Consider the following 57,078-nt stretch of genomic DNA (forward strand, 5'->3'; position numbering starts at 1 on the left):
CGCGCGCGTGCCGGCGCTGGAAACTGTCGGCGTCAAGCAGATGATCAACGGGCCGGAGAGTTTTACGCCAGACGGCAATTTCATTCTCGGCACAGCGCCCGAATGCGCCAACATGTTTGTCGGCGCCGGCTTCAACGCCTTCGGCATCGCCTCGGGCGGCGGCGCCGGCTGGGTGCTGGCGCAGTGGGTGGTCGATGGCGAAGCACCGCTCGACCTGTGGGTGGTCGACATCAGGCGCTTTGCTAATTTGCACCGTGACCGTCAGTGGGTCTGCGACCGCACGCTGGAGGCCTATGGCAAACACTATACGATCGGCTTTCCGCATGAGGAGTATGCCAGCGGGAGGCCGCGCATCGTCTCGCCGCTCTACGACAGGCTGAAACAGCAAAATGCTGTGTTCGGCTCGAAGCTCGGCTGGGAGCGGCCTAACTGGTTCGCGCCCGAAGGCGTCGAGCCGCAGGACATCTATTCGATGGGCCGGCAGAACTGGTTTGTGGCGGTCGGCGACGAACACCGGCATGTGCGCGAAAAAGTCGGCATATTCGATCAATCCTCCTTCGCCAAATACGAGCTGAGCGGGCCCGATGCGCTGAAGGCGCTGGACTGGGTCTGCGCCAACGACGTCAGCAAGCGGGTCGGCCGGCTGACCTACACGCAGCTTCTCAACACACGCGGCGGCATCGAGGCCGATCTGACGGTGGCGCGGCTGGCCGAAGAGAAGTTCTACATCGTCACCGGCACAGGCTTCCGTACGCATGATTCCTCATGGATCGGCGATCATATCGGCGAAGGGCTCGATGCCAGGCTCGTCGATGTCACCGAGGATTTCGGCACGCTGTCGCTGATGGGTCCTCGGGCGCGCGACGTGCTTTCGGCCGTGACCGAAGCCGACGTGTCAAATGTGAGCTTCCCATTCGGCCATGTGCGTGAGATTGCCATCGCCGGCCACACGGTTCGGGCGCTGCGCGTCACCTATGTCGGCGAGTTGGGCTGGGAACTGCACGTGCCGATCGCGGCCACCGGCGAAGTCTTCGACGCGCTGATGGCGGCAGGCAAAAAGCACGACATCCGCCCGATCGGCTATCGGGCACTGGAATCGCTGCGGCTGGAAAAGGGCTATCGTGCCTGGGGCTCCGACATCACGCCCAACGACACGCCGCAGGAAGCCGGGCTCGGCTGGGCGGTCAAGCTGCGCAAGAACACGGATTTCATCGGACGGCGCGCGCTGGAGAAGACCGGCGGCACGGCAATGAAGAAACGCTTTGCCGGCTTCACGGTCGACGACCCCGAGATCGTGCTGCTCGGCCGCGAAACCATCCTGCGCAATGGCGAGCCTGTCGGTTATCTCACCAGCGGCGGTTATGGCTATACGCTGGGCAAGACCATCGGCTACGGCTACGTGCGCAACGCCGACGGGGTCAGCGACGATTTTCTCGCCTCGGGCGACTACGAACTGGTGGTTGCGATGGAGAGGACGCCGGCCAAGATCCACCTCGAGCCGATGTACGACCCGGCAGGCGCGAGGGTCAAAGCGTAGGTCAGGTCACGCGCAGTGCGAGGCCGCGGCTGGGCACGGTGTCGGCTTCGCCGGGCATCGAGACATAAGGGCGCGTTTCCTCGACGCGGGTGACGAGGCCCTGCGCCTCGAGCTCAGCGACGCGCGTGGCGAAGCCCTGATCCCACAGCGAGTTCTTGACCGTCAGCACGATGATGCCGCCCGGCCGGCATATGCGGATCAGTTCGTCCAGCCCCTCGACGCCGACATGACCTGATGTGAAGACGCCGGCCGAGATCACTCCGGCATAGGCATCATCGGCAAAGGGCAGATGACCGCCCAGCGCCAGGCAATGGAGCGCGGAATAGACACCCTTGCGGGCCGCCTGATCCAGCATGCCTTGTGAAATATCGAGTGCCTCGACTTGCGGGTAACCGGCAATATCAAGCCATTCGCCGATGAGACCGGTGCCGGCCCCGGCATCGAGCAGCGGTGCTGAACCGCGCGGCAGATGGCGGGTCAGCAGCGCAAGGCAGATCGTCGGATGGCGATAGCCGGCGGCCGACATGTCGGCGTCGTAGGTCTGCGACCAACGATCATAAAGTGCGGCGACCTCTTCGGGCCGCTTTGCCGCGTAGGCCGCGCCAAGCGCACCCTGATGTTTGTTGTCCGCCACTTTGATCCAGTCCGCCAATTTTTGATCTCGCAGTGATGATAGCCAAAGCGCGAAAATTGTGGAACCGTTGCCGCGACAAATAACAGTGTGTGGGGGCGCAGGCATGATTACAGACGAGGCGCGTGCGGCACTGGACGCCATTCCCATGCTGGCCGGCTACAGCGGGCCGCTGGAACGGCTGGGCGGCCTCACCAACCTCGTCTTCAAGGCCGGCGACTTCTGCCTGCGCATTCCTGGCAAGGGCACCGAGGAATACATCAACCGGGCCAACGAAGCGGTGGCCGCACGCGAAGCGGCAAAAGCAGGGGTCAGTCCCGAGGTGCTGCATGTCGATGCCGGCACCGGGTTGATGGTGACACGCTACATCGCCGGCGCCGAAACCATGTCGGAGGAGAAATTCAAGGTTCGGCCGGGCAGTCCAGCCCGCGCCGGCGAGGCCTTTCGCAAGCTGCACAATTCAGGCGCGGTGTTTCCCTTCCGCTTCGAGCTGTTTGCGATGATCGACGACTATCTCAAGGTGCTGTCCACCAAGGAGATCGCCCTGCCCGCCGGCTATCATGACGTGGTGCGCGACGCCGGGACAGTGCGGTCGGCGCTGGCCGCCCATCCGCTGCCTCTCGTCGCCTGTCATTGCGATCCGCTGTGCGAAAACTTCCTCGACACCGGCGAGCGGATGTGGATCGTCGACTGGGAATATTCGGGCATGAACGACCCGCTCTGGGACCTTGGCGACCTCTCCGTGGAAGGTAAATTCGATCTGGCGCAAGACGAAGAGATGATGCACGCCTATTTCGGCGGCGAGGCGAGGCCGGCGCAGCGCGGCCGCATCGTCATCTACAAGGCGATGTGCGACCTGTTATGGACGCTGTGGGGGCTGATCCAGCTCGCCAACAACAACCCGGTCGATGATTTTCGCGCCTATGCCGACGGGCGGTTCGCGCGCTGCAAGGCGCTGATGGAGACGTCCGAGTTTTCACGGCATCTGGCGGCGATCCGCCGGGGGTGAGCCTGGACTAATTCACGCCCTTCGGCACGTTTTCGGGCGGCACCGTGGTCTCGACCACTTTCTGGCGGTGGAAGATGAACAGGCCGGCGAGAACGACAATGCCCGAGCCGATCAGGATGCGCGGACCGGGAACGTCGCCGAAGAACACCAGTCCGAACACCACCGCCCACAGCAGCAGCGTGTAATGCAGCGGCGCCAGCGTTGAGGCCGGCGCCAGCTTGAGCGCCCTGGTGATCATCAGATGGGCGCCGCAGGAGACGATGCCGAGCAGCAGCATGGCGCCGAGATCGAGCGCCGACGGCGTCTGCCAGGCGCCGATGCTCAGCACGCCGCCGACCAGCAGCGTGCCGATGGTCTGCCATGTCACTAGATTGGTGTCGCTGGTGCCACGCAGGCGGCGGTTGAGGATGATGGCGAAGGCGAAGGCGATACTGCCCACCAGCGCAAAACCCGATGACAGCGAGAAGGCCGCCGAGGACGGTTTCAGCATGATCAGCACACCGCAGAAGCCGAGCAGGATCGCCATCCAGCGGCGCCAGCCGACCTTTTCGCCAAGCAAGAGGTGCGAGAGTGCCGCGACGTAGATCGGCCCCGCCATGTAGAAACTCATCACATCGGCCAGCGGCAGATAGACCACGGCGGCATAGAAGAGCGCGGTGTCGAGCGTGGTCATCACCACCCGCAGCAGCTGCAGCTCCAGGCGTTCCATGCGAAACAGCTTGGCCGGGCCCTGGTTGGCGATCATCGGGCCGAGCACGAAGAAGGCGCCGATGGAGCGGATCAGCACCACCTGGCCGACGGAGAAGCTGGCGACCAGCCATTTGCCCATGGCGTCGTTCAGCGCAAACAGGAAATCGCCGGCCAGCATCAACAGAATGCCGGCCAAAAGCACATTCCTGATCGTCGAATTCTGCGCCACGGGCTGCGTCATGCCGATCCCGATTCCTCCCCCTTGTAAGCCCGCGTCGTAGACGGAAGCAGCGGCTTTGACGAGGAGAATTCGGGCGATGGGTAAGACCAGCGCCGGGAATCGGCTGTATCTAGAGCATGATGCCGAAAAGTGTGAAGCGGTTTTCGGACGACATCATGCTCTATCTCTTTGATTGGAGCCGGATATGTGCCGCCGGTTCACCATTCCCGGCCTTCCGCCGATGGACAGCCTGGTTTCCTGCTTCGTCCGCTCCGCCACCACCTTGCCCCTGGCAATGACGCACAGGCGCTCGGCGCGCAGCCGCAGGGCTTCGACCGGATTGCCGGCATCGAGGACGACCAGGCTGGCGCGCTTGCCGACCGCCAGGCCGAGATGATCGAGGCCCATGATCGCGGCATTGACGTTGGTGACCATGTCGAAGCAGCGCGCCATCTCGGCCGGGCTCGACATCTGAGCGACGTGCAGACCCATGAAGGCGACATCGAGCATGTCGGCGGTGCCCAGCGAATACCAGGGATCGAGCACGCAATCCTGGCCCCAACCGACGCGAATGCCGAGCGCCAGCATCTCCTTGACCCGGGTAAGGCCGCGGCGCTTCGGGAAGGTGTCGTGGCGGCCCTGCAGCATGATGTTGATCAGCGGATTGGGAATGACCGAGACGCCGGCCTCGGCGATCAGCGGCAGCAGCTTCGAGACGTAGTAATTGTCCATCGAATGCATCGAGGTGAGGTGCGAACCGGCGACCTTGCCCTGCAGACCAAGACGCTGCGTTTCATAGGCCAACTGCTCGATATGGCGCGACAGCGGATCATCGGTCTCGTCGCAATGCAGGTCGACCATCAGGCCGCGGCTGGCCGCGATCTCGCACAGCTCCGTTACCGAGCGCGTGCCGTCGGCCATGGTGCGCTCGAAATGCGGGATGCCGCCGACGATGTCGACGCCCATGTCGAGCGCGCGGATGGTGTTTTCACGCGCCGATGGAGAGCGATAAAACCCGTCCTGCGGGAAGGCGACCAATTGCAGATCGATGTAGGGAGCGACCGTCTTCTTGACCTCGAGCAGCGCCTCGACCGCCAGCAGGCGGTCATCGCAGACATCGACATGGGTGCGGATGGCGAGCAGGCCCATCGACACCGCCCAGTCGCAATAGGCCAGCGCGCGATCACGCACCGCCTCATGCGTCAAAAGCGGCTTCAACTCGCCCCACAGCGAAATGCCTTCGAGCAGCGTACCCGACGCGTTGATGCGCGGAATGCCGTAGGAGAGCGTCGCGTCCATGTGGAAATGCGGATCGACGAAGGGCGGCGAGACCAGATTGCCATGGGCGTCGACCTTCGTCCGCGCGGAACCCTGGAGAACGGGCTCGATCGCCGCGATCGTCTCACCGTTGATGCCGATGTCGGCAACCCTGCCATCAGGCAGTGTGCCGCCGCGAACGATAAGGTCGAAATCCATCCGTCGTCATCCCGTCAAAAGAATCATCTGATATAGCCGAGGCTGAAAATCGCATCCCGTCGATGCCGCTTGCAACAGCGATTTGTCCGCGGCGGCCGCGGATGGTTTCATCCGGCCGCAACTCCCTCTATAAGCCGCCTTCGTTGTCCCGGTTTCAAGGATCCGCCGTTTGTTTCGTTTCTTCCGCTCGACGGAAAACCAGCGCCTCGTCGCGAGGTTGATCCGGGAATCCTTTTATCAGCACAGGTTTGGCTACGGCGCCGCGATCTTGTCGATGCTTGTGGTGGCCGCCACGACCGGCGCCAGCGCCTGGATTCTCAAAGAGATCACCGACGAATTCGTAGTTTTCAAGCGGATTGACCGGGTCAACCTGATTGCGGGCGGGGTCGCCACGATCTTCATCCTCAAGGGCCTCGCCAACTTCATTCAGGCCTATTTCATGAGCCGTGTCGGCAACGCCATCATCGCCGACCGCCAGCGCAAGATCTACGACCGCATCCTGGCGCAAGGCATCGAATTCTACCATTCGACCTCGTCGTCCGACCTGATCACACGCATGACCAACAATGCGCAGGCGGCACGCAACGTGCTCGACCTCGTTGTCACGTCCTATGTGCGCGATCTGTTGTCGCTGGTCGTCCTGGTAGGAGTCATGGTCTGGCAGCAGCCAGCCTTGTCTATAATCTGCTTCGTCGTCGGCCCCTTGGCTATCTACGGGGTCAACCGCATCCTGAAACGTGTTCGCAAGTTCGCCGCGATGGAGTTTCGCTCGGTCGGCCAGATCGTGCAGGTGATGCAGGAAACGGCAATCGGCGTGCGCGTCGTCAAATCCTTCAACCTCGAAGGCGCAATGCGCAACCGCATGTACAAAGCGGTGTCGGACGTCGAGAACCGGGCCAACAACATCGCGACGCTGGAGGCTGCGACAAGCCCGGTGATGGAGACGCTGGCCGGGCTGGCAATTGCCGGGGCCATCTTCGTCAGTGGCTTCCTGGTCTTGCAGGGCGGCCAAATGCCGGGAAACATCATGGCCTTCATCGGGGCACTCCTGTTTGCCTATGAGCCGGCAAAGCGCCTTGCGCGCGTGCGCATATCGCTGGAAAGCGGCATTGTCGGCGTGCGTATGATGTTCGAGCTCGCCGACCAGCCGCTCACTCTGGTCGAGAAGCCGGACGCGAAGCCGCTTCTGGCCGGACCGGGCGAGATCCGGTTCGACGCCGTCGACTTCGCTTATCAGAAAGGGCCGCCGGTGCTGGACAGGTTCGATCTGACGCTTGCGCCCGGCAAGATGACGGCGCTGGTCGGGCCTTCCGGCGGCGGCAAGTCGACGATTCTAAACCTGATCATGCGCATGTATGATCCGCAGAGCGGCAGGGTGCTGTTCGACGGTCAGGATATTTCCCATGCGACGCTCGCATCGCTGCGGGAAAAGATCGCCTATGTCAGCCAGGATACGTTCCTGTTTGCCGGCACCATCATGCACAACATCCGGCTTGGGCGCGAGGGTGCGACCGACGATGAGGTGATCGCCGCCGCCAAGGCGGCCAACGCGCATGACTTCATCAGCGCGCAGGCGAAAGGCTACGAGACGGATGTCGGCGAGAATGGCGGCCTACTGTCGGGCGGCCAGCGCCAACGGATCTCGATCGCACGCGCCATGCTGCGCAATGCGGAGATCCTGCTGCTGGACGAAGCGACCAGCGCGCTCGACGCCGAATCGGAAGCGCTGTTCCGCGACGCGCTGCAGCAATTGACGGAAGGCCGCACGACGATCGTCATCGCGCACCGTCTGTCGACCGTGCACCAGGCCGACACAATCGTGGTGCTCGAAGCCGGCAAGGTGGTGGAAAGCGGCCCGCACAAGGCCTTGCTCAAGCAGGGCGGGCTTTACCAGAAGCTCTATGAGTATCAGTTGATGCCGTAGCACTTCTCTTCCCTTCCCCCACTTGTGGGGGAAGGTGGATCGGCGCGCGTCGCCGAGACGGATGAGGGGTGTTCCAGCGGAGTGAGACATCGGTGTTCTCTGGAACACCCCTCATCCGTCGCCTGCGGCGACACCTTCTCCCACAGGGGGAGAAGGAAGAAACCTCACTCCGGCACAAACCTCACCGCGCCCTTGGCCGCGCTGGTGGCCATGGCGGCATAGGCGCGCAAGGCGGTCGTCACCTTGCGCTTGCGCTTTTCCTCCGGCTTCCAGGCCATGGCGCCCTTGGCTTCCATCGCCGCCCGTCGCGCAGCGAGTTCCGCCTCATCGACAGCCAGGCGGATGCTGCGGTTCGGGATGTCGATCTCTATCGTATCGCCCTCCTGCACCAGCCCGATCAGCCCGCCTTCGGCGGCTTCCGGCGACGCATGGCCGATCGACAGGCCCGAGGTGCCGCCGGAGAAGCGGCCGTCAGTGACCAGAGCGCAGGCCTTGCCGAGGCCCTTCGACTTCAGATAGCTGGTCGGGTAGAGCATCTCCTGCATGCCGGGGCCGCCGCGCGGTCCTTCATAGCGGATGACGACGACATCGCCGGCCTTGATCTCATTGGACAGGATCGCCTTGACGCTCGAATCCTGGCTTTCGAACACGCGGGCCGGGCCGGTGAATTTCAGGATCGATTCATCGACGCCCGCCGTCTTCACGATGCAGCCGTCGAGCGCCAGATTGCCCTTCAGCACGGCAAGGCCGCCATCCTTGGAAAAGGGATGTTCGGTCGAGCGGATAACGCCTTTCTCGCGGTCGAGATCGAGCTCGTCCCAGCGGCGCTCCTGGCTGAAGGCGACCTGTGTCGGCACGCCGCCAGGGGCGGCGAGGAAGAAATCGCGCACGCTCTGGCTGGTCGTGCGGGAAATGTCCCAATGGTCGAGCGCCTCGCCCAGGGTTGACGTATGCACCGTCGGCAGGTCGCGGTTGAGCAGGCCGGCATTGTCGAGCTGGCCGAGGATCGCCATGATGCCGCCGGCGCGGTGGACGTCTTCCATGTGGACGTCGGACTTGGCGGGCGCAACCTTGCACAGCACCGGCACCTTGCGCGACAGCGCGTCGATGTCGTCCTGATCGAAATCGATCTCGCCCTCATGCGCGGCAGCCAGGATGTGCAGCACGGTGTTGGTCGAACCGCCCATGGCGATGTCGAGCGTCATGGCGTTCTCGAAAGCGCCCTTCGAGGCGATGTTGCGCGGCAGTGCGGTTTCGTCGTCCTGTTCGTAATAGCGCTGCGCGAGATCGACGATCAGGTGGCCGGCCTCGACGAACAGACGCTTGCGGTCGGCATGCGTCGCCAATGTCGAGCCGTTGCCGGGCAGCGACAGGCCAAGCGCCTCGGTCAAACAATTCATCGAATTGGCGGTGAACATGCCCGAGCAGGAGCCGCAGGTCGGGCAGGCCGAGCGCTCGATGACCTTGACGTCCTCATCGGAGATCTTGTCGTCGGCGGCCGCGACCATGGCATCGACCAGGTCGAGCGCCTGCGTCTTGCCGGCGAGCACCACCTTGCCGGCTTCCATCGGACCGCCGGAGACGAAGACGGTCGGGATGTTGAGGCGCAACGAGGCCATCAGCATGCCGGGCGTGATCTTGTCGCAATTGGAGATGCAGACCATGGCGTCGGCGCAATGCGCGTTGACCATGTATTCGACGGAATCGGCGATCAGCTCGCGCGACGGGAGCGAATAGAGCATGCCGTCATGGCCCATGGCGATGCCGTCATCGACGGCGATGGTGTTGAATTCCTTGGCAACGCCGCCGGCCTTTTCGATCTCGCGCGCGACCAATTGGCCGAGATCCTTCAGATGGACATGGCCCGGCACGAACTGGGTGAAGGAGTTGACCACCGCAATGATCGGCTTGCCGAAATCCGAGTCCTTCATGCCGGTGGCGCGCCAGAGGCCGCGAGCGCCGGCCATGTTGCGGCCATGGGTGGTGGTGCGGGAACGATAGGCAGGCATGTTTTTTCCTTGGTGGCTGGCCGCAGCCCAGGGGTTGGCGCGGCGGAGCTGAATTCGGACCGCAGGCGTTATAGACGCGCAAGTATGGTCTGGCCACAATTTTGCAATGCGCCAGATTCTCTCAAAAAAATGCGTGGCACTGTCGGATGGCGCGCTGCATGTCCGTCCTTGGGCAGACGGCAAGGAGATGGCACCATGTTCGGAGTCAGCCGTTTCACAGGAACAGCGACCGAAACAGCACGAGGAGCACGACATGCAAAAGATCACCACCTGCCTGTGGTTCGACGGCCGAGCCGAAGAGGCCATGAACTTCTACGTCTCCATCTTCAAGAATTCCAAGGTGCTGAGCGTGATGCGTTGGCCCGAAGGCCACGCCGATGCAGGCAAGGTGCTGGTGACCACGTTCGAACTCGACGGCGTGCAGTTCCAGGCGCTCAATGGTGGACCGCAGTTCAAGCACAGCGAAGCGATGTCGCAGTCGATCGACTGCAAGACGCAGGAAGAGGTGGATTACTTCTGGGACAAGCTCATCGAAGGTGGCGGCCAACCATCGCAATGCAGCTGGCTGAAGGATAAATTCGGCGTCTCCTGGCAGGTTGTGCCGGAGCAGCTGCCGCGCCTGCTTCTGGATCCGGACCGGGCCAAGGCCGGCCGCGTAATGTCGGCGATGATGCAGATGAGCAAGATCGACATCGCCAAGATCGAAGAAGCCGCTAGAGGATAGTCGAGGGTCGCGCCGCCCCTCAACCGCCCTTCGGGCACCTTCTCCCCGTGAACGGGGAGTAGGAAAAAGCGCGACTTACGCCGCTCTGTCGCGGACCTGATAGTCCTTGATCGTGGCAAACTCGATCGCCTTCCAGCGCTCCGCTTCGTAGTTCAGCGAGAAGGCGTGCTGGGCGAGGAACACCGGGTCGTTGTCGAGGTCGCGGGCGATGTCGCCGCGATGCGCCTCGATGAAACGCTGGACCTCGGCCTTGTCGTCGGCCGAGATCCAGCGGCACACGGAAAAGCGCGACATCTCGAATTCGACCGGCAGGGTGTATTCGAAGTTCAGCCGTTCCTTCAGGACGTCGAGTTGCAGCGCGCCGACGACACCGACGATGGCCGGTGAGCCGTCCTCGGGCGAAAACAGCTGCACGACGCCCTCCTCTGCCATCTGGTGCAGCGCTTCCTTCAGCTTTTTGGCCTTCATCGCGTCGCCGAGGCGGACACGGCGCAGGATTTCCGGGGCGAAATTCGGAACGCCGCGGAACAGGATTTCCTCGCCCTCGGTCAGCGTATCGCCAATACGCAGCGTGCCGTGGTTGGGAATGCCGACGACGTCGCCGGCAAAGGCCTCGTCGGCGGTGACGCGTGTGCGGGCAAAGAAGAACTGCGGCGCCGACAGCGACATCGGTTTTCCCGTGCGTACCAGCTTGGCCTTCATGCCGCGCTCGAGCTTGCCCGAACAGACGCGGACGAAGGCTATGCGGTCGCGGTGGTTGGGATCCATGTTGGCCTGGATCTTGAAGACGAAGGACGTCATCTTCTCTTCGGTCGCCTCGACCTTGCGGGTGTCGGCCTCTTGAGCACGCGGCGGCGGTCCAAAAGCGCCGAGCGCCTCGATCAGGTCGCGCACGCCATAATTGCGCAGCGCCGAGCCGAAATAGACCGGCGTCAGGTGACCCTCGCGGAAGGCTTCTATATCAAGGGGTCTGCACGCTTCCCGCGCCAGCTCCAGCTCCTCGATGAAGGCCTCGCGCTCGTTCTCCGGCAAAAGGCCGGCGACGTGGTTGGAATCGGGACCGTTGACCGGCGTGCGCTCCTTCTCGTCGTCGCCCCTGCGCACGGCGTTCAGCGCCAGATGGTAGGTGCCGGAAAAATTCTTGCCCCGGCCGATCGGCCAGGTGATCGGCGCCGTATCCAGCGCCAGCTTCTGCTCGATCTCATCGAGGATCTCGAACGGATCGCGGCTTTCGCGATCCATCTTGTTGACGAAGGTGATGATCGGGATGTCGCGTAGCCGGCAGACTTCGAAAAGCTTCAGCGTGCGCGGCTCGATGCCCTTGGCGGCATCGATGACCATGACGGCCGAGTCGACCGCCGATAGCGTGCGATAGGTGTCGTCTGCGAAATCCTCGTGGCCGGGCGTGTCGAGCAGGTTGAAGACATTGTCCTCATACTCGAAGGTCATCACCGAAGTGACGACTGAAATGCCGCGCTCACGCTCGATCTTCATCCAGTCCGACCGCGTCTGGATCTTGTCCTTCTTGGCCTTGACCTCGCCGGCAAGCTGGATGGCGCCGCCGAACAGCAGCAGCTTTTCGGTGAGCGTGGTCTTGCCGGCGTCCGGGTGCGCGATGATCGCGAAGGTGCGGCGGCGCGCCACTTCTTCTTCTATTGCTTCGGGCATTCTCTGGGATTTCCGTGTGACAGGCCGGGCTTCTAGCAGCGCACTGCCGGCCTGTCGACCGGTCCGGCGGCAGGGAAGCCGCCGGAAGCCATGGCTTGCTTCAGGCCAATTCGGCCGTGCGGCTCGCCTGAACGACCTCGGGGAGCCAGCCGGCAATGGTGCCGCCTATCGCGTCGGCATGGTCTTCCTGCAGATAGTGCGCACCGGGTCCGAGATTGATGAACCGGCAGTTCTTCAGCCCGGCGGCGAATTCGCGTGCGGCCTGCGGCGCAATCAGCGCGCCGGGATCGCCCGCAAACAGCAGTTTCGGATAGGTGGAGAGCCGAAGTGCGCGATGATCATGTTCGCTGATGGCGGCAACGTCGGCGGGCTGGCCCTCGATCGGCAATTCCCGAGGCAGGCGCAACACCGGCTTTCGCGATTGCGGTGTCGGGAACGGCGCCCGGTAGACGGCCATCTCCTCATCGCTCAGTGTACGCAGCACCGAGGCCGGCAACACTTTTTCGACGAAGACATTGTCTTCCAGGACCAGCTTCTCGCCGACACCCGGCGTGCGCAGCGCCTTGAACATTTCGCGGGCTTGCGGGCGCTGATGAAAATCCTCCCAGCGCTCGAAGGGTCGGACGAATTCCATGAAGGCAAGGCCGAGCACGCGTTGCGGTCGCCGCGCCGCGAGATGGAAAGCCAGGGCCGTGCCCCAGTCCTGCGCGACCAACACCACTTCCTGGATGTCGAGCACGTCCAGGAAGGCGTCGAGATAGCGGACGTGATCGAAGAAGCGATAATCGATATCGGGCTTGCCGGATTGGCCGTAGCCGATCAGGTCGGGCGCGATGCAGCGACCGAGCGGCGCGACATACGGGATGATGTTGCGCCAGATGTGGGATGAGGTCGGATTGCCATGCAGGAACAGAACGGTGGGGCCGGACGCTCCCGTCTCGACATAGGACATGGTCGAATCGAGCACGGCGATCTGCGAGCGTCTCGGTGCAGCGACGCCAGCTTGAGAAATGTTGGCTTTCGAACTCATGGGGTCGGCTCCTTTGCAAAAACTGTGCTGAAGATGATTTTCTTGAACCGCTCGAGCGGCGCGGGGCTACGTTCAACCTTCATGCGCAGCATGGCGCCCTGCCAAGACGACAGCAGGAAGTCGGCAAGGTCCTCGGCCTCGAAGGCCTTGGAGATGTCGCCGGCTGCCTGGCCTTCGGCGATGCAGGCGGCGAAGGGCTGGCGCCAGCGTTCGAAGATGTCGACGAGTTGCAGGCGCAGCGGCTCGCTGTGGACCGCGGTCTCGAGGCTGAGATTGCCTATCATGCAGCCGCGTGCCCAATCATGCGCCTCAAGCTTCGAGGTGATGACATCGACGTAGCGCCTCAGCCGGCCGATGGGCGGCGTGCCGTCCTGCGCCAAGGCTTTCTCGACCAACGTGCCGACATAGGCGAAATAGCGGTCCAGCACCTCCCCGGCAAACTCCTCCTTGGAGGCAAAATGGTTGGTGAACGAGCCGGGCCGGGCGTCGGCGGCGGCAACGATGTCGCGCACACCGGCGGCGGCATAGCCGGAATTCCAGATGGTCCGGAACCCGGCGTCAAGGAGGTTTTCGCGGAGTGATTGTCTGGCCATACCGATATAATACGTACGTACGTATTGATGTCAAGCCGAATAATTTGCGTTGCCGATGTTGGCAAGCGGGGGTGGCACTGGAAGAGTGTCCCTCAGGGGGTGGCGAGTTTGAGGAGCGAACATGGCTGCGGTGAAACAAGTGATCGTCATCGGCGCCGGCATCATCGGTGCTTCCATGGCCTGGCACCTGACCAGGGCAGGCGCACAGGTGACGGTCATCGCCGCCGACAGCGCCGCCGGTGGGGTCGCCACGCCGAACTCCTTTGCCTGGATCAATGCCACCTGGGGCAATCCGGAGCCCTATTTCCGGCTGCGCACCCGCGCCATGGCCGAATGGTCGCGGCTGGCGCGGGACGTGCCCGGCCTGCCGCTCAACTGGTGCGGCGGCCTGTGCTGGGATCTATCGGCGGCCGACATGGAAACCTATACCGCGCAGCATTCGGCCTGGGGCTACGGCATCGAGCGCGTCGACCGCGCCGGCGCGGCCCGTATAGAGCCTAATCTCACCGAACTCCCGGACGTCGCTTTGCATGTCGCCGAAGAGGGCGTTGCCGAGCCGGTCGCGGCAACGAAGGCGCTGCTGGCCGATGCCGAACGACGCGGCGCGCGGATCATCTCCAGCACGGTGACGGCGCTTGTCCAGACAGGCGGCAGGATTTCGGGCGTCGACACATCGCATGGGCTGCTTGCCACCGACGAGGTGTTGATCGCGGCCGGCGTCGGCTCGGCGGGCATTGCCGCCACCGCCGGCATAAATCTGCCGCTCGAGACGCCACCTGGCCTGATCGTCCACTCGCGGCCCTACGAGAAACTGCTGAACGGACTGGTGCTGGCCGAGCGGCTGCATATGCGCCAGACCGCCGAGGGCCGTATCATCGCCGGTTCCGATTTCGGCGGCGCCGACCCCGGCATGGATGCGCAAGCCACCGCCAGCGAACTGTTCGCGGTCCTGAAAGCCAGCCTGCGCGGCGGAGACGGGCTGGCGCTCGATTTCCACACGGTCGGTTACCGGCCGACGCCGATCGACGGTTTTCCGATCATCGGCCGCGCCGAGGGCATGGACGGCGTCTATGTCAGCGTCATGCATTCCGGCATCACGCTGGCGCCGGCCGTCGGCCTGTTTGCCGCTCGCGAAATCCTTGATGGCGAGCGCGATCCGCTGCTCGCGCCTTACGGGTTGGGACGGTTTGCTCAATAACCCGGACGGACGGCAGCGTCGGCCGATGTCTGTATAGGTTAACGCCCTACGGCGCCCCCCTCTGTCCTGCCGGACATCTCCCCCTCGAGTGGGGAGATTGGCAGTTTCGGCGCCTCGCTCAGTCCCGCAAGGTCGGCGATTGGCGAAAGCCGTCGCGACATCCAATCTCCCCCCTTGAGGGGGAGATGTCCGGCAGGACAGAGGGGGGCGCTGGCCCGCGGCGTTGCCGCAATTTGCAACTACCCGGCCAACGCCAGCTTCGCCACGGCCGGAGCAAAAGGCCGAATGTTGATCCCGTCCCTGGTCATGGTGACGAAGCTCGATGGCGGGATCGCCTAGGCGCGATCCATAAGAGCCGCAGGCTCCTTGGTCGCGTGCGTGCCTCTGTTGTGCGTCCGCTCGTAAAGCTCGCGAACGATTCGGCTGGCGGTAGTTTCAAACAGAAATGGCAAGAAAGCATGAACGAGCGCGGCGCCGGCCGCCATCAACAGGCGCGACGAAAACCAGGCGGCAAAGCCCATGTGGCTGAAATAGGTTTCGCCGACCTTGGCCGGATGAGAGGTGAAAATCCTTGCAACCGACATGCTGGTTCCCCTTCAGCGCTTGAAGTTCCTGATATGAGTATCCTGACATGCTTCGCCGGTTCATCGGTCTCAAAATGTCCTTGTATTTCGGTGATGCATGGGACAAATATCCCACATGGCGCTGGAAATTGACGAAATCGACCGGAAATTGCTCGCCGAGTTGCAACGCGACGGCACGCTGTCGGTCGACCAGTTGTCGGAACGGGTGGCGCTGTCGCGCAATGCCTGCTGGCGCCGGGTGAAGCGGCTGGAGGAGGCCGGTGTCATCACCGGCAGGGTGGCGCTGGTCGATGCCGAAAAGCTCGGGCTTGGCCTTTCCGTCTTCATCCTGATCCGCACGTCCAACCACGATCCGGAGTGGCTGCAGAGATTCCGGGCGGCGGTGACCGGCTTTCCCGAGATCATCGGCGTCTACCGCATGTCCGGCGACCTCGACTACGTTCTGCGCGCCCGCGTCGCCGACGTGAAGGCCTATGACCGGCTCTACCAGCGGCTGATCGCCAAGGTGGCGCTGTCTGATGTTTCCGCCTCTTTCGTGATGGAAGAGATCAAGGAGACGACGGTGGTTCCGATGGAAGTGCGCTAAGATATGTCGATATTCAGGTGATGCCGGCCTGCAAACGACGGGTTTCGACTCGGCCTGACCTGAATCTCAACACACCTCAGGCCATACTGATGCCTGAAAGAAAGCCGTTGATAGGCTTGCGGGCGAGTTGACCGAATCGCCGTTCGCGCCGATAGGATCGATTTTATGCGCGCAGCCCTTCAAACTCCCTCCGTCATCGGTCCGACCGTCGGCTTCGTCAGGTTGCCGCATGCTGAAGGACTTCCCCTTCCTGCTTATGAAAGCACCGGTGCTGCCGGCATGGATCTGCGCGCCGCGGTGCCGGACGACCGGCCGCTGCTGATCCTGCCCGGAAAACGCGCTCTGGTGCCGACCGGGCTGATCCTGGAAATTCCCGAAGGCATGGAAGGCCAGGTGCGGCCGCGCTCGGGCCTTGCCTTCAAGCATGGGCTTACCGTCCTCAACACGCCCGGCACCATCGACAGCGACTATCGCGGCGAGGTGAAGGTGCTGCTGATCAATCTCGGCGATGAGGACTTTGCCGTGACGCGCGGCATGCGCATCGCCCAGATCGTTTTTGCCGCGGTGACGCAAGCCGCCGTGGAAGAGCGCAACCTGGCCGGCGGCACGGCGCGCGGCGCGGGCGGGTTCGGATCGACCGGCACCGCCTGATGCCTGAACTGCCTAAACTTGTCATCTTCGACTGCGACGGGATCCTGGTCGATACGGAGAACCTGGCCAATCGGCGCCTTGCCGAATGGCTGACCGCTGCCGGCTATCCGACAAGCTTCGAATATTGCCGCAAGAATTTCTCCGGTCGCAGCATGGCGTCGGTGCAGAAAGAGATCGAAGAAGAGACCAGCGTCAGGCTTGGCGCCGATTTTGTCGATCTCTGGAACGCCGGCCTGCCGGATTTGTTCGCCCACGGCGTCGAAGCAATCCCTTATGTCCGCGAATTCGTCGAGGCCGTGCGGTCAGCCGGGATCGCCTATTGCGTCGCCACCTCGGCCCGGGTATCGAAGATGCACATCACACTTGGCCAGACCGGGCTGTTGCCGCTGTTCGAACACGCGATGTTTTCCTCGACGATGGTCGCGCGCGGCAAGCCGTTTCCGGACCTGTTCCTGCATGCTGCGAAAACGGTGGGCTTTGCACCTGCCGACTGCATCGTCATCGAGGACAGCGTCGCTGGCACGCAGGCCGGCATCGCGGCCGGCATGCGGGTGTTTTCCTATCACGCCGATCCCTATTCCGACCGCGACGGCCTTATCCAGGCCGGCGGCATCCTGTTCGACGACATGCGCGAACTGGCCGGGCTGGTGCCGATCCACTGAGCTGGCTGACGGACTGGACGGGTTGGGAGGCTGTGCTACGTTCCGCGCGGCCGACAGCCTGAGGCGACCATGCCGACGAACCTGCTTCGCTTCATCCTCGCCGTGATGCTGCTGCCATTGCTGTGGACCGCAGCCGGCGCGCAAGACGCCAGCCTTCCGGAGCTCGGCAGCCCACTGCCCGGCCAAAAAGACATCACCTATCTCGACCTCGCCAGGATGATCATTCCAGACCTCGCCGCCGACAAGAATGGCTTTTACAGGGGCGGGCTGCCGATCGCGATGCGCCATATCGAGGGACCCGACAGCGGCGGCTCGCCGCCCGAAACCTCAGGCTTTTCCAATGCCTCCGTGCTTGCCATCAAGGCGGGAGGCAAGGACCGCCTGACCATGCTGTTCGATCTCGGCGATTCCTCAGACAGCGCAGAAGGCTATGCGGTGCTAGCGCTCTACGACATTACGGGCAAACCAAGGCTGCTCGACGCCGCCAATGTCGCCCTCGACCGCAGCACCTATTTCCGCGAACCCGGCAAGCTCGGCATCGGCGCCAATGATGATATCCTCATGATCGAGAGTTCGCATTCCAATTCAAACCAGAACTATATGATCGTCCCGCTGATTATGGTCGCCAGGGACAAGTTGAAGCTGATCGACATCATCTATTTGTTCGACGAGCACGTGTGTGCCTATAGCCGGACGCAGGACGTTGCCTTTAAAGCCATCGCAGAGGGCCGACGCCATGCGGCGATCAAGGTAACGGTGACCGATGCCACCGTCGTGAACGACGAAAGCTGCGATGACCAGCCGCCCAAACCTGAATCTCACGACATCTCCGTCACCTATCATTGGGACAAGACAACGTCGCACTACGCCAAGGATTCCGACGCGCTGAACAATTTGGCAGGAGAGAACGCCAAACGCTTCTGAACCAACCGCATTCGTTTGCCCGGCCAGATGGAGCAGGATAAAATCCGCTTCGCCACACCGCATATGATGGGGGAACTACCATGGACAAGGGCAAGATCTTTCGCGACCTGCATGCCTCGACCTTCGTCGTGCCCAATCCCTGGGATATCGGCACGACCAAGCTGCTCGGCTCGTTCGGCTTCACGGCGCTGGCGACGACCAGCGCCGGCTTTGCCTTTTCGCGCGGCCTGCCGGACGGCGCGGTGACCTTCGACCAGATGATCCACCATTGCCGCGAAGTGACCGCGGCGACCAGCCTGCCGGTCTCGGCCGACCTCGAGAAAGGCAAGGGCGACAGCGCCGAGCAGGCCGCCGAAACCATCTTCGCGGCGGAAGCTGCCGGCCTTGCCGGCTGCTCGATCGAAGACCACACCGGCGATCCGGACAAGCCGATCTATGATTTTGCGCACGCCGTCGAACGCGTTGCGGCGGCCGTGGAAGCGGCGCGGGCCCTGAAACGCGATTTCGTCTTCACTGCGCGGGCCGAGAATTTCCTCTGGGGCAAGTCCGACCTCGACGACACGATCAAGCGGCTGCAGGCGTTCGAGAAGGCCGGCGCCGACGTACTCTATGCGCCAGGCATCGGCAACGTCGAGATGATCCGCACGCTCTGCTCTGCCGTCAGCAAGCCGGTCAATGTCATGGCGGTACCGGGTTTTACCATCGCCGATCTCGCCATGGCCGGCGTCAAGCGTATCTCGCTCGGGCCGTGGCTGACCAATTTCGCCTACGGCATGCTGGAAACGGCGGCACGCGAAATCCAGCAAGACGGCACCTTCGGCTTCACCCGCGCCGCCATGCCGTTCAGCAAATTGCAGGCCCTCTTCGGCAAATCTTCGGATTAATGGGGCCCGTCGCATGACGCTGACCGTGATCGACATGCATACTGGCGGCGAGCCGCTAAGGATCGTCACCGGCGGCTATCCCGGTATCCCCAAGGGCACGATCCTGGAAAAGCGCGCCTATGTGCGCGACCATCTCGATCATCTCAGGAAAATCCTGATGTTCGAGCCACGCGGCCATTACGACATGTATGGCGCCTTGCTGGTCGAGCCGGACCTGCCCGGCGCCGACCTCGCCGTGCTGTTCATGCACAATGAGGGCTATTCGACGATGTGCGGCCACGCCATCGTCGCGCTCGGCCGCTACGCCATCGATGAAGGGCTGGTGGCGAAACAGGAACCAGTCACGACAGTCAATATCGAGGCGCCGTGCGGGCTGGTCGTCGCCTCGGTCGAGGTCAGGGACGGCAAGGCCGGTGCGGTTTCGTTCGAAAGCGTGCCGGCCTTCCTGTTCGCCGGTGGACAGGCGATCGAATTGGCGAGCCACGGCACGATTGGCTTCGACGTCGCCTATGGCGGCGCCTTCTACGCGCTGGCCGATTGTCACCAATTCGGGCTCGAATTCGGCAGAAGCCGGATGCGCGATTTCGTCGATGCGGCAACGGGGCTGACGGACAGGCTCAAGGCTGAATTTCCGCTGTCGCATCCCGACCACGGCGACCTTGCCTTCCTATACGGTACCATCCTGACCGATGGCCGCGACACATTTTCCGGCGAGGTGACCAAAAACATCTGCGTCTTCGCCGAAGCCGAGGTCGACCGCTCGCCAACCGGTTCCGGCGTCACCGCAAGGCTGGCGGCCATGCATGCCAAGGGCGAGATCGCGATCGGACAGACGCGCACATTCGAGAGCATCGCCGGCTCGCGTTTTTCCGGAGCCGTGGCGCGGACGGCGAAGGCTGGACGGCATGAGGCGATCATCGCCCGCGTCGGCGGCCGCGCCTATTATTCCGGGCGGGCCGAATTCATCGTCGAAGCGGACGACGAGCTCGGACGCGGATTCCTGTTGCGCTGAAGAAAATGCTCAGCGGCGCGAGGAGCGAGCCACTTCCCGCACCGAGATCGCCTTGTGCAGATGCACCATCATGGCGGCGGCGAACAGCGGCGTCAGCAGGTTAAGCAACGGCACGGCGAGGAAAGCCGCGATGAGCAGCCCGGCGAGAAACACCGTGCCGGCATAGTGCCTGCGCAAGGCCCTGGCCTCGTCTTCCCCGCGAAAGCGCATGGCTGCGAATTCGAAGAACTCGCGCCCGAGCAGATAGCCGTTGACGATGAAGAAGGCGGCTATGTTGACGCCCGGCACCAAGAGAAGCAGCAGCGCGACGATGTTGCCAAGAATGACGACACCGAGGAATCGCGCCGACAGCACCAGCGAGCGCAGCGCCGGCATGGCGCGGCCGGTCGGATCGCCGGGGTAGTCGGTGCGCTCGACCACTTCGGCGATATCGTCGAGGAACAGGCCGGCGACAACAGCCGTCACCGGCGCGATGAGCAACGCCATGCCGAAGGCAAGCGCTATTGCCGCGATGATGCCGCCGAGCCACCCGGCCCAGGACGGCATGCCGGGCAACAGCGTCTGCAGCCACGGCAGCGCCAGCCACTCGACGAGGCTGGTCAGGCCGAACCACAGAGCCACCAGTGCCAGCACGGTCAAGCCCAGCGTCTTGACGAACACGGCCCGAAAGGGAGGCGAAATCAGCTCGAGGGCCGCAGCGCGGGCAGCGTCGAAAATCACCTTGTCACACCCCCGGTTAGCTGACGCCGCCTAAAAGGCGGATGCTTCCGAGATAGGCAGCGCAGGCCATGAGCACAAGCGGGCTGGCGTTTACCGCGCAAACGCCGGCTTTCGAACCGGGATGGTCATGGCAGCGACCCCGGCCACGACAAAACCCATGCCCAGCCATGCCGTCGAACCAAGACTTTCGCCGAGGAAGAGAGCGCCGATGCCGACGCCGATCGGCACGCGCAGATAGGCCTGCGAGGTGGTGCCGACCGAACCCAGCGTGTGGATGAGGCGGAAATAGATAACGAAGGCCAGCGCGGTGGAAAAGACCGACAGGCCGAGCAGGGCCAGGATCGACGCGGTCGATGGCGCCAGCGTCCACGGCTGGTCGAACACCAGACTGAGCGGCACGAGGATGACGGCGCCGCACAGCATGGAACCGGCGGCCGGTAGCATTGGGTCGAGGCCCTTGAAACCACGGCCGAAAATGGCGGCCCCGGCATAGCAGACCGTCGCGGCGACGATTGCCAATTGCGCCCACAATTCATGACCGAGGCCACTCAGCGCCTGCGTGCCGATAATGAGGCAGATGCCGGCAATGCCGGCGCCCACACCGATCAGTTTGCGCAAGGTGACCGGCTCGTGGCGGGTGATGAGCGCGGTCAAGAGGAAGGTGAAGATCGGCGAGGTCGCGTTGAGGATGGTGGCGAGGCCGGCATCGACCGAGCGTTCGGCCGCGGCGATCAGGGTGAACGGAATAACGCTGTTGAGGCAGGCCTGGAAGGCGAAGCGGCGCCAGCTTGCAGCATCGCCCGGCAAGGCGAGCCCGCGCCAGCGGATGATGGCCAACAGGATGCCGCCAGCGATCAGGGTGCGGGCGGCAATGAAGGTGACCGGCGGGATGGTTTCGACGCCGATCTTGATGAAGGTGTAGGAGGCGCCCCAGAGCACTGCCAGCACGACGAGCAGTACCAGGTCGGTGGTCAGATCGTTTTTTGCAGGCTCGTTCTTCGTCGACATGCTTTTTGTAGACATTGGGGGCTGGCTCGCCTTCGAAGCGGGATCGTCTGATCCAGGCTTATAGGCGGTGCGGCGATGAAATGCTTCGGCCACGGTCGAATTGTCATAGCGCCTCGCGGCTGATGCGCCTTTGCCTGTTCCGCCAAAGTTGCGTGTCACGCCCTAGGCAAACCGGTTTCAAATCGCTAGACCCGCGCCGGGCCGGCGTGGCAAGAAGCCGGCCCGGGTTTTTGGCGGAGATTTTGATGCCGGATTATGACGTGCTTTGCATCGGCAATGCCATTGTCGACATCATCGCCCAGTGCGACGAGGAATTCCTCGAGACCAACGGCATCATCAAGGGCGCGATGAACCTCATCGACACACAACGCGCCGAACTGCTCTACAGCCGCATGGGCCCGGCGATCGAGGCGTCCGGCGGCAGCGCCGGCAACACGGCGGCCGGCGTCGCCAGCTTCGGCGGCCGCGCCGCCTTCTTCGGCAAGGTCTCCAACGATGCGCTGGGCGAAATCTACGCGCACGACATCCATGCACAGGGCGTCGCCTTCGACACCACGCCGCTCAAGGGCGAGCCGCCGACGGCGCGGTCGATGATCTTCGTCACCCCTGACGGCGAGCGTTCGATGAACACCTATCTCGGCGCCTGCGTCGAGCTTGGGCCGGAGGATGTCGAGGCCGACAAGGCTTCTGGCGCCAAGGTCACCTATTTCGAAGGCTATCTGTGGGACCCGCCGCGCGCCAAGGAAGCGATCCGCCAGACGGCGAAGCTGGCGCACGCAGCAGGCCGCGAAGTGTCGATGACGCTGTCGGATTCGTTCTGCGTCGACCGCTACCGCGACGAATTCCTCGAACTGATGCGTTCGGGCACGGTCGACATCGTCTTTGCCAACAGCCACGAGATCAAATCGCTCTACCAGACATCCTCGTTCGACGAGGCGCTGGCGCAGATCCGCAAGGATTGCCGGATCGCCGCCGTGACCCGCTCGGAAAAAGGCTCCGTGATCGTGCGCGGCGACGAGACGGTGGTGATCAAGGCGACCGCCATCAAGGAACTGGTCGACACGACGGGCGCCGGCGATCTCTATGCCGCCGGCTTCCTGCATGGCTACACACAAGGCCGCGACCTGCAAACCTGCGGCGACCTTGGCTCACTGGCGGCCGGATTGGTGATCCAGCAGATCGGCCCCAGGCCCCGGCAGAATCTGCGCCGCGAGGCTGAGCAGGCGGGGTTGCTTTAACAACCGTCAAGCTGCCGCCCCTCACCGTCGCGCAGTTGTCATACATCGCACCTACACGCAATCTGGGCGTCCCGCGACTGACATTTCGGTGCGCCCTCAGTCAGTTGGGGTGTCAAGAAATGCTGGACAGCATGCTGTCGGGCGGCCGGACCGGTTGCCGCCGCGATTTCCGTTTTCCGCACTAGAAGTTCAACAATCGGCCGCAACTGAGGGGGAGCGCGCGGCCAGAAGACAGATGCATGAACAGATTTCAAATCCAGGGCCTCAAGCAGGACGACTTCGCGGAGATGGTCGCGGAAGACGTCGAACGTGCACTTGCCCACTATGACGAGGCCATCAACAAGCCCACCATGGTCTCGGTCGGCAAGATCGCCGGCAGCATAGCGTCCGCCGTCACCTTGCTGTCACCGAAGCACCAGCGCGCCATCGACGCCATCCATGCCGACCTGCCCGGCCTGGCGTCGAAATTCGTGCGCGCGCTGGCGGCGGAAGCCGCGCGCCGCAGCGAAGCCGGTATTGCCGGCGTGACAAATCCGCCGACGACCCCGTTGGCCGATGTCGAGCCTCCTTCGCTGCCAAAGTCCGACGATCTCGAATCGATGCTGATCGAGGACTGGGCCGGCCGCGTCGCCGGTTCGACCTATCTGGAAGAGCATCTGCGCATCGCCCGCTCGACCCTGCACCGCTGGCAGCGGCGGGGTGAGGTCATCGCCTTGCGCAAGGGCGGCCGCAAACATGTCTTCCCGCTGGCGCAGTTCGTCGACGGCCGGCCGGTTGCAGGCATTCGCGACGTGCTATCCCTGATCACCAATCCGAGGCTCGCATGGCTGTGGCTGACGCGGCCCTCGGCGCAGCTCGACGGCCGCGTCCCGATCGACTTGCTGCGGCAGGATCAGGTGGACGAGGTCGTCGAGGCCGCGCGCGTATTCGCGCCGGGCTGAAGGCAGCGCGCCCTTGATAAGGCGCGCGCCTAGGCAGTCTTGCTTATCGAGTGGCGAGGACCGGACGATGGTTGTTGCGGCGCCATTTCCCTGGCGGTGACCAGCCGGTTGCGGCCGCTCTTTTTTCCGATGTACATCAGCCGGTCGGCGAGCGCGATCAGCGCCTCGGAATCGGTGGCTTCCGCCGGATACATGGCCACGCCAACGGTGCAGCCGACCTGGATCTCGCCATTCGGCGTCGGAACCTTGATCCGCAACCTTTCCAGGATGCGTTCGGCGACGCGCACGGCCTTCTGCTGTGCCAGATCGGCGTCGCCCGAGAACAGGAAGGCGAACTCGTCACCGCCAAGCCGAGCCACGAAATCGGCGCTGCGCAGGATCGAGCGAAGCTGGCTCGAGACGCGCTGAAGCAGCGCATCGCCGGCCTCGTGGCCGAGCGTGTCGTTGACTTCCTTGAACCGGTCGAGGTCGATGAATAGAAGACCCGCCGCCTCGCCGGTGGCGCCGCAGCGGGCGACCACCGATTTCAGTTCGTCGTGGAAGGCGCGCCGGTTGGGCAAGTCGGTCAATGCATCGTGGTTGGCCGAATGATCGCTCTGCTGCTTCGCCACCTCGATCTCGCGCTTTTGCGCCGACAGTTCCTCATTGGCGGTCTTCAGGTCCAGGAGCAGCTGGGCGTTGAGGTCCTCGACCACCTTGCGGTCGCTGATGTCGACGACGAAGCCTTCCAGAAACTCGAGTTCGCCGGCATCGTCCCAGACACCGCCGCCGATCTCGCGGACCCAGAGCGGTTCGCCGGCCCTTGGCACGATGCGGTAGTCGACGTTCCAGTTGCAGCGCGCCTCGAGCGCGGCATCGACAGCGGCATAGACCGAGGGCAAGTCATCCGGGTGGATGGCCGAGACGTAGTCGCGCACCGCGTTGTGAATAAAATCGCTTGGCCGGTAACCGCTGACGGTGAGAATGCCGTCGCTGATGTAGAGCATGGTGTAGGAGGCGTCGTTGCGGCAGCGGTAGAGGTAGCCGTCCATCCGCCCGGTGATGCTGAGCAAAGCATCCAATCGCTCGTCATGGTAGGCTCGCTCGCCGACCACGGATAAAGAAACTCCGTCATGCTTCATGGCCGCACCCCCATTTGGCGGTCTGAGCGCGCCGTGGATGCCGTCACGGCATGCGGCAAGAGCTTCCCTATATCAGCTGAATCTTATCAATGTCTTATGGCAAACGTGGGCGCTGAATCGGCCGCTGTTGGTCAGTGCGCAATCGATCGACAAAATGAGCACTGGTGTCTGTTCCGCATGACCCATTTTTCATTTTACTTTTTTTGACGTAGAACTAACCTTTGGGATATGTAGATTCGATGGGGGAGGAATGATGTCGAAGTTTAAGATCAAGATGAAACTCCAGGGTTTTGAATTGGAAGTCGAAGGCTCAAAAGACGACATTCCTTTGATCGCACAAAATGTGGGACAGCAGATTGCAGGCTTAATTCAACCTTCGGCTGCGATAGTTGAGGGTGATCCATTGAGTACGGGCAATGGACGGCAGCACCCATTAACTATCGACAACTCCGACCGTGACGTGACCAAAAGTAGAAAGCCGCGACGTACGAAGAGATCAGGGGGTGAGCCCCAAAACTCCGTTGAGACGCCTACAATCGAGTGGAGACATGATCCAGCAAAATACGGCAATCCAAAACAAGACTGGAATGCGGCATCAAAAGCTCTGTGGCTAATTTATGTAGTCTCCCAGGAACTGGAATATGCGCAGCTGTCTATAACACAACTTTCAAATACTTTTAACCGAAAATTCAAGCAGTCAGGAACAATTAGGCCGAGCAATATTTCACGTGACCTGGGAACTTTTAAGACAAAAAACCCGGCCCTAGTTGGCGATGATACCACAAAGTCTTCTACTGAGTGGTTCCTGACCGACGCCGGCATTAGGAAGGTTCAAGAGCTTATAGTGGAAACTCTTTCTCCGGCGCCTTAATACGATGGGACTTATTGAAAAGAGCAAACTCGTCAGAGAGCTTAGCCCCCCATTCGATCATTTACTTTGTACACAGATCGTTGACGAGTTTATTTCAGCAGAGCGACGCTTCATTCAACGTGATTGGGAGCCAGCAGAGCTCGATGGAGGTCAATTCTGTGAAATTGCGGCGCGGATCTACTATCATATAGATAGTGGGAATCTAAGCCATACCAAGCCGTTTGATGATTGCGTCAAATATCTAGAAAATGACCAAGTTCCTCATGCCATAAGCCCTCGGCATGACGCTTTGCATGTCGGGCGCGTCCTAAGAACAGTTTACAAATTTCGGAGCCAACGAGGGGCGGTACATATATCTCCTAACTACGGCCCAAATCACATGGATGCCCGTCTTATAGTAGAGTGCATTAGATGGGTAATGAACGAGACCCTACGAATCTTCTGGAGAGGTGATCGAGAGCAGGTCGCGCGGGCAATTAGAGAGCTTCTGCAGTTTGATGTCCCCTGTATCGGCCTGTTTGAAGACGTTATTTTGGTCCAGCGAACCGACCTAACCGCTGAGGAGGAGATTCTCGTCCTTTTACATTACGCAGGTGAAATTGGATTTTCACGCACTGAAATCGGCAAGGCGGCTAAGCGCGCTCCGTCAACCGTTACCACAACACTTCAAAATCTCTCATCGCCAACAGTCAGGCAAATTGTGAAGATAGGCAGCGGCAACTACCGCCTTACAGGATTGGGATCGAAACGAATCAGAACGAGTTTGGCTGACAAACTCATTCTTGAGTAATCAAGGAGCAGTCTCAGCACCGGAGTGATGCCCCTCAAGTCCCCGCCGTGTACGCCGCGATCGCCGCCATGTTGACGATATCGCTGTCCTTGGCATTCAGCGACACGATCTGAACCGGCTTGTTCAGGCCGACCAGCAGCGGCCCGATCACCGTCGAGCCGCCGAGTTCCTGCAACATCTTGGTCGAAATCGAGGCCGAGTGGAACGCCGGCATGATCAGCACATTGGCCGGGCCGGTCAGGCGGATGAACGGATATTGCGCCATGGCGCGGGCGTTGAGGGCGACGTCGGCGGCCATTTCGCCGTCATATTCGAAATCGACGCGGCGCTTGTCGAGGATGCGCACGGCTTCCTGGACGCGCTCGGAGCGTTCGCCCTGCGGATGGCCGAAGGTGGAATAGGCGAGCATGGCGAGCCTCGGCTCATAACCCATGCGGCGGGCAAAGCCTGCCGCCTCCTCGGCGATGTCGGCGATCTGCTCGGCGTTCGGCATATCGTGCACGGCGGTGTCGGCGACCAGCACGGTCTTGCCCCGCGCCAGCACGATCGAGACGCCGATGACGCGGTGGCCGGGCTTGGCATCGATGACGCGGCGGATGTCGTCGAGCGCGGTCGAATAGTTGCGGGTGACGCCGGTGACGATGCCGTCGGCGTCACCCAGCGCCACCATGCAGGCGGCAAAGTGGTTGCGATCGTTGTTGATCAGCCGCTGGCAGTCGCGAAACAGGAAGCCTTTGCGCTGCATGCGCTCGTAGAGGTAGTCGGTGTAGATGCCGTTGCGGCGCGACAGCCTTGCATTGATGATCTCGATGCCTTGCTTGTTGAGATCGATGCCGGCGTGCTTGGCGTTTTCCTTGATGACGTCGTCGCGGCCGAGCAGGATGGCGGTGCCGAGCTTCTGGTTCACATAGGAGACGGCGGCGCGCATGACCTGTTCCTCCTCGCCCTCGGCGAAGACGATGCGCTTGGGCTGGCGGCGCACGCGGTCGTAGATGCGCTGCAGGGTCGAGGCGATTGGGTCGCGGCGGGCCGACAGTTCCTGCGCGTAACGGTCGAGGTCAAGGATCGGCTTGCGGGCGACGCCTGAATCCATCGCCGCCTTGGCGACCGCAATCGGAATGGCCGAGATCAGGCGCGGGTCGAACGGCACCGGGATGATGTAGTTGGGGCCGAATTTCGGCCGATTGCCCTGATAGGCGGCGGCGACGTCGTCGGGCACGTCCTGGCGCGCCAGTGCCGCCAGCGCCTGGGCGGCGGCGATCTTCATGTCGTCATTGATGGTGGTTGCCCTGACATCCAGCGCGCCGCGGAAGATATAGGGGAAGCCGAGCACGTTGTTGACCTGATTGGGATAATCGGAACGCCCTGTGGCCATGATGGCGTCTGTGCGGATTTCGGCGACCTCCTCCGGCGTGATTTCCGGGTCGGGATTGGCCATGGCGAAGATGATCGGGTTCTTGGCCATCGACTGCACCATGGCGGTGGTCAGCGCGCCCTTGGCGGAGAGGCCGAGGAAGACGTCGGCGCCGTCGAGCGCCTCGGCGAGGCTGCGCGCCTCGGTCTTGACCGCATGCGCCGATTTCCACTGGTTCATGCCTTCGGTGCGGCCCTGGAAAACCACGCCCTTGGTGTCGCACAGGATGATGTTTTCGGGCGAAAAGCCCATCGCCTTCATCAGCTCGATGCAGGCGATGCCGGCGGCGCCGGCGCCGTTGCAGACCATTTTCGTGGTCTTCATGTCGCGACCGGTGATCTCCAGCGCGTTGATCAGGCCGGCGGCGGAGATGATCGCAGTGCCGTGCTGGTCGTCATGGAAGACCGGAATGTCCATCAATTCGCGCAGCCGCTGCTCGATGATGAAGCATTCCGGCGCCTTGATGTCCTCGAGATTGATGCCGCCGAAAGAGGGCCCGAGGAAACGCACGCAGTTGATGAACTCGTCGGCGTCCTCGGTGTCGACCTCGAGGTCGATGGAATCGACATCGGCGAAGCGCTTGAACAGCACCGCCTTGCCCTCCATCACCGGCTTGGAGGCCAGCGCGCCGAGATTGCCAAGGCCGAGGATGGCTGTGCCGTTGGAGATGACTGCGACCATATTGCCGCGCGTCGTGTAGTCGAAGGCGCGCGAGGGGTCTTCGGCGATGGCCAGGACCGGAACCGCGACACCAGGCGAATAGGCGAGGCTAAGGTCGCGCTGCGTTGCCATGGGCTTGGTGGCGACGACCTCCAGCTTGCCCGGCCGACCCATGGCGTGGAATTCGAGCGCTTCCTGCGCACTGACGGACGGACCGCTGTTCTCGGTTTTCCTGGCCATGATGTACTTGATTTCCTCACCGGTGCAGCACCTCGTTGAAGCGGGTGCTTTGTGTCGGACCGAATTAAGACCACGCGCCGCCGCGTGTAAACCGCCAGCGTGCGGAATCGCGGTTGGTACGCGCGATTGCGGGCATCCTGCCGTCCCGGTCGTCCCCTGTTTTTCGAAGCCCCGGCATTAAACCGCGCGATCACATCTGCTAGCGTGCGGCGCATGAACATGCACAGCCCGAACGAGCCAGACGCCCCCGAGGCGATGACGCCGGTGCCGACCGCCCACGCCGGCGCCACGCCGATGATCGAGCAATTCATCGAGATCAAGGCGGCAAACCCGGATTCGCTGCTGTTCTACCGCATGGGCGATTTCTACGAGCTGTTCTTCGACGATGCCGAGAAGGCGAGCCGGGCGCTGGGCATCGTCTTGACCAAGCGCGGCAAGTATCAAGGGCTCGACATTCCGATGTGCGGCGTGCCGGTGCATGCTGCTGACGACTATCTGCAGAAGCTGATCGGCCAGGGTTTCCGCGTTGCCGTCTGCGAACAGATCGAGGATCCGGCCGAGGCGAAGAAACGCGGCGGCAAATCGGTGGTGCGCCGCGATGTGGTGCGGCTGGTGACACCAGGCACCATCACCGAGGACAAATTGCTGGCGCCGTCGGAATCGAGCTTCCTGATGGCGCTGGGGCGGGTGAAAGGCGGAGCGGACCACTCCTTTGCGCTGGCCTGGATCGACATCTCGACCGGCGCCTTCCGCGTCACCGACACCACCGCCGACCGGCTTTTGGCTGACATCTTCCGTGTCGATCCGCGTGAGTTGATCGTTGCCGAGCCAGTGTTCCACGATCCGGAGCTGAAGCCGGTGTTCGACGTGCTCGGCCGCGTCGCCAGCCCGCAACCTCCGTCACTGTTCGATTCGGCGTCGGCGACAGGGCGCATCGCCCGCTTCTTCGATGTGGCGACGCCGGACAGTTTTGGCGCCTTTTCGCGCGCCGAACTGTCGGCGATCTCGGGCGCCATTGCCTATGTCGAGAAGACGCAGAAAGCGGAGCGCCCGCCGCTGTCGCGGCCCGAACGCGAGGAGCAGGGTTCGACCCTGTTCATCGATCCGGCGACACGCGGCAATCTGGAACTGCTGCGCACGTTGTCGGGCAGCCGCGAAGGCTCGCTGTTCAAGGCGATCGACCGCACGGTGACCGGCGGCGGCGCAAGGCTGCTCGCCGACCGGCTGATGGCGCCGCTGACCGACCCGGCGGCGATCGGCGCCAGGCTGGACTCAGTGTCGTTCTTCCGTTCCGAAACGCGACTTTGCCAGGCGGTGCGGTCGAGCCTGAAGAGCGTTGCCGACATGCCCCGCGCGCTGTCCAGGCTGGCGCTCAACCGGGGTGGGCCGCGCGACCTCGGCGCGCTGCGCGCCGGCTTCGAGGCTGCAGGCGCGATCGCCGAAATCTTTGCCGCCACCGCCCTGCCCCCGGAACTTGCGGCGGCATTGGCCGCCATCCATGCACTGCCCCAAGCGCTTTCGCAGCATCTAATGCAGGCACTTGGCGACGAACTGCCGCTGCTCAAGCGCGACGGCGGCTTCGTTCGTGGCGGCTACCATGCCGATCTCGACGAAATGCGGGCGCTGCGCGACGAATCGCGAAAGGTGATCGCCGGGCTGGAACGCTCGCTGATCGACGAGACCGGCATCCGCTCGCTGAAAATCCGGCACAACAATGTGCTTGGCTACTATATCGAGGTGACCGCCAACCATCATGCGGTGATGACCAGCAGCGATGGCGCCAAGGCGCGCTTCATCCACCGCCAGACCATGGCCAACGCCATGCGCTTTACCACGACCGAGCTTGCCGAGCTCGAGACCAAGATCGCCAATGCCGCCGACCGGGCGCTCAACATCGAACTGGCCGCCTTCGAGGCGCTGACGACGGAAGCGGTCGGCGAAGCGGAGAAGATCCGTGCCGGCGCCGATGCGCTGGCCGTGCTCGATGTCTCCGCGGCGCTCGCGCTTCTGTCGGAAAGCGAAGCCTGGTGCCGGCCGGTGGTGGATTCGAGCCTTGCCTTCGAGATTACGGGCGGGCGGCATCCGGTGGTCGAACAGGCCTTGCGCCGCTCCGGCGAAGGCCCGTTCGTCGCCAATGATTGCGACCTGTCGCCGGAGGGAGCTGCCCGGAACGGCGCGATCTGGCTTTTGACCGGCCCGAACATGGGCGGTAAATCGACATTCCTGCGGCAAAACGCGCTGATCGCCATCCTGGCCCAGACCGGCTCGTTCGTGCCGGCGACATCGGCCCATATCGGCGTCGTCGACCGGCTGTTCTCGCGTGTCGGCGCCTCGGACGATCTGGCGCGCGGCCGCTCGACCTTCATGGTCGAGATGGTCGAGACGGCAGCGATCCTCAACCAGGCCGGCGAGCGCGCACTGGTGATCCTCGACGAGATCGGCCGCGGCACCGCCACTTTCGATGGCCTGTCGATCGCCTGGGCCGCGGTTGAATATCTGCATGAGAAGAACCGCTGCCGGGCAATCTTCGCCACCCATTTCCACGAAATGACCTCGCTGGCCGGCAAGCTGGCGCGTCTCTCCAACGTCACCATGCGGGTCAAGGAATGGGAAAACGACGTCGTCTTCCTGCACGAGGTCGGCAAGGGTGCCGCCGACCGCTCCTACGGCGTGCAGGTGGCGCGGCTGGCCGGCCTGCCGGAAGCGGTGGTCGACCGGGCCAAGGAAGTGCTGCACCAACTGGAAGAGGGCGAAGTTTCGGGCAAGACCAACCGGCTGGTCGACGATCTTCCATTGTTTTCGGTGGCGGTGAAGCGAGAAGCGCCGAAGCCGATCAAGAGCGACGCGCTGGGCGCGGCACTCGGCGACATCAACCCGGACGAAATGACGCCACGCGAGGCGCTGGAAGCGCTCTACCGGCTGAAGGGGTTGGCGGGGACATAGTCAGATCATCTCCAACCCGCGCTTGCGCGCTGGTGGCGGGAAGGCGCGGTCGAGATCGGCGATGTCCTGCGGCGCAAGCTTGATGTCGAGCGCAGCGACATTCTGGCGGACATGCTCCTCGCTGCTGGCCTTCGGGATGGCGATGACGCCCTCCTGATGCATCACCCAGGCCAGGGCGATTTGCGCTGGGGTCGCATTGTGGCGGACGGCGATGGCTTCGAGCCTGGCATTGCGCGCCAACGCACCCTGCTCGACCGGAGAATAGGCCATCAAGGGGATGCCGCGCTGCCGGCTCCAGGGCGCCAGATCGAATTCGAGGCCACGCCGGACCAAATTGTAGAGCACCTGGTTGGTCTGGACATTGCCGCCATCGGGCAGGCCGATCAGCTCTTCCATCTCGTCGGTGTCGTAATTGCTGACGCCCCAGTGGCGGATCTTGCCGGCCTTTTTCAGGGCCTCGAAGGCCGCGACGGTTTCCGTCAATGGCACGCTGCCGGGCCAATGCAAGAGATAGAGATCGATGCGGTCGGTGCGCAGGCGTTTCAGGCTGTTTTCGCAGGCGCGCTGCACGCCCGCGCGCGAGGCGTTCGACGGTAGCACTTTCGAGACCAGGAAGGTCTCGTCGCGGCGCCCGGCAATGGCTTCGGCCACCACCTCCTCGGCACCGCCGCTGGCATACATTTCGGCGGTGTCGATCAACGTGATGCCGAGGTCGAGGCCGAGCTTGAGGGCATTGACCTCATCGGCGCGGCGACGGGAATCTTCGCCCATCTTCCATGTGCCCTGGCCAAGCACCTGAACGGCTTCGCCGGAGGACAGTTTGGTGGTTCTGATGGTCGGCATGGCGGGCTCCAGTTGGGGCCGGATCGCATCACAGGCTGGGCGATAAATCCAGAGGCGTTCTCGCCGCGCTGGCGATGGCTGAAGACTTACTTCACCGGATGGGCGGCGAGCCAGGCCTGCATCTGCTTGATCTCTGCTTTCTGCGCGGCGATGACGCCTTCGGCCAGCTTGCGGATTTCCGGGTCCTTGCCATTGGCAAGTTCAACCTTGGCCATGTCGATCGCACCCTGATGGTGCGGGATCATGCCTCTGACGAAATCGACGTCGGCATTGCCGGTGTAGTCGGACGCCATCATGTCGGCATGCATCTTGTCCATCGCCGCCTTGTAGCCTTCCGTCGAAGGACTGGTCGCGTCCGTCGCCATGGCGCCCATGTCGTGTTTCATCTCTTCGCTCTGCGCCGGAACGCTTTCGAGGAAGACGGCAACCAGCATTCCGGCCGCCATCAGCAGCAGCACGAGTTTTTTGGCGAAGGTCATACATGGTCTCCTGTGGATGGGTTTCGTATTTGGGGGCTTGGATCAGAGTTTCAATGTTCTCAGCCGCAATGCGTTTGCGATCACCGACACCGAGGACAGGCTCATCGCCGCCGCTGCCAGCATCGGCGACAGAAGCGTGCCGGTGAGCGGATAGAGCACGCCGGCGGCGACCGGCACGCCAAGCACGTTGTAGAGGAAGGCAAAGAACAGGTTCTGGCGGATGTTGCGGATCGTCGCCTGAGCCAGCGTGCGCGCCCGCACGATGCCGTTGAGGTCGCCTTTGACCAAGGTGATGCCGGCGCTTTCGACGGCGACATCGGCGCCGGTGCCCATGGCGATGCCGACATCGGCGGCGGCAAGGGCCGGTGCATCGTTGACGCCGTCGCCGGCCATGGCAACGCCGGTGCCTTTTGCGCGCAGTTCCTCGACAAGGGCTGCCTTCTGTTCCGGCAGCAGGCCGGCGCGGACCTCGTCGATGCCGAGGCTTCTTGCGATCGCGTTGGCCGTGCGTTCATTGTCGCCGGTCGCCATGACGATCCGCAAGCCGCTTTCATGCAGCGCCTTGATCGCCTCGGCCGTCGTTGTCTTGATAGGGTCGGCGACGGCGACGATGCCGGCCGGTTTTTTGTCGACAGCAACGAACATCGCCGTCTTGCCTTCGAGTTGCAGCGCCTCGGCCTTGGCCGAGATGGATGCGATGTCGACGCCAAGGTCGGCCATCATCGCGGCGTTCCCGAGCGCGACCGTCTTTCCCGAGACCGAACCGGACACACCCTTCCCGGTGACCGCCTCGAAGCCGCTGGCCTCTGCAACGGTCACGCCGCGCGTAGCGGCGCCGTCGACGATGGCTTCAGCCAGCGGATGCTCCGAGCCTTTCTCCAGGCCCGCGGCAAGCGCCAGTAATTCGTCTTCGGAGAAGCCGTTTGCCGTGACGACATCGGTCAGCTTCGGCCGGCCTTCGGTCAGCGTCCCCGTTTTGTCGACGATCAGCGTGTCGACGGAAGCGAAGCGTTCGAGTGCTGCGGCTTCCTTGATCAGCACGCCGGCATGCGCCCCGCGCCCGGTGGCGGTCATGATCGACATCGGCGTCGCCAGGCCGAGCGCACAGGGACAAGCGATGATCAGCACCGACACCGCCGAGACGATGGCAAAGATCAGGCTGGGCTCGGGTCCAAACACGGCCCAAGCGATGAAGGCGACAATCGCGACAAGGACGACGGCCGGGACAAAGTAGAAAGAAACGCGATCAGCCAACCCTTGGATCGGGGCGCGCGAGCGCTGCGCCTTGGCGACGAGCTCGACGATGCGCGCCAGCGTCGTCTCGGCGCCGACCTTCTCAGCGCGCATGATCAGCGCACCATTCTTGTTGAGCGTGCCGCCGGTCAGCGCATCGCCCTCGACCTTCTCGACCGGCAACGGCTCGCCCGTGATCATCGATTCGTCGAGCGAGGACCGTCCTTCCAGCACCGTGCCATCGACCGGCACGGCGTCACCGGGGCGTATGCGCAGGCGATCGCCGGCCTTGACGGCGTCCAGAGGCACGTCGTTTTCGGAACCATCGGCGGCGATCAGCCGCGCTGTCTTCGGTGCGAGATCGAGCAAGGCGCGGATCGCCGAACCGGTCTTTTCACGGGCGCGCAGCTCCAGCACCTGGCCAAGGAAGACCAGCGCGACGATGACGGCGGCAGCCTCGAAATAAACCGGCACCGCACCGCCATGGCCGCGGAACTGATGCGGAAAGATATCCGGAAACAGCGTGGCGACGACGCTGTAGAGATAGGCAGCGCCGACGCCGAGCGAGATCAGCGTCCACATGTTGGGGCTGCGGTTGACGAGCGAATCCCAGCCGCGGTGGAAGAAAGGCAGTGCCGCCCACAACACGACGGGGCTGGCCAATGCCAGCTCAAGCCAGACCTTCGTCCGCTCGTCGACAAAAGCCTGGAAAGTCAGGCCAAGCATCGGCGCCATGGCGACGACCAGCAAAGGGACGGATAGAGCGGCACTGACCCAGAATCGCCTGGTGAAATCGACCAGTTCCGGATTGGGACCCTCGTCACCCGTTGGTATGCCCATCGGCTCCAGCGCCATGCCGCATTTCGGGCAGGATCCGGGCTTGTCGCGGACGATCTCCGGGTGCATCGGGCAGGTGTATTGCGTGCCCTTGGGCATCGGCTGCGGTGCTGGCCTGCCGCCGAGATATTTTTGCGGCTCCGCCTCGAATTTCGCCTGGCAAGCGGCCGAGCAGAAATAGAAGCCCCGGCCTTCGTGGCGGGCAAAGTACCTGGCTGTCGCGCGGTCGACGCTCATGCCGCAGACCGGATCGGTGGCGGTCAGGAATTCTTCCGGTTCGGCGACGAATTTCGTGCGGCAGCCCTGGCTGCAGAAATGATAGAGATGGCCATCATGTTCGACCGTCGGCTTGCCAGCCGCCGGATCGACAGTCATGCCGCAGACCGGGTCGCGGACGACGCTCTTCGTGGTGGGCACGGCGCCTTTTGTCGAGCAGCAGCTACCGTGCGCGTGATGATCGTGATCGGAATGCGTCATTCGAAAATGCCTTGATGGATCGGTGTGTGACGTGGAGATAGGGCTTCCAGTAACTGGAAGGTCAAGGGCTGTTTCGACTTTTCTTCTCCGGTCCACGGCGCGTCCATCCACCCCAGAAAAAGTCTCACGCGGCAACACCAGGCCTGCTAGAAAGCGCGAGCGTCGCGGGGGTGGGGATTTTCTTCGGCAATGAAGCGTCTGGTCATCAATCTCGATCGGTCTCCCGATCGCCTTGCCCGTGTGACGGCGGAGTTTGCCCGCATCGGCGTTGCATTCGAACGCGTTCAGGCCATAGACGCACGCGACCGGCCGGAGCTGGACCAGCTGCCGCAAAATGTCGGATATCGGAACAGGCTGCCATTGACTGACGGCGAGATCGCCTGCCTGCTCAGTCACCGGGCCTGCTGGGCTGTCATCGCGCAAGGCGACGCCCGCTACGGGGCGATTTTCGAGGACGACATCGTCTTTGCCGCAAAAGCCGGCGCATTGCTTCGCGACAGCGACTGGATCCCAGCCGATGCCGAAGTCGTCAAGCTCGAAAGCTACTTCTGTAAGACCGTGATCCGACGCAAGCGCATTGCCATCGGTCACGGCTTTTCCACATCCAAACTCGACGCCGGACATATAGGAACCGCCGGCTACATCATCTCCAGGCAAACCGCGCTCGACCTGATCAAGGCCACCGAGGAGATCGGCATCGCTGTCGACGACCTTGTCTTCAACCCCGAGTTTTCGGTTTTGCGAGGCGAGACGATCTATCAGCTTGTTCCTGCGCTCTGCGCGCAAGATCAGTTCCTTGGCGACAGGGCGCTCCATTTGCCAAGCCTGCTCAGAGAAAAGCGGGATATCCAGTGCGCCGCACCTGCCGGGACCGGGAAACGCAGAAAGACAGCCATAGCGAGGGTCAAAGCCGAGGCTCGGCGAATAGGCAAGCGCATTGTCGATTTCGGTCGACTGAAGCGAAGAATGGTCATTCCATTTACTTATCCGAGCCAAAACTCAGCCGGGTCTTGAACCGGCTTCAACGCCCCATACCCAGCGCCGCCAAAACGCGCTATAGACGCCGCCGAAACGGCAAGGCCGACTGGATATATGGCAAGAATCTCCCTGAAGCTCGACGAATTGATCGACGGCGAAGCCTTGCGCCGCGAGATGACCGCGCTGACCGCGGGCACGGCGGGCGACGGCTCAGGGCAGGCTGCGCGCAATGGTGTGCTCCAGCTGCTCAAGGGACGACTGGCGGACGGGCGCGCCATTGCCGAACGCATGCTGAGGGACGATGGCGGCGGCAGCGCCTGCGCGGCGCGGCTGTCGCATCTCATGGACGAGATCATCCGGGCGCTTTACGATTTCGCCGTCACCCATGTCTACCGGGTCAAGAACCCGTCCTCCGCGGAGCGCATGGCCGTCGTCGCTGTCGGCGGCTACGGCCGTGGAACGCTGGCGCCGGGGTCCGACATCGACCTGTTGTTCCTGCTGCCTTACAAGCAGACGCCGTGGGGCGAACAGACAGTCGAATACATGCTCTACATGCTGTGGGACCTGGGGCTGAAGGTCGGCCACGCCACACGCAATATCGACGAATGCCTGCGCCTGTCGCGCACCGATGTCACCATCCGCACCTCGATCCTCGAAGCACGTTTTCTGTGGGGCGAGGAAAAGCTCTATGATGAACTGATGCTGCGCTTCGACCATGAGGTGGTGCGCACGACCGGCCCCGAATATGTCCAGGCCAAGCTTGCCGAACGCGATGACCGCCATGCCAAGGCCGGCGAAAGCCGCTATCTGGTCGAGCCCAACGTCAAGGACGGCAAGGGTGGCCTGCGCGATCTGCAGACGCTGTTCTGGATCGGCAAATATTTCTACCGGGTGCGCACCGGCGAGGAATTGGTCGATAAAGGCGTCTTCACCGAGGGCGAGTACCGCGAGTTCCAGAAAGCCGAGGATTTCCTGTGGGCGGTACGCTGTCACATGCATTTCCTCACCGGCAAGGCCGAGGAGCGGCTGCATTTCGACATCCAGCGCGAGATCGCCGAACGGCTCGGCTACACCACGCACCCCGGCCTGTCGGCGGTCGAGCGCTTCATGAAGCACTACTTCCTCGTTGCCAAGGACGTCGGCGACCTGACCCGCATCTTCTGTGCCGCGCTCGAGGAGGAGCAGGCCAAGCACGTGCCGGGCTTCAACCGCATCTTCCTGACTTTCTCGCGGCGCAAGCGCAAGCTGGCCGGCACGTCGGACTTCATTGTCGACAACCACCGCATCAACATCGCCGACGACCAGGTGTTCGAGCGCGATCCGGTCAATCTGCTCAGGCTGTTCTGGTTCGCCGACAAGCACGGTCTGGAATTCCACCCCGATGCGCTGAAGCTGCTGACCCGTTCGCTCGGCCTGGTCAACAAGTCGCTGCGGCGCGACGAGGAGGCCAACCGGCTGTTCCTCGACATATTGACCTCGGATCGCAATGCCGAACTCAATCTGCGCCGCATGAACGAGGCCGGGCTGCTCGGCAGGCTGATCCCGGATTTCGGCAAGATCGTCGCCATGATGCAGTTCTCGATGTACCACCACTACACGGTGGACGAGCATCTGATCCGCTGCATCGGCGTGCTGGCCGAGATCGAACGCGGCGACGGCGAAAAGGTCCATCCCCTGTCGCACACGCTGATGCCGGGGCTGAAGAAGAGCCGCGAGGCGCTCTATGTCGCCGTACTGCTGCACGACATCGCCAAGGGGAGGCCGGAGGATCATTCCGAGGCGGGGGCCAGGATCGCACGCCGTATCTGTCCGCATATGGGGCTGTCGCCTGCCGATACCGAGACCGTTGCCTGGCTGGTCGAGAACCATCTCGTGATGTCGATGACAGCCCAGACCCGCGACCTCAACGACCGCAAGACCATCGAGGATTTCGCCGCGATCGTGCAGTCGGTCGAGCGGCTGAAGCTGCTTTTGATCCTCACCGTCTGCGACATCAGGGGCGTCGGACCGGGTGTCTGGAACGGCTGGAAGGGCCAGTTGCTGCGCACGCTCTACTACGAGACCGAATTGCTGTTGACCGGCGGGTTTTCGGAAGTGTCGCGCGCGCAACGCACGGCGGCGGCGCGCGAGCGTCTGGCCGAGGCGCTTGCCGACTGGCCGGACAAGACCCGCAAGCGCTATGTCGGCCAGCACTACGAGAATTACCTTTTGACCGTCGATCTCGCAGACCAGCTGCGCCATGCCGAATTCATTCGTGAGGCTGACGCGTCAGGCAACAAGCTTGCCACCATGGTCAAGACCCACCAGTTCGAGGCGGTGACCGAAATCACCGTGCTGGCGCAGGACCACCCCCGCCTGCTCTCGGTCATCGCCGGGGCGTGCGCCGGGGCCGGCGGCAACATTGTCGACGCGCAGATCTTCACGACGTCGGACGGCCGTGCGCTCGACACGATCCTGATCAGCAGAGAATTCGACCGCGACGAGGACGAGCGCCGGCGTGCCGAGCGTGTCGGCCGGCTGATCGAGGACGTGCTGTCGGGCAAGAGCTGGCTGCCGGAAATGATCGAGAAGCGCACCAAGCCGCGGCGCGGCTCCAAGGTGTTCAAGATCCCGCCGCGTGCCGAAATCCGCAACACGCTGTCGAATCGTTTTTCGGTCATCGAGGTCGAGGGCCTCGACCGGCCTGGGCTGCTGTCGGAGATCACCGGAACGCTTTCCGACCTGTCGCTTGACATCGCATCGGCCCATATCACCACCTTTGGCGAAAAGGTCATCGACACTTTCTATGTCACCGATCTCACTGGCCAGAAGATAGATAGCCCGGCCCGCATCGCCACCATCCGCAATCGGCTGATGGCAACGCTCGAGGGCATCGTGCCCGAACGCGGCGGCAAGTCCAGGGCGGCGGCCGAGTGACAACGACCATCACTTTGTCCCAATTCCGCAGGCAGTTCCCAAAAGCATGAGCCTCGTCAAGAAATTCGCAACGGTCGCTTCCGGCACGCTGATGAGCCGCGCGCTCGGTTTCGGCCGCGAGATGCTGATGGCCGCCGCACTCGGCACCGGACCGGTCGCCGATGCCTTCAACGCCGCCTTCCAGTTTCCCAACACCTTTCGCCGGCTGTTTGCCGAGGGCGCCTTCAACGCCGCCTTCGTGCCGCTGTTCGCCAAGGAGATCGAGACCCACGGCACCGAAGGCGCCAAGCGCTTTTCCGAGGAAGTGTTCGGCGTGCTGTTCACGGCGCTGCTGGCGCTGACCATCATCATGGAACTGTCGATGCCGCTGATCGTGCGCTATCTGGTGGCGCCGGGGTTTGCCGGCACGCCGGGGAAGTTCGACACCACGGTGACGCTGGCGACGATCATGTTCCCCTATCTAATCTGCATGTCGCTGGGCGCGATGATGGCGGGGATGCTGAATTCGCTGCGCCGCTATTTCGCCGCCGCCGTGGCGCCGGTGTTCCTCAACATCATCCTGATCGGCGTGCTCGCCTATGCCTGGTACAAGGGCTCGGATGCCCTCACAGTCGGCTACGGGCTGTCCTGGGGCGTGCTTGCCGCCGGACTAGTGCAGCTGGCGATCGTCTGGGTGGCAGTGCGCCATGCCGGCATCTCGATCGGCTTTCGCCGTCCCAAAATGACGCCCGCGGTCAAGCGGCTGCTGATCCTGGCGCTGCCGGCGGCCATCACCGGCGGCATCACACAGATCAACCAGCTGATCGGCACGGCGATCGCCTCGGCGCAGAACAGCGCGGTGTCCTCGCTCGCCTATGCCGACCGCATCTACCAGTTGCCGCTCGGCGTGGTCGGTGTCGCGGTCGCCATCGTGCTGTTGCCCGAACTGTCGCGCGCGCTGAAGTCGGGCAATCTGATCGAGGCGGCCAATCTGCAAAACCGCTCGGTCGAGTTCACACTGTTCCTGACGCTGCCGGCAGCCGCCGCACTCTGGGTGATGTCGGAGCCGATCGTACGGCTGGTCTATGAGCGCGGCGCGTTCGCCGCCAACGGCTCGACGCCGACGGTGGCGGCGATCCTGGCGATCTTCGGCCTCGGCCTCCCGGCCTTCGTGCTGATCAAGGCATTCACGCCGGGCTATTTCGCCCGAGAGGACACGCGTACACCGATGATCTTTGCCGCCATCTCGGTGGCGGTGAACGTCACCACGGCGCTGACGCTGTTTCCACGGATGGGCGCGCCCGGCATCGCGGTGGCCTCGGCCGTCGCCGGCTGGGTCAACGCGGTGATGCTGCTCGGCGTCCTGATCCGTCGCGGCCACTGGGGCCGCGACGTGCCGCTGATGAAGCGCATTCCACGTCTGGTGCTGTCGGCTATCGTGATGGGGGCAGCACTCTATTTTGCCGAGCATTGGTTCGCCGTCAGGCTCGGGCCCGGCTCGCCGCTGGTGGTCAAGGCGACGACGCTGCTGTCGCTGGTCGCGGGTGGGGCGCTGCTGTACTTCATCACGGCATTTGCCACCGGCGGCGCCGATTTCGGCATGATCCGTCGCAACGTCAAGCGGGGATCTGGCAAGTCGGCGCCACCGATCGCAAAGACCGAACTGGACGAGTAGGCCGGGCAAGCTCGCAGCGCCGTCTTGATCGCAGCGCCGTCTTCGTCCATAAGCGCGCCGTCGCAAGACTTTCGCCGCGCGCGGTTTCCAGCCGCGTGATTGGCTCCGAAAAGTCTGCAACTTTTCGGAATCACGCTTATACGGCCCTCCACAAGCCATGAGGACAATCATGACCGCCTTCAAGCCACTCGTCTTTTCCGGTGTCCAGCCGACCGGCAATCTGCATCTCGGCAATTATCTCGGCGCCATCAAGAAATTCGTTGCCCTGCAGGACACCTCCGATTGCATCTATTGCGTCGTCGACCTGCATTCGCTGACAGCCCAACTCGTTTATGAAGACCTGGCCGACCAGACGCGGTCGATCACCGCTGCGTTCCTGGCCTCCGGCATCGATCCGAAGAAGCACATCGTCTTCAACCAGTCACGGGTCATGCAGCACGCCGAGCTTGCCTGGATCTTCAATTGCGTGGCGCGCATCGGCTGGATGAACCGCATGACGCAGTTCAAGGACAAGGCCGGCAAGGACCGCGAGAATGCCTCGCTCGGCCTGCTCGCCTATCCCTCGCTGATGGCTGCCGACATCCTGCTCTACCGTGCCACCCACGTCCCTGTCGGTGAGGACCAGAAACAACATCTGGAGCTCACCCGCGACATTGCGCAGAAATTCAACAACGACTTCTCCGACCGTATCGCAGCGCTCGGCGTCGGCGTCGAGATGCAGATCGGCGAAGAGACCGTGAACGGCTATTTCCCGCTGACCGAGCCGGTCATCGGCGGGCCGGCGGCGCGCATCATGTCGCTGCGCGACGGCTCCAAGAAGATGTCCAAATCGGACCCGTCTGATCTGTCGCGCATCAACCTGACCGACGACGCCGATGACATCTCGAAGAAGATCCGCAAGGCCAAGACCGATCCGGAAGCGTTGCCGAGCGAGCTGGATGGCCTGGCCGGCCGGCCCGAGGCAGAAAACCTGGTCGGCATCTATGCGGGTCTCGCCGAGATGTCGAAGGCGGATGTGCTCAAGCAATTCGCCGGCCAGCAGTTTTCCGTGTTCAAGCCGGCCTTGGCCGATCTTGCTGTGGAAAAACTGGCGCCGATCGCCAGCGAGATGCGCCGCATTTCGGATGACCGCGCCTATGTCGACGCGGTGCTCAAGGACGGCGGCGAGCGCGCCGGCGTGCTGGCCGAAGCGACGATGAAGACGGTGCGCGACATTATCGGCCTGCTGCAGGGCTGATCGCGACATCGGGTGCACTGGCACAAGGCCGGCGGCTTGCCGCCGGTCCGCCGCAGTGGCAGATTGCGCCGCAAGACACCGAGTAGATAGACATGGTCTCCAAACGCCTCAGCCGCGAAGCCGGCCATCGCAGGAAATTCCTGACGATCATCGACGACACGCCGGAATGCGAGCGTGCCGTCGCCTATGCCTCGAAACGGGCGCAGAGCACCAGCGGCACGCTGGTGCTGCTCTATGTCATCGTGCCGGACGATTTCCAGCATTGGCTGGGTGTCGAGAAGATCATGCGCGAGGAAGCCAACGCCACGGCGCGCGCCGCACTCGACAGCTATGCCAACAAGGTGCGCCAGAAGCTCGGCATCGAGCCCGAGATGGTGGTCCGCGAAGGCAAGCCGACGGAAGAGATTCACAAATTGATCGAGGAAGACCAGGACATCGCCATCCTGGTGCTGGCCGCCGGTGCGGGCAAGGAAGGCCCGGGACCGCTGGTCGGCGCCGTGGCCGGCAAGGGTGCCGCCTTCCCGATCCCGGTGACTGTCGTGCCGCAGAACCTTTCGGACGAGGAAATAGACAGCCTGGCCTGAGGTGTGCTGATTTTCAGGTGATGCCGGCCTGACCTGAATCTCAACACACCTTCGGGCGCGTCCCAGGGGCGCGCAAAAACATTCCGCCAGCCAGCCATTCCGGCGATGCGTTTCGCTTGAATGTCCAGCCAATTGAGCCTATTTAGAATTGTTCCAAACTAGATGCCCAAACGGGCACGGAGACGGCCATGTTCATCCAGACCGAATCGACGCCAAACCCGGCGACGCTGAAATTCCTGCCCGGCAAGGAAGTGCTTGTGGAAGGCACCGCCGATTTCCGCGATGCCGACAGCGCCGCCGTCGCCTCGCCGCTGGCCGGCCGGCTGTTCGAAATTCCTGGCGTCACCGGCGTTTTCTTCGGCTATGACTTCATCACCGTGACCAAGGATGGCCCCGACTGGCAGCATTTGAAGCCGGCGATCCTCGGCGCCATCATGGAGCATTTCATGTCCGGCGCGCCCGTCATGGCCAAGGCTGGCCCGGCCGCCGAGACCAGCCAGACCGGTGAGTTCTACGACAAGGCCGACGAGGAGCTGGTCATCACCATCAAGGAGCTGCTCGACACGCGGGTGCGCCCGGCGGTCGCCCAGGATGGCGGCGACATCACCTTCCGCGGCTTCGAGAATGGCACGGTGTTCCTGCACATGAAGGGTGCCTGCGCCGGCTGCCCGTCATCGACGGCGACGCTGAAGCACGGCATCCAGAACCTTCTGCGCCATTTCGTGCCGGAAGTGCAGCAGGTCGAGCAGGTCTCCTGACGCCCGTTTTTACAATTCTACCCTGCTGACCGTCTGGTCCGATTTCTTCGCTTCCGGCGCATCGGTCAGAAGGAACTCCAAAATGATCTACGAACTTCGGGTTTACCGGGCTTTGCCGGGACGCTTGCCGGCGCTTCTTGATCGCTTCGACAAGATCACGCTCAAATTATGGGAAAAGCACGGTATCCGCCAAGCGGGTTTCTTTACCACGCTGATCGGAGCTTCGAACAACGAACTGACCTACATGCTGGCATGGGAATCGCTGGCCGAACGCGAAGAGCGTTGGACGGCGTTCGTGAAGGACCCTGCCTGGACGCAGGCGCGGGAAGATTCCGAGCGTGATGGCCAGATCACCGAGACAATCATCAACCAAATTTTGGTTCCCACCGCGTTTTCGGCGGTGTCCTGACCGCCGAGCAGGCGTCGCATCGCGCAAACAACAAAAAACCGGGCCGAATTGCCCGGTTTTCTGCTTGGGACGTCCGTTGTTGCCTAGACGGTCCGCGTACGAAAACTGCCTCTAGAGAACGATGACCTTGGCGCCGACCGAGGCGCGGTCATAGAGGTCGATAATGTCCTGATTCATCAGCCGGATGCAGCCAGACGACATCGCCTTGCCGATCGAATTCCATTCCGGGCTGCCATGCAGGCGATAGCCTGAATCACCGCCCTTGTTGAACAGGTACATGGCGCGCGCGCCGAGCGGGTTCTTCAGGCCCGGCTCCATGCCGCCGGCAAACTTTTCCAATTCCGGCTGGCGCTGGATCATCTGCCTCGGCGGCGTCCAGGTCGGCCATTCGCGCTTGAGCGCAATGTGGGCGGTGCCATGCCACTCGAAGCCCTCGCGGCCGACGCCGATGCCGTAGCGAATGGCCCTTCCGTCGCCCTCGATGAAATAAAGGAACTTGTTCTGCGTATCGACGATGATCGTGCCCGGCTTTTCCGGGCTATCGTAGTTCACTTCCTGCCGATGGTACTTCATCGGCACTTTCTCGATCGGGATGCGCGGCAGCTGATAACCGGCGTCGGTGACCGCGCCGTAGTCGTTGGAGAAGATCTGCGAGCCGATGGTGCTGCAACCGGCGATAGCAGTGGAGAGCGCCAGTGCGGCGATGATTGCAAACGACTTCATGCGCATCAGGTGATCCGGTGCCCCGCCCAAACTCGGCGGCACGAGTCGGCCGCTCTCTCATCATCATTCATGCTGGCATTTGCTTTGCTTGCCAAGCGCGCGATGCCTATATGCCTGCCTTGACGTACCGGTAAGCGTATCACTATGGCATTTTGGCAACAGGACTCACAGGATTGTGAAGCAAATTCAAGGGGCCTGCTCCATGGGTTCCTGGAAATCGAGGAGAACCGTCATGAATGTCGGTGACGCCGCCCACCGCTCCGGCCTGCCGGCCAAGACCATCCGTTACTATGAAGAGATCGGCCTGATCGCCCCGGCACGCGCCGCCAACGGCTACCGCGATTATTCCGGAGACGACATCCATCGGCTGGCCTTCCTGCGCCGCGCGCGCAATCTCGGCTTTTCCATCGACGATTGCCGCCAGCTGATGGCGCTTTACCAGGATCGCAGCCGCGCCAGCCAAAACGTGCGCGAAATCGCCGCCGCCCATGTCACGGCGATCGAGGAGAAAGTGCGCGAGTTGCAGTCGATGCGCTCGACGCTGCAGAAACTGATTCATGCCTGTCACGGCGACGAAAGGCCGGATTGTCCGATCCTTGATGACATGGCGGGCGCGGCATTGCCCAGCGACAAGGGCGCCTCTGCGCCTGCATAATGACCGTACGTCGACGACGCCCGAAGCCTGGTCGACTCCTGCCGGGAGGACATCCGCAATGGTCTCGATGACCGTCGAACTGCGCAATGTGGAGGACACGCGAGCCGCCATGGGCTGGGCCGGCGGCCACACGATCATCGTCGACCGGCCCGAAGGCAAGGCCGGCGGCATGGGCCTGGGCTTCAATGGCGGCCAGTTGCTTGCCCTGGCGATCGGCGGCTGCTTCTGCAACGATCTTCGCTACGTCGCCGAGGAAATGGGCGTAACGCTCGACAAGATCGCCGTGACCGTGACGCTGAACCTCGAAGGCAAGCCTTTGCTCGCGACCTCGTCAACCATGGCGGTTTCATGCACGACGCTGGACGGCTCCGACCCGGCGGAGATCATCACAAGGGCCGCGGCGATTTCCACGGTCAGCAACTCCCTGCGCCAGGGCGTGCCGGTGAGCATTGAAACGGCCGCAACGGCGGCCGGCTTGTCGGAGGAATGATCCCCGGGAACAGGCGCATTGGCCGCGTGGATTGTCAGAGATCGCCCAAAAAGGCCCGCCGCCGGCACGGCAGAGCGATTGACCCAATTTTCTTCGGCATCTGGGCGCGTCAATCAGCCGCTCTATGTCTTCCCTTGTCGCAATGATCAACGATGGAGGTTGGCATGGATCGGCGATTGTTTCTGACTGGAATGCTTGGGCTGGCAGGGGCTGCGACCGTCGTCGCAATCGCGCGTCCTGCCACCGCCTTGGCCGGCATCCCGAATACGGGGCCCGGCATTCTTGACGAGCTCGACAAACCGTCCGACGATATTCTCGACCCGGATGGTCCCGGTGTCCAGGATGGCGTCGAGTTGGTGCGGCACCGCAGATGGCACCGCCGCCGTCGCCGACGCGGGTGGAGGCGGGTCTGCCGTCGCTATTGGCGCAATGGCTATTGGCGCCGCAGATGTTTCCGCAGATCCTTCTGGATTCACTTCTGACGAGACCAGCAACGCGAAGGTCCCGGCGCCCGCCGGGGCCTTCGCTATCGCTGCGGGCTTCAATCCAATCGGCAAAAAAGGCCCGCCGCCCCTCGGCAGCGGGCAGGTCCTGGAGTGCCGGGGGATCAACCCGGCATGGGATCAACGAGCGGGTCACCGGTTGGTTGCAGGGATCGGCCCGGTAGCCTTCCTTTGGGTGGACCGCCACCGGGCCTGACCGGAGCGGGATGTATTGGGGGAGCCCCGGCTGCTTCCAAAATATCACTTTTCTCTTATATTCGCTTTAGCTAATTTACATAAAGCCATGCATCACCCGCAGATGGGGTGCGCACTTCACGAAAGTGTCGAAGTGACGTCTCCCTGCTTATGCCATTCGGCATTCGCGGAACTAAAGCGGTGCATCTGACTTTGGTTGGTGACGCGCAAAGATTTTTTCGCTGCTATCTTAAAGTTACCAAATGGAAATTGACCGGCGCAGCATATCAAGTCGATTTGCGCTGACGATCTCTTTGTTTTTCCAGGAACTGCTTGGCGTGCTCCGCCCAATCAGCCGTCGTGACTTTATGCTCCTGAACGGACTTTCTGAAAGCCTTGCGCAGAGCATCAAGATCAAAGGCCCACAGTTGTTCACCATCAGTGCTGTTCAATTTTGTGCCGCCCGTCCCCATGAGAACGATGGTGTGCACCACAAGCTCAATCTTTCAAGGATCAATGCCTGACTTCTTTTGGGTATATCCGGGTATATCGAATATACAATCGCCTGCATAAAACAGGTTCAAACCGTGAACAGAATCTGGCATGGTGCCTGGCATGCCGATCATCTCGCCCATCCCCATCAACCCTCTCATCGACGGTCGCCAGTCCGAACGCGCCATGCTGGTGCGACGCGGTGTGCAGCGGCTGCTCATGGATATGGGCGCGCATGTCTTGCCCGAACTGTCGTTGGCCACCGGCCGCCGTGCCGACCTCGTCGCTTTGACCCGGCAGGGCGATATCTGGATCATCGAGATCAAATCCTCGATCGAGGATTTCAGGGTCGACCGCAAATGGCCCGACTACCGGCTGCATTCCGACCGCTTCTTCTTCGCCACCCATCCCGGCGTACCCTCGGAGATCTTCCCGCACGAATGCGGCTTCATCCTTTCCGACGGCTATGGCGCCGAGATCCTGCGCGATGCGCCCGAGCACCGCATGGCAGCGGCAACGCGCAAGGCGCTGATGCTGCGGATCGCGCGGGCCGGCGCTTCGCGGCTGCTGGCGGCGGAGCTTGCCGGCGTGTCGGTGCCGGCGCTGGAGGGTGAGAGCGAGTAGCGGCGTCCTTCACTCTATGACCGGCTCTCCTCTTCGCCGTCCTCCACGCCACCCCTAGCGGACGCCATGAGCAGCACGGCAGCGCCCAGGATGGCGGCGATGAAGGAGCCGGCGAGGATGCCGACCTTGACCGCGTCCTGCAGCGCCACGTCGCCGGCGAAGGCGAGCAGGCCGATGAACAGGCTCATGGTGAAGCCGATGCCGCACAGCAGCGATATGCCGATCATGTGCGTCCAGCCGGCATTGGCGGGTAGGTCGGCAAGACCGAGCCTGATGGCAAGTGCCGAGGAGCCGAACACGCCGACCAGCTTGCCGACAACCAGGCCGGCGGCGACACCCAGCGTCAACGGCTCGATCAGCGCGCCAAAGCTCAGGCCGGCGAGCGAAACGCCGGCATTGGCAAAGCCGAAGATCGGGATGACGACGAAAGCCACAATCTTGTGCAGGCCGTGCTCGAGCCGGTGCAGCGGCGAACGGTCCAGATCGTGACCGATCCCGGCGGAGCGCTCAAGCGGGATGGTCAGCGCCAGCGCCACGCCGGCAAGCGTTGCATGGACGCCAGATTTCAGCACCAGAACCCACAGGACGACGCCCAGAACGAGATAGGGCACAAGCGTCATCACCCGCATGCGGTTGAGCACGACAAGCGCGGCAATGATTGCGAAGGCGGCACCCAGATAAGCCAGCGACAGGCCGCTGGTGTAGAAGATGGCGATGATGATGACGGCACCGAGGTCGTCGATGATGGCCAATGCTGTGAGGAACACCTTCAGCGAAGCCGGCACGCGGCTGCCGAGCAGCGACAGCACGCCGAGCGCAAAAGCTATGTCGGTGGCGGTCGGGATCGCCCAGCCGGACAGGGCGGCCGCATTGTTGCGGTTGACGGCGACATAGACGAGTGCCGGAACCAGCATGCCGCCGGCGGCGGCGATGCCGGGCAGCACGCGCCGAGGCCAGGTGGAGAGCTGGCCGTCCAGCATCTCGCGCTTGATCTCCAGCCCGACGAGCAGGAAGAACACCGCCATCAGCCCGTCATTGACCCAGTGCGAGACGCTGAGCGGGCCGAGATAGGCCTGGAGCACGGAGAAATAGGTTTCGGCGAGCGGCGAGTTGGCGACGATCAACGCAAGTGCCGCCGCCGCCATCAGGATGATGCCGCCGGCCGCTTCGCTATCGAGAAATTCGCGGAAGACGGAAATCGGCCGCTGCTTCAGATCCTGCATGTCGCCTCCGTCATGCCGCCTGTTTCGGCGGGTTTCAATCGGCAAGATGGCAAACGGTGGCCTTAACGCGGCGCGCGCTTTGCCAGTATGCGCTGCAAGGTGCGACGGTGCATGTTGAGCCGGCGCGCTGTCTCGGAGACGTTGCGCTCGCACATCTCATAGACGCGCTGGATATGCTCCCATCGGACGCGGTCGGCCGACATCGGGTTTTCCGGCGGCGCCGCGCGCTCGCCGGCGGTGCGGGTGAGTGCGGCGAAGATATCATCGGCGTCGGCGGGCTTGGAGAGATAATCGACCGCACCGAGCTTCACCGCGGTCACCGCGGTGGCGATGTTGCCATAGCCGGTCAGGATGATGGTGCGGGAATCCTCGCGCTTTTCGCGGATGGCCGCGACCACGTCGAGGCCGTTGCCGTCGCCGAGCCGCATGTCGACCACGGCGTAGGCGGGTGGATTGGCGCGCGCCTTGGCAACCGCCTCCTCGACGCTCTCGGCCGTCTCGACCACGAAGCCCCTGGCTTCCATGGCGCGAGCCAGACGCGTGAGGAACGGCTTGTCGTCATCGACGACAAGCAGCGAGGTGTCCTCGCCTTCAACCATTGCGCCAATATTCTCGTCGCCTGTCATAGTCTCAAAATTCCTGCTGTCTTAATTTTACGCAAATATAGTTCCTGAGCCTCCTTGTCCAATTTTTAGAGGCCCATCAAGGCTCTCAGGCAGTGTCGAACATGCTGGCCGAAGTGATTTCCGGATTGAGGAACACACCACGCGGCCACGATATCTGGACCATGGCGCCCTCGCCCAAGCCACTCGAATTGCGGAAATCGAGCACGGCACCAGAGCGTTCGAGCAGGGTCTTGGCGATGAACAGGCCGAGGCCCAGACCACCGCCGGTTTCATTGCCCTGACGCGTCGACATATAGGGCTCGCCGATGCGGTCGATGATCTCGGCCGGAAAACCGGGGCCGTCATCGACGATCGAGAAGGTGACGGTGGCCTCGTCCCAGCTCCAGCGCACGGTGACGCTTTTGCGGGCGAAATCGACCGCGTTCTCGACCAAGTTGCCGAGGCCGTAGATGACGCCCGGATTGCGCTGCCCGACCGGCTCGGGGCCGATGCGTTCGCCGGGCCGAAGCTTGATCGAGATGCCGAAGTCCCGGTGCGGCGCGGTGACCTCCTCGACCAGCGATGTCAATGGCAGCCGCGAAAGATGCGCCTCACCCTCCGAGGACAGGCTGGTCAGCCGCTTGAGAATCTCGCGGCAACGCTCGCTCTGCGAACGCAACAGCGTCACGTCTTCCCCGTATTTCGGATCCTTGCCGAGCGCCTTTTCCATCTCCTTGGCGACAAGCGCGATGGTGGCGAGCGGCGTGCCGAGCTCGTGCGCGGCCGCGGCGGCCAGCCCGTCGAGCGCCGAAAGGTGCTGCTCGCGCTGCAGCACCAGCTCTGTTGCGGCGAGCGCATTGGCCAGAAGCCGGGCTTCGGCGGCCACCCGGAAGGCATATATGGCGGTGAAGGCGATCGAGGACAGCACCGCCATCCACATGCCGGCGACATAGAGAAAAGGCATGGCCAGCGGCGCATCCTCATGCCAGGGCAGCGGCAGATGGACAAAGACCAGAAAGGTCGCCGCCGACATGACCAGCCCGCCGAGGATGGCGGTCAGGCGCAGGGGCAGCGATGTCGCCGAAATGACGACAGGCACGGTCATCAGCAGCGAGAACGGGTTGGTGAGGCCGCCGGTCATGTAGAGCAGGCCGGCAAGCTGCAGGCTGTCGAAGATAAGGATGCCGAAGGCCGCAAGCGGCGTGAGCCGGTGTGCCGCCGGAAAGCGAAAGGCGAGAAACAGGTTCATCCAGGCCGAACAGGCGATCAGGGCAAAGCAGAGGCTGACCGGCAGCGGAAACTTCAGCCCATAGGCGACGACGAGCACCGCCAGGCTCTGACCGACAATGGCAAGCCATCGCAACCGGATTAGCGTGTTGAGGCGCAGTCTCTGGCTCTGCTGGAAATCGGGCGAACGCAAAACGTTGATCATGGTCATGAATTACAGCCGCGAAGCTCCAAAGGCTAGGTCCCGCGCGGCTTGGCCCGGGCGGTGGCGGCGGCGAGCAGCGGGTTTTCCGGCCAGACATGCTTGGGATAGCGGCCGCGCATGTCGGCGCGCACGTCGGCCCAGGAGCCGCGCCAGAAGCCGGGCAGGTCGCGCGTCGTCTGGATCGGCCGGTGCGCCGGCGACAGGAGTTCGAGCGTCAGCGGCACAGTGCCATTGGCGATGGCGGGATGCCGGTCGAGCCCGAACAGTTCCTGCACGCGAACCGCCAGCACCGGCCATTCGCCGTCATAGCGGATAGGCACATGGCTGCCGGACGGAGCGTCGAAATGGGTCGGCGCCAGCGTATCGATCCTGCGCTGCAGATCATGCGGCACGAGGCTGGCCAGTCCGGCCGAGACAACACCTGCATCGATGGCGGCAAACGATGCCGCGCCGGCGAGGTAAGGCAGCAGCCAGTCGTCGAGGCGCTCGACGAGGGCGTCATCCGCCATATCGGGCCATGGCGCGCCCAGGCCGCGATGCAGCCAGCCAAGCCGCTGGCGCAGCGTTTGCGCCTCCTTGCTCCAGGTCAGCAGCGACAGCCCGTGCTGGCGCACGGCATCGAGGACGGCGCGGTCGGCGTCGGCCCCCGTTGGCGGCGGCAGCATGCGCTCGGCGAGCGTGATGGCGCCAAGGCGCACGGTTTCACGTACACGCACGGCGCGCTTGTCCCGATCGAAGCTCGTTTCACGGCGCGCCTCGATCCTGTCCGCCAAAGCGACACGGACATCGTCCTCGCCGATCGCCGCTGCCGCCGTGATGCGCGCATTCTGTGCCTTGCCCTGCAGGTCGGCGACGACCAGAAACGGCTCGCCCGCCAGCGGGTCGGCGGCGTCGAGCATGGCGCCGGAGCCGTTGGCCAGCACGAAACGGCCACGCTCGCCACGCGCCTTCGCCACCCGATCCGGCCAGGCGTGCACGAGCAGGGGACCGCCCGCCGCAGCTTCGCTGCCCTTCGCCCCGCCAGCCTGCCTTGCCAGCCTTTCGGCGAGTTGCTTGGCGGCGGTAGCGCGCGGAGATCTTTCCCCGCGAAAACGCATCAGCCGCCGCTCCAGATCGGCGCCGTCGCCACCGAGGCCGCGTTCGGTGAGGAGCACGGCGAACATTGCCGCCTCGAAGGCATGGCCGCTCCGGGATGCCTCGGCAACCATATGCGCCAACCGCACCGGCAGAGCGAGCTTGCGCATCGCTGCACCCGCTTCAGTCAGGAGCCCCGTCTCGTCGATGGCATCCAGCGCGCGCAGTAGCCCCCTTGCCTCATTGAGGGCCGGAACAGGCGGCGGATCGAGAAAAGCGAGCCCTGTCGGATCGGCAACGCCGAAGGCAGCACAATCGAGCAGCAGTCCGGACAGATCGGCCTCAAGGATTTCCGGCGGCGTGAAAGCGGGAAGTGCAGCCGTTTGCTCGGCCCGCCACAGCCGGATGGCGACGCCTGGCTGCGTGCGTCCGGCACGGCCGGCGCGCTGGTCGGCGGAAGCCTTGCTGACACGCACGGTCTCCAGTCGGGTCAAGCCACTGGCCGGCTCATAGCGCGGCAGCCGCGACAGGCCGGAATCGATGACGACGCGCACGCCGTCGATGGTGATCGAGGTTTCGGCTATCGAGGTGGCCAGCACCACCTTGCGGCGGCCCGCCGGCGGCGGCTTGATCGCCGCGTCCTGCGCCTTGCCGTCCAGCATGCCGTAGAGCGGGACGATGTCGGTATCGGTGCCGACCTTGCCGGCCAGCCGTTCGGCGGTGCGCTCGATCTCGCGCTGGCCGGGCAGGAAGGCAAGGACGCTGCCGCTCTCGTCGGCAAGGGCGGCGCGGATCGCCTTGGCCATCGCGTCCTCGATGGCGATGCCGGCCGGCCGTTCGTCATAACGGATATCGACGGGAAAGGCGCGACCCTCGCTTTCGACGACCGGCGCGCCCGACATGAGTTTGGCGACGCGCGCGCCGTCGAGCGTCGCCGACATCACAGCCAAGCGCAGATCCGGCCTGAGCGCCCCCTGCACGTCGAGCGCCAGAGCGAGACCGAAATCGCCGTCGAGCGAACGCTCGTGGAATTCGTCGAAAATGACAGCCGAAACACCGGGCAGTTCGGGATCGTCGAGGATCATGCGCGCCAGCACGCCTTCGGTGACGACCACGATCCTGGTCTTTGCCGAAATGCGGTTTTCCATGCGCATGGCGTAGCCGACGGTGGCGCCGGGTTCCTCACCAAGCAACTCAGCCATCCGGCGAGCGGCGGCGCGAGCGGCGAGGCGGCGCGGTTCAAGCAGGATGATCTTGCCGGCGCCGAGCCAAGGCGCGTCAAGCAGCGCCAGCGGCACCAGCGTGGTCTTGCCAGCGCCGGGCGGCGCCACCAGCACGGCGCTGTTGCCATCGCCAAGCGCTTCCCTCAGCGCCGGCAGCACGACGGACACAGGAAGCTCCGGCAGGGGTTTTGTGGTCATGGCGCCCGCATATCAGCGGTTACGGCCACGGCGCAACCAGAGTCGGTTCAAAGCCGGGTACGCGAAAACGGGTTCCAGCGCACGGTCCCCAGCCGCGCTTCCTCACGCACCATGGTCAACAGGCCGGCGCCGCCAACGACCGCCAGGCCAACCAGCGACAGCCCGTCCGGATATTCCTGGAAAAACAACGCGCCGAGGATCACCGCCCAGGCGATCTGCGAATAATGCGTCGGCGCGACCCGGTTGGCAGGCGCGTATTTCATGGCCAGCAGTTGAAGGAATTGTCCACCTGCTGTGAAGGCACCGGCCGCCACCAACCACAGCAACTGCTTGCCGTCGGGAACGGTGAACGAGGTGGCGGCGGCACCGATGCCGTTGAACAGCAGGCCGTAGCCGACCAGCACGCCGAGCATGGTGGTGCGCTTTTCCTGCTGCGCCAGCGAGCGCATCAGGATGACGCTGGTGGCGGCGAGGAAGGCAACACCGAAGGCGGCAAGGTGGCCGAGATTGAGCTCGCGAAAGCCCGGCCGCACCACCAGCATGACACCGGCGAAACCGGCGACCACCGCCAGCCAGCGCCAGGGGCCGACCTTCTCCTTGAGGATCACCGTGGAGAGAATGGTGACGCAGAGCGGCGCCAGGAATATCAACGCATAGGACTCGGCCAGCGGAATGGTGGTGAAGGCGTAGACACTGAGCACGCCGGAAGCGATGCCCGCCCAGGCACGCGCCTGCACCGCCCATGGCCTTCTGGTGCGCCAGAAATCGCGCCAGCGTTCGCCCGCGGGCCGCGTGAAGAACAGGAAGAAGCCCGCGAACAAGGTTATGAAAAAGCCGATCTCGAAGATCGTGAGCTGACCGCCCAGGCTTTTGACAACGGCATCGCTACCCGAATAGCTTGCGTAGGCGATCAGGGCGAGCAGGATTCCGTTCGTCACGTTGTTCCAATTCCGGGGAGAGAGTGGTTTGAAAATCCTGGCGCTCGGTGCGCATCCGGACGACATCGAGATCTTCATGTTCGGTACGATGGCCGCCTATGCCGCGCAAGGCGCAGAACTCACTTTTGCCATGGCCACGGATGGTGCCAGGGGCGGCACAAGTGATCCCGCTGTTCTCGCTCGTGTCCGTCGCGACGAAGCAACGACCGCGGCCGCGCTGGTAGGCGCAGTGCCACGCTTCCTCGACTTCCCGGACGGCGAGCTGGTGGCCGATGCAGCGCTGATTGGAGCTCTGAAAGCACTGATCGGTCAAATCGGCCCGGATCTGGTGATCACGCATGCGCCCAACGATTATCATGCAGACCATCGCGCGCTGTCGGACGGCGTTCGTATCGCGGCGTCTTTCGCCGTCCCAGTGCTGCATGCCGACACGATGGGCGGCACCGGTTTCTCGCCGACGCACTATGTCGACATTTCCGCCCATGCCGACGTCAAGGCCGAGGCGATCCGCATGCATCAATCGCAGGATCCCGACCGCTTCGTCGACATTGCGCGGACACAGAACGCCTTTCGCGCCGGCCAGTGCAACGGCGCGCAAGGCTCATCGGCCGAAGCCTTCCGTTTCGAACCGTCGTTCCCGTTCGCCGATATCCGCGCGCTGCTGCCGCCGGCGCCGGCGATCCGCAAGGTGATGGTGAGCACCAGAAGGGTAGATTGAAAGCCGAGGCTGCCCCACGTCCCGGTCAGAATCGGCCTGAACAGCTTCGGTAAACCAGCCAGCGACCCGCGCTTTTCCCAACGTTTTCAGACATCGCCATAAGCATGCTGCGGCGCAGCAACGAATTCGCTTGCCTTGTTTAGTAAAAATTGCATCACTAAACAAATTACTAAACATCTGCAGTGTAACCGCGCAGCCATGTTTGGGCCCCTGAGGAGAGGGGTTGAGGGCTTTTTGAAACCGTCATCCGGGCGCGTTTCGCAAATGGGAGGAAGTCATGAAATCGAGCTTGAAACTGGCGTTGGGACTGACCTCGGCAATCACAGCGTCGACAGCCGTCGCGAACGTCGCGCACGCTGAAGACCTGACCCTGTGCTGGGCCGCCTGGGACCCGGCCAACGCGCTTGTCGAACTGTCCAAGGATTTTACCAAGGAAACCGGTATCGGCATGAAATTCGAGTTCGTGCCGTGGACCAACTATGCCGATCGTTTTCTCAACGAACTGAACTCGCACGGCAAATTGTGCGACCTGATCATCGGCGACAGCCAGTGGATCGGCGGCGCTGCCGAGAACGGCCATTACGTCAAGCTGAACGACTTCTTCGACAAGGAGAAGATCAGCATGGACGATTTCGTGCCGGCAACCGTCGTCGGCTATTCGGAATGGCCGAAGAACACGCCGAACTACTGGGCGCTGCCGGCCATGGGCGACGTCGTCGGCTGGACCTATCGCAAGGACTGGTTCTCCAAGCCGGAACTGCAGAAGGAATTCAAGGAGAAATACGGTTGGGATCTCGGCCCGCCGACCACTTTCGACCAGCTGAAGCAGGTCGCCGAGTTCTTCCAGAAGCGCGAGATCGACGGCAAGACCGTCTATGGCGCCTCGATCTACACCGAGCGCGGCTCCGAAGGCATTACCATGGGCGCCATGGACGTGCTCTACAGCTATGGCTTCCAATACGAAAACCCCAAGAAGCCCTACGAGATGGAAGGCTTCGTCAACTCCGACAAGTCGGTCAAGGGGCTGGAATTCTACAAGGCGCTCTATGATTGCTGCACGCCGCCCGGTGCCTCGAACAGCTACATGGGCGAAGGCGTCGATGCCTTCAAATCCGGCCAGGTGGCGATGCACATGAACTTCGCCTTCACATGGCCGGGCCTGCAGAAGGACGAGAATGTCGGCGGCGACAAGATCGGTTACTTCGTCAACCCGAAGGGTCCGGACGGCGAGCAGTTCGCCCAGCTCGGCGGCCAGGGTATCTCCGTGGTGTCCTATTCCGACAAGCAGGAGGCGGCGCTGAAATACATCAAGTGGTTCGCCAACAAGGACGTGCAGGCCAAATGGTGGTCGCTCGGCGGCTATTCCTGCCTCAACGCGGTGGTCAAGGATCCGAAATTCCCGGCCAGCCAGCCCTACGCGCAGACCTTCCTCGACTCGATGGCCATCGTGAAGGACTTCTGGGCCGAGCCGAGCTACGCCCCGCTGCTGCAGGCCTCGCAGAAGCGCTTCCACGACTATGTCGTCGCCGGCCAGGGTTCGGCCAAGGATGCGCTCGACGGCCTGGTCAAGGACTGGACCCAGGTCTTCCAGGACGATGGCAAGATGTAACCAGCTCCTCCCGAGCTAAGCCAAGCATCCCGTG

Annotated in this window: 50 protein-coding genes (1 of these 50 running past the window's edge); 29 read left to right on the plus strand and 21 right to left on the minus strand. The window is 63.1% G+C overall.

Translation table 11 applies throughout. From position 1 onward, the window contains the following. Positions 1-1,537 carry the 3' portion of a GcvT family protein gene (locus tag AC0NIL_RS00800; protein ID WP_275954127.1) on the plus strand. It extends 917 nt beyond the left edge of the window, so only the last 1,537 of its 2,454 coding nucleotides appear in the window; the start codon falls outside the window, past its left edge; its stop codon occupies positions 1,535-1,537. A gap of 1 nt (position 1,538) precedes the next feature. Here AC0NIL_RS00800 and AC0NIL_RS00805 read toward each other — a convergent pair whose 3' ends face one another. After that, complete coding sequence (locus AC0NIL_RS00805) at positions 1,539-2,171, minus strand: class I SAM-dependent DNA methyltransferase (RefSeq protein ID WP_063170453.1); 633 nt, start codon at positions 2,169-2,171, stop codon at positions 1,539-1,541. 103 nt (positions 2,172-2,274) lie between these two features. On the opposite strand from AC0NIL_RS00805, the gene AC0NIL_RS00810 reads away from it, so the two are divergent. Further along, a complete protein-coding gene (locus AC0NIL_RS00810) occupies positions 2,275-3,177 on the plus strand; it encodes a phosphotransferase family protein (protein WP_275954128.1) in 903 nt (300 codons plus the stop codon). Between the two features lie 7 nt (positions 3,178-3,184). Here AC0NIL_RS00810 and AC0NIL_RS00815 read toward each other — a convergent pair whose 3' ends face one another. Both AC0NIL_RS00815 and AC0NIL_RS00820 read right to left on the minus strand, forming a co-directional pair. Next, on the minus strand, positions 3,185-4,108 hold the full coding sequence (locus tag AC0NIL_RS00815) for a DMT family transporter (RefSeq protein ID WP_024503360.1): 924 nt from the start codon (positions 4,106-4,108) through the stop codon (positions 3,185-3,187). A gap of 153 nt (positions 4,109-4,261) precedes the next feature. Further along, positions 4,262-5,563 carry an amidohydrolase family protein gene (locus AC0NIL_RS00820; protein ID WP_275954129.1) on the minus strand — a complete coding sequence of 434 codons (1,302 nt, stop codon included), beginning with the start codon at positions 5,561-5,563 and terminating at the stop codon, positions 4,262-4,264. Positions 5,564-5,732: 169 nt separating this feature from the next. Between AC0NIL_RS00820 and AC0NIL_RS00825 the strand changes: the two genes are divergently transcribed. After that, positions 5,733-7,487 (plus strand): ABC transporter ATP-binding protein, encoded by a 1,755-nt coding sequence (locus AC0NIL_RS00825; protein WP_013528036.1) that lies wholly within the window; start codon positions 5,733-5,735, stop codon positions 7,485-7,487. A 164-nt stretch (positions 7,488-7,651) separates the two neighbouring features. Here AC0NIL_RS00825 and ilvD read toward each other — a convergent pair whose 3' ends face one another. Further along, entirely contained in the window at positions 7,652-9,496 is a 1,845-nt protein-coding gene (ilvD, locus tag AC0NIL_RS00830) for a dihydroxy-acid dehydratase (protein WP_275954130.1), read from the minus strand. Positions 9,497-9,749: 253 nt separating this feature from the next. On the opposite strand from ilvD, the gene AC0NIL_RS00835 reads away from it, so the two are divergent. Beyond that, positions 9,750-10,220, plus strand: coding sequence for a VOC family protein (locus AC0NIL_RS00835; protein ID WP_063170452.1), 471 nt, complete (start codon positions 9,750-9,752; stop codon positions 10,218-10,220). Between the two features lie 75 nt (positions 10,221-10,295). Here the strand turns inward: AC0NIL_RS00835 and AC0NIL_RS00840 are convergent, their stop codons facing one another. The 3 genes from AC0NIL_RS00840 to AC0NIL_RS00850 form a co-directional block, all read right to left on the minus strand. Continuing rightward, positions 10,296-11,888, minus strand: a complete 1,593-nt coding sequence (locus AC0NIL_RS00840; RefSeq protein ID WP_275954131.1) for a peptide chain release factor 3 — start codon at positions 11,886-11,888, stop codon at positions 10,296-10,298. A gap of 100 nt (positions 11,889-11,988) precedes the next feature. Continuing rightward, positions 11,989-12,918 (minus strand): haloalkane dehalogenase, encoded by a 930-nt coding sequence (locus AC0NIL_RS00845; protein ID WP_224673739.1) that lies wholly within the window; start codon positions 12,916-12,918, stop codon positions 11,989-11,991. Continuing rightward, on the minus strand, positions 12,915-13,511 hold the full coding sequence (locus tag AC0NIL_RS00850) for a TetR/AcrR family transcriptional regulator (protein ID WP_275954132.1): 597 nt from the start codon (positions 13,509-13,511) through the stop codon (positions 12,915-12,917). The genes AC0NIL_RS00845 and AC0NIL_RS00850 overlap by 4 nt, the downstream gene beginning before the upstream one ends. Positions 13,512-13,632: 121 nt before the next feature. On the opposite strand from AC0NIL_RS00850, the gene AC0NIL_RS00855 reads away from it, so the two are divergent. Continuing rightward, the gene (locus AC0NIL_RS00855; RefSeq protein ID WP_275954133.1) at positions 13,633-14,709 is read left to right on the plus strand and encodes an NAD(P)/FAD-dependent oxidoreductase; all 1,077 of its coding nucleotides are present in this window, start codon (positions 13,633-13,635) and stop codon (positions 14,707-14,709) included. Positions 14,710-15,044: 335 nt separating this feature from the next. On the opposite strand, the gene AC0NIL_RS00860 is transcribed toward AC0NIL_RS00855, so the two are convergent. Then, positions 15,045-15,293 carry a DUF6356 family protein gene (locus AC0NIL_RS00860; RefSeq protein WP_013528043.1) on the minus strand — a complete coding sequence of 83 codons (249 nt, stop codon included), beginning with the start codon at positions 15,291-15,293 and terminating at the stop codon, positions 15,045-15,047. A gap of 115 nt (positions 15,294-15,408) precedes the next feature. Between AC0NIL_RS00860 and AC0NIL_RS00865 the strand changes: the two genes are divergently transcribed. From AC0NIL_RS00865 to AC0NIL_RS00890, 6 genes are all read left to right on the plus strand, one after another. Beyond that, on the plus strand, positions 15,409-15,879 hold the full coding sequence (locus AC0NIL_RS00865) for an Lrp/AsnC family transcriptional regulator (RefSeq protein WP_013528044.1): 471 nt from the start codon (positions 15,409-15,411) through the stop codon (positions 15,877-15,879). A gap of 165 nt (positions 15,880-16,044) precedes the next feature. Then, on the plus strand, positions 16,045-16,530 hold the full coding sequence (dut, locus tag AC0NIL_RS00870; protein WP_013528045.1) for a dUTP diphosphatase: 486 nt from the start codon (positions 16,045-16,047) through the stop codon (positions 16,528-16,530). Further along, entirely contained in the window at positions 16,530-17,192 is a 663-nt protein-coding gene (locus AC0NIL_RS00875) for an HAD family hydrolase (protein WP_027163757.1), read from the plus strand. The genes dut and AC0NIL_RS00875 overlap by 1 nt, the downstream gene beginning before the upstream one ends. Positions 17,193-17,261: 69 nt before the next feature. Then, entirely contained in the window at positions 17,262-18,116 is an 855-nt protein-coding gene (locus AC0NIL_RS00880) for a hypothetical protein (RefSeq protein WP_013528047.1), read from the plus strand. A gap of 80 nt (positions 18,117-18,196) precedes the next feature. Further along, positions 18,197-19,000 (plus strand): isocitrate lyase/PEP mutase family protein, encoded by an 804-nt coding sequence (locus AC0NIL_RS00885; RefSeq protein WP_024505790.1) that lies wholly within the window; start codon positions 18,197-18,199, stop codon positions 18,998-19,000. A gap of 13 nt (positions 19,001-19,013) precedes the next feature. Beyond that, a complete protein-coding gene (locus AC0NIL_RS00890; RefSeq protein ID WP_275954134.1) occupies positions 19,014-20,012 on the plus strand; it encodes a proline racemase family protein in 999 nt (332 codons plus the stop codon). A 9-nt stretch (positions 20,013-20,021) separates the two neighbouring features. Here the strand turns inward: AC0NIL_RS00890 and AC0NIL_RS00895 are convergent, their stop codons facing one another. Both AC0NIL_RS00895 and AC0NIL_RS00900 read right to left on the minus strand, forming a co-directional pair. Next, positions 20,022-20,732: a sulfate transporter family protein gene (locus AC0NIL_RS00895; protein WP_024505792.1), complete on the minus strand. Its 711-nt coding sequence runs from the start codon at positions 20,730-20,732 to the stop codon at positions 20,022-20,024. A gap of 90 nt (positions 20,733-20,822) precedes the next feature. Beyond that, complete coding sequence (locus tag AC0NIL_RS00900; RefSeq protein ID WP_013528051.1) at positions 20,823-21,755, minus strand: DMT family transporter; 933 nt, start codon at positions 21,753-21,755, stop codon at positions 20,823-20,825. 230 nt (positions 21,756-21,985) lie between these two features. On the opposite strand from AC0NIL_RS00900, the gene AC0NIL_RS00905 reads away from it, so the two are divergent. Continuing rightward, positions 21,986-22,978, plus strand: a complete 993-nt coding sequence (locus AC0NIL_RS00905) for an adenosine kinase (protein WP_013528052.1) — start codon at positions 21,986-21,988, stop codon at positions 22,976-22,978. Positions 22,979-23,217: 239 nt separating this feature from the next. Then, positions 23,218-23,919: an antitoxin Xre/MbcA/ParS-like domain-containing protein gene (locus AC0NIL_RS00910; RefSeq protein ID WP_013528053.1), complete on the plus strand. Its 702-nt coding sequence runs from the start codon at positions 23,218-23,220 to the stop codon at positions 23,917-23,919. A 29-nt stretch (positions 23,920-23,948) separates the two neighbouring features. Here the strand turns inward: AC0NIL_RS00910 and AC0NIL_RS00915 are convergent, their stop codons facing one another. After that, positions 23,949-25,040 (minus strand): sensor domain-containing diguanylate cyclase, encoded by a 1,092-nt coding sequence (locus AC0NIL_RS00915; protein WP_275954135.1) that lies wholly within the window; start codon positions 25,038-25,040, stop codon positions 23,949-23,951. 250 nt (positions 25,041-25,290) lie between these two features. Between AC0NIL_RS00915 and AC0NIL_RS00920 the strand changes: the two genes are divergently transcribed. Together AC0NIL_RS00920 and AC0NIL_RS00925 are read left to right on the plus strand one after the other, a co-directional pair. Beyond that, a complete protein-coding gene (locus AC0NIL_RS00920; protein ID WP_474048363.1) occupies positions 25,291-25,911 on the plus strand; it encodes a hypothetical protein in 621 nt (206 codons plus the stop codon). A gap of 4 nt (positions 25,912-25,915) precedes the next feature. Continuing rightward, on the plus strand, positions 25,916-26,701 hold the full coding sequence (locus AC0NIL_RS00925) for a hypothetical protein (protein ID WP_275954137.1): 786 nt from the start codon (positions 25,916-25,918) through the stop codon (positions 26,699-26,701). A 34-nt stretch (positions 26,702-26,735) separates the two neighbouring features. Here AC0NIL_RS00925 and AC0NIL_RS00930 read toward each other — a convergent pair whose 3' ends face one another. After that, positions 26,736-29,015, minus strand: a complete 2,280-nt coding sequence (locus tag AC0NIL_RS00930) for an NADP-dependent malic enzyme (RefSeq protein WP_024501796.1) — start codon at positions 29,013-29,015, stop codon at positions 26,736-26,738. Between the two features lie 213 nt (positions 29,016-29,228). On the opposite strand from AC0NIL_RS00930, the gene mutS reads away from it, so the two are divergent. Beyond that, the gene (gene mutS, locus AC0NIL_RS00935; protein ID WP_275954138.1) at positions 29,229-31,958 is read left to right on the plus strand and encodes a DNA mismatch repair protein MutS; all 2,730 of its coding nucleotides are present in this window, start codon (positions 29,229-29,231) and stop codon (positions 31,956-31,958) included. Here the strand turns inward: mutS and AC0NIL_RS00940 are convergent, their stop codons facing one another. The 3 genes from AC0NIL_RS00940 to AC0NIL_RS00950 form a co-directional block, all read right to left on the minus strand. Then, positions 31,959-32,801 (minus strand): aldo/keto reductase, encoded by an 843-nt coding sequence (locus tag AC0NIL_RS00940; protein ID WP_473574191.1) that lies wholly within the window; start codon positions 32,799-32,801, stop codon positions 31,959-31,961. A gap of 86 nt (positions 32,802-32,887) precedes the next feature. Next, positions 32,888-33,280: a CopM family metallochaperone gene (gene copM / locus AC0NIL_RS00945; RefSeq protein WP_224673728.1), complete on the minus strand. Its 393-nt coding sequence runs from the start codon at positions 33,278-33,280 to the stop codon at positions 32,888-32,890. Between the two features lie 42 nt (positions 33,281-33,322). Further along, on the minus strand, positions 33,323-35,827 hold the full coding sequence (locus tag AC0NIL_RS00950; RefSeq protein ID WP_275954140.1) for a heavy metal translocating P-type ATPase: 2,505 nt from the start codon (positions 35,825-35,827) through the stop codon (positions 33,323-33,325). Positions 35,828-36,016: 189 nt separating this feature from the next. On the opposite strand from AC0NIL_RS00950, the gene AC0NIL_RS00955 reads away from it, so the two are divergent. From AC0NIL_RS00955 to AC0NIL_RS00985, 7 genes are all read left to right on the plus strand, one after another. Next, positions 36,017-36,841, plus strand: a complete 825-nt coding sequence (locus AC0NIL_RS00955) for a glycosyltransferase family 25 protein (RefSeq protein ID WP_024501800.1) — start codon at positions 36,017-36,019, stop codon at positions 36,839-36,841. Between the two features lie 78 nt (positions 36,842-36,919). Further along, positions 36,920-39,721 carry a [protein-PII] uridylyltransferase gene (locus AC0NIL_RS00960; RefSeq protein WP_063171105.1) on the plus strand — a complete coding sequence of 934 codons (2,802 nt, stop codon included), beginning with the start codon at positions 36,920-36,922 and terminating at the stop codon, positions 39,719-39,721. Positions 39,722-39,767: 46 nt separating this feature from the next. Continuing rightward, positions 39,768-41,375 (plus strand): murein biosynthesis integral membrane protein MurJ, encoded by a 1,608-nt coding sequence (gene murJ, locus AC0NIL_RS00965; RefSeq protein WP_024501802.1) that lies wholly within the window; start codon positions 39,768-39,770, stop codon positions 41,373-41,375. A 169-nt stretch (positions 41,376-41,544) separates the two neighbouring features. Further along, positions 41,545-42,612 carry a tryptophan--tRNA ligase gene (trpS, locus tag AC0NIL_RS00970; protein WP_063173534.1) on the plus strand — a complete coding sequence of 356 codons (1,068 nt, stop codon included), beginning with the start codon at positions 41,545-41,547 and terminating at the stop codon, positions 42,610-42,612. A 92-nt stretch (positions 42,613-42,704) separates the two neighbouring features. After that, positions 42,705-43,196, plus strand: a complete 492-nt coding sequence (locus AC0NIL_RS00975) for a universal stress protein (RefSeq protein ID WP_013528063.1) — start codon at positions 42,705-42,707, stop codon at positions 43,194-43,196. Between the two features lie 188 nt (positions 43,197-43,384). Next, the gene (locus AC0NIL_RS00980) at positions 43,385-43,954 is read left to right on the plus strand and encodes a NifU family protein (protein WP_013528064.1); all 570 of its coding nucleotides are present in this window, start codon (positions 43,385-43,387) and stop codon (positions 43,952-43,954) included. A gap of 82 nt (positions 43,955-44,036) precedes the next feature. Beyond that, on the plus strand, positions 44,037-44,363 hold the full coding sequence (locus AC0NIL_RS00985; RefSeq protein WP_013528065.1) for an NIPSNAP family protein: 327 nt from the start codon (positions 44,037-44,039) through the stop codon (positions 44,361-44,363). Between the two features lie 111 nt (positions 44,364-44,474). Here AC0NIL_RS00985 and AC0NIL_RS00990 read toward each other — a convergent pair whose 3' ends face one another. Further along, positions 44,475-45,092 carry a L,D-transpeptidase gene (locus tag AC0NIL_RS00990; protein ID WP_013528066.1) on the minus strand — a complete coding sequence of 206 codons (618 nt, stop codon included), beginning with the start codon at positions 45,090-45,092 and terminating at the stop codon, positions 44,475-44,477. Positions 45,093-45,318: 226 nt separating this feature from the next. Between AC0NIL_RS00990 and cueR the strand changes: the two genes are divergently transcribed. The 4 genes from cueR (at position 45,319) to AC0NIL_RS01010 (ending at position 48,024) form a co-directional block, all read left to right on the plus strand. Further along, positions 45,319-45,741 carry a Cu(I)-responsive transcriptional regulator gene (cueR, locus tag AC0NIL_RS00995; protein ID WP_024501803.1) on the plus strand — a complete coding sequence of 141 codons (423 nt, stop codon included), beginning with the start codon at positions 45,319-45,321 and terminating at the stop codon, positions 45,739-45,741. Between the two features lie 58 nt (positions 45,742-45,799). Continuing rightward, on the plus strand, positions 45,800-46,231 hold the full coding sequence (locus tag AC0NIL_RS01000; protein ID WP_063171104.1) for an OsmC family protein: 432 nt from the start codon (positions 45,800-45,802) through the stop codon (positions 46,229-46,231). Positions 46,232-47,171: 940 nt separating this feature from the next. Further along, positions 47,172-47,432 (plus strand): hypothetical protein, encoded by a 261-nt coding sequence (locus tag AC0NIL_RS01005; RefSeq protein ID WP_063171103.1) that lies wholly within the window; start codon positions 47,172-47,174, stop codon positions 47,430-47,432. Between the two features lie 91 nt (positions 47,433-47,523). Next, positions 47,524-48,024: an MmcB family DNA repair protein gene (locus AC0NIL_RS01010; protein ID WP_050596417.1), complete on the plus strand. Its 501-nt coding sequence runs from the start codon at positions 47,524-47,526 to the stop codon at positions 48,022-48,024. A 14-nt stretch (positions 48,025-48,038) separates the two neighbouring features. On the opposite strand, the gene nhaA is transcribed toward AC0NIL_RS01010, so the two are convergent. The 5 genes from nhaA to AC0NIL_RS01035 form a co-directional block, all read right to left on the minus strand. Next, on the minus strand, positions 48,039-49,247 hold the full coding sequence (gene nhaA / locus AC0NIL_RS01015) for a Na+/H+ antiporter NhaA (protein WP_473574190.1): 1,209 nt from the start codon (positions 49,245-49,247) through the stop codon (positions 48,039-48,041). 62 nt (positions 49,248-49,309) lie between these two features. Continuing rightward, positions 49,310-49,873 carry an ActR/PrrA/RegA family redox response regulator transcription factor gene (locus tag AC0NIL_RS01020; protein ID WP_013528072.1) on the minus strand — a complete coding sequence of 188 codons (564 nt, stop codon included), beginning with the start codon at positions 49,871-49,873 and terminating at the stop codon, positions 49,310-49,312. 85 nt (positions 49,874-49,958) lie between these two features. Then, entirely contained in the window at positions 49,959-51,290 is a 1,332-nt protein-coding gene (locus AC0NIL_RS01025; RefSeq protein WP_473574189.1) for an ActS/PrrB/RegB family redox-sensitive histidine kinase, read from the minus strand. Positions 51,291-51,316: 26 nt separating this feature from the next. Beyond that, complete coding sequence (gene hrpB, locus AC0NIL_RS01030) at positions 51,317-53,779, minus strand: ATP-dependent helicase HrpB (protein ID WP_473574188.1); 2,463 nt, start codon at positions 53,777-53,779, stop codon at positions 51,317-51,319. Between the two features lie 47 nt (positions 53,780-53,826). Next, positions 53,827-54,717, minus strand: a complete 891-nt coding sequence (locus AC0NIL_RS01035; protein ID WP_013528075.1) for a DMT family transporter — start codon at positions 54,715-54,717, stop codon at positions 53,827-53,829. A gap of 28 nt (positions 54,718-54,745) precedes the next feature. Here AC0NIL_RS01035 and AC0NIL_RS01040 point away from each other — a divergent pair, with 28 nt between their 5' ends. Together AC0NIL_RS01040 and AC0NIL_RS01045 are read left to right on the plus strand one after the other, a co-directional pair. Further along, positions 54,746-55,435, plus strand: a complete 690-nt coding sequence (locus AC0NIL_RS01040; RefSeq protein ID WP_275954145.1) for a PIG-L deacetylase family protein — start codon at positions 54,746-54,748, stop codon at positions 55,433-55,435. A gap of 277 nt (positions 55,436-55,712) precedes the next feature. Then, positions 55,713-57,044, plus strand: a complete 1,332-nt coding sequence (locus AC0NIL_RS01045) for an ABC transporter substrate-binding protein (protein ID WP_027164284.1) — start codon at positions 55,713-55,715, stop codon at positions 57,042-57,044. Positions 57,045-57,078: the final 34 nt, after the last annotated feature.

The organism is Mesorhizobium sp. WSM1343 (assembly GCF_055901535.1).

What these genes read in the sequence shown, in the direction of transcription:
- AC0NIL_RS00810 (WP_275954128.1), top strand. Translation starts at nt 2,275, where the DNA reads ATGATTACAGACGAGGCGCGTGCGGCACTGGACGCCATTCCCATGCTG.
- AC0NIL_RS00815 (WP_024503360.1), bottom strand. Translation starts at nt 4,108, where the DNA reads ATGACGCAGCCCGTGGCGCAGAATTCGACGATCAGGAATGTGCTTTTG.
- AC0NIL_RS00820 (WP_275954129.1), bottom strand. Translation starts at nt 5,563, where the DNA reads ATGGATTTCGACCTTATCGTTCGCGGCGGCACACTGCCTGATGGCAGG.
- ilvD (WP_275954130.1), bottom strand. Translation starts at nt 9,496, where the DNA reads ATGCCTGCCTATCGTTCCCGCACCACCACCCATGGCCGCAACATGGCC.
- AC0NIL_RS00835 (WP_063170452.1), top strand. Translation starts at nt 9,750, where the DNA reads ATGCAAAAGATCACCACCTGCCTGTGGTTCGACGGCCGAGCCGAAGAG.
- AC0NIL_RS00840 (WP_275954131.1), bottom strand. Translation starts at nt 11,888, where the DNA reads ATGCCCGAAGCAATAGAAGAAGAAGTGGCGCGCCGCCGCACCTTCGCG.
- AC0NIL_RS00845 (WP_224673739.1), bottom strand. Translation starts at nt 12,918, where the DNA reads ATGAGTTCGAAAGCCAACATTTCTCAAGCTGGCGTCGCTGCACCGAGA.
- AC0NIL_RS00850 (WP_275954132.1), bottom strand. Translation starts at nt 13,511, where the DNA reads ATGGCCAGACAATCACTCCGCGAAAACCTCCTTGACGCCGGGTTCCGG.
- AC0NIL_RS00855 (WP_275954133.1), top strand. Translation starts at nt 13,633, where the DNA reads ATGGCTGCGGTGAAACAAGTGATCGTCATCGGCGCCGGCATCATCGGT.
- AC0NIL_RS00860 (WP_013528043.1), bottom strand. Translation starts at nt 15,293, where the DNA reads ATGTCGGTTGCAAGGATTTTCACCTCTCATCCGGCCAAGGTCGGCGAA.
- AC0NIL_RS00865 (WP_013528044.1), top strand. Translation starts at nt 15,409, where the DNA reads ATGGCGCTGGAAATTGACGAAATCGACCGGAAATTGCTCGCCGAGTTG.
- dut (WP_013528045.1), top strand. Translation starts at nt 16,045, where the DNA reads ATGCGCGCAGCCCTTCAAACTCCCTCCGTCATCGGTCCGACCGTCGGC.
- AC0NIL_RS00875 (WP_027163757.1), top strand. Translation starts at nt 16,530, where the DNA reads ATGCCTGAACTGCCTAAACTTGTCATCTTCGACTGCGACGGGATCCTG.
- AC0NIL_RS00880 (WP_013528047.1), top strand. Translation starts at nt 17,262, where the DNA reads ATGCCGACGAACCTGCTTCGCTTCATCCTCGCCGTGATGCTGCTGCCA.
- AC0NIL_RS00885 (WP_024505790.1), top strand. Translation starts at nt 18,197, where the DNA reads ATGGACAAGGGCAAGATCTTTCGCGACCTGCATGCCTCGACCTTCGTC.
- AC0NIL_RS00890 (WP_275954134.1), top strand. Translation starts at nt 19,014, where the DNA reads ATGACGCTGACCGTGATCGACATGCATACTGGCGGCGAGCCGCTAAGG.
- AC0NIL_RS00900 (WP_013528051.1), bottom strand. Translation starts at nt 21,755, where the DNA reads ATGTCTACAAAAAGCATGTCGACGAAGAACGAGCCTGCAAAAAACGAT.
- AC0NIL_RS00905 (WP_013528052.1), top strand. Translation starts at nt 21,986, where the DNA reads ATGCCGGATTATGACGTGCTTTGCATCGGCAATGCCATTGTCGACATC.
- AC0NIL_RS00910 (WP_013528053.1), top strand. Translation starts at nt 23,218, where the DNA reads ATGAACAGATTTCAAATCCAGGGCCTCAAGCAGGACGACTTCGCGGAG.
- AC0NIL_RS00915 (WP_275954135.1), bottom strand. Translation starts at nt 25,040, where the DNA reads ATGAAGCATGACGGAGTTTCTTTATCCGTGGTCGGCGAGCGAGCCTAC.
- AC0NIL_RS00920 (WP_474048363.1), top strand. Translation starts at nt 25,291, where the DNA reads ATGATGTCGAAGTTTAAGATCAAGATGAAACTCCAGGGTTTTGAATTG.
- AC0NIL_RS00925 (WP_275954137.1), top strand. Translation starts at nt 25,916, where the DNA reads ATGGGACTTATTGAAAAGAGCAAACTCGTCAGAGAGCTTAGCCCCCCA.
- AC0NIL_RS00930 (WP_024501796.1), bottom strand. Translation starts at nt 29,015, where the DNA reads ATGGCCAGGAAAACCGAGAACAGCGGTCCGTCCGTCAGTGCGCAGGAA.
- mutS (WP_275954138.1), top strand. Translation starts at nt 29,229, where the DNA reads ATGAACATGCACAGCCCGAACGAGCCAGACGCCCCCGAGGCGATGACG.
- AC0NIL_RS00940 (WP_473574191.1), bottom strand. Translation starts at nt 32,801, where the DNA reads ATGCCGACCATCAGAACCACCAAACTGTCCTCCGGCGAAGCCGTTCAG.
- copM (WP_224673728.1), bottom strand. Translation starts at nt 33,280, where the DNA reads ATGACCTTCGCCAAAAAACTCGTGCTGCTGCTGATGGCGGCCGGAATG.
- AC0NIL_RS00950 (WP_275954140.1), bottom strand. Translation starts at nt 35,827, where the DNA reads ATGACGCATTCCGATCACGATCATCACGCGCACGGTAGCTGCTGCTCG.
- AC0NIL_RS00955 (WP_024501800.1), top strand. Translation starts at nt 36,017, where the DNA reads ATGAAGCGTCTGGTCATCAATCTCGATCGGTCTCCCGATCGCCTTGCC.
- AC0NIL_RS00960 (WP_063171105.1), top strand. Translation starts at nt 36,920, where the DNA reads ATGGCAAGAATCTCCCTGAAGCTCGACGAATTGATCGACGGCGAAGCC.
- murJ (WP_024501802.1), top strand. Translation starts at nt 39,768, where the DNA reads ATGAGCCTCGTCAAGAAATTCGCAACGGTCGCTTCCGGCACGCTGATG.
- trpS (WP_063173534.1), top strand. Translation starts at nt 41,545, where the DNA reads ATGACCGCCTTCAAGCCACTCGTCTTTTCCGGTGTCCAGCCGACCGGC.
- AC0NIL_RS00975 (WP_013528063.1), top strand. Translation starts at nt 42,705, where the DNA reads ATGGTCTCCAAACGCCTCAGCCGCGAAGCCGGCCATCGCAGGAAATTC.
- AC0NIL_RS00980 (WP_013528064.1), top strand. Translation starts at nt 43,385, where the DNA reads ATGTTCATCCAGACCGAATCGACGCCAAACCCGGCGACGCTGAAATTC.
- AC0NIL_RS00985 (WP_013528065.1), top strand. Translation starts at nt 44,037, where the DNA reads ATGATCTACGAACTTCGGGTTTACCGGGCTTTGCCGGGACGCTTGCCG.
- AC0NIL_RS00990 (WP_013528066.1), bottom strand. Translation starts at nt 45,092, where the DNA reads ATGCGCATGAAGTCGTTTGCAATCATCGCCGCACTGGCGCTCTCCACT.
- cueR (WP_024501803.1), top strand. Translation starts at nt 45,319, where the DNA reads ATGAATGTCGGTGACGCCGCCCACCGCTCCGGCCTGCCGGCCAAGACC.
- AC0NIL_RS01000 (WP_063171104.1), top strand. Translation starts at nt 45,800, where the DNA reads ATGGTCTCGATGACCGTCGAACTGCGCAATGTGGAGGACACGCGAGCC.
- AC0NIL_RS01005 (WP_063171103.1), top strand. Translation starts at nt 47,172, where the DNA reads ATGGAAATTGACCGGCGCAGCATATCAAGTCGATTTGCGCTGACGATC.
- AC0NIL_RS01010 (WP_050596417.1), top strand. Translation starts at nt 47,524, where the DNA reads ATGCCGATCATCTCGCCCATCCCCATCAACCCTCTCATCGACGGTCGC.
- nhaA (WP_473574190.1), bottom strand. Translation starts at nt 49,247, where the DNA reads ATGCAGGATCTGAAGCAGCGGCCGATTTCCGTCTTCCGCGAATTTCTC.
- AC0NIL_RS01020 (WP_013528072.1), bottom strand. Translation starts at nt 49,873, where the DNA reads ATGACAGGCGACGAGAATATTGGCGCAATGGTTGAAGGCGAGGACACC.
- AC0NIL_RS01025 (WP_473574189.1), bottom strand. Translation starts at nt 51,290, where the DNA reads ATGACCATGATCAACGTTTTGCGTTCGCCCGATTTCCAGCAGAGCCAG.
- hrpB (WP_473574188.1), bottom strand. Translation starts at nt 53,779, where the DNA reads ATGACCACAAAACCCCTGCCGGAGCTTCCTGTGTCCGTCGTGCTGCCG.
- AC0NIL_RS01045 (WP_027164284.1), top strand. Translation starts at nt 55,713, where the DNA reads ATGAAATCGAGCTTGAAACTGGCGTTGGGACTGACCTCGGCAATCACA.